Genomic DNA, 56,887 nt, shown 5'->3' with positions numbered 1-56,887 from the left:
TCGAATCTTGGACAACTTTAATTGCATAACTAAAGTTATTAAGACTACTTTCATCAACTTCATTACTCTCTAACTTTGATATTTGTAGTTCACGATAACTTCTAAAAACCCAGCCAAACCACTCTTCAAATTGCTTATAATTTGATGTTGCTGTTAAGCAGTTTCTATAACCCCAAAACCTTGAGAAAACATCATTATTTAACGTTTCGATTGAAACCTCTGATGTATATCGACCTTGATACCATAAACGTCCCGTCCCAAGATACAACACTATTGGTAATATATGATTATCATTACCTTTATTATTCCTTACATCTTTTTGAATTTTATCACTAAGGCTGATGAGACTCTTCGTCCCTTTATCACTTTGTGCTTTAGTATTTTTTCTAACGGAAACTCTTGCCGTTTTCCATGTGCGCACATTTTTTTCCATGAACCAATAACCAGATGATTCAATTTCTGCTGGAGTCATAGGCTCCATGTTTTCTTTTTCTTTGTTTAGGCGTACATCGTCAATTTGAATCGTTGCTGACTTTCCCCCCTGACTACCGAGATCAAAGCCTTTCACATATGGCCACAATGCAATTCTCACTGAATCAAGCACTGTAGTTTTTCCTGCGCCATTAGCAGCAACTAATACGGTTAGCTTTGAATGGAATGAAACTTCAAGTTCTTCAAAGCACCTAAAATTTGATAATTTCACATTTTCAATAATCATCACTGCCATTCCTCTTATCCAACTTCGAGCTTTTGTAGCTGCCATCAAACAAACTGCCTAATCGCGAAATCTTAGCATGTGGCGTGTTAACAAACATTCCGTATGTGATTAACGATTTGATGTAAATCGACCTCTGTCTTTGTTGTTGAACACAATGAAACCTTAAGAATAAGAAAATCGTATACGATTCTATTCAGGCGAATCCTAGCGTCATAAAAATTAAAATTATTTGATAAAAATCAACATATTAAATAATATATCACCAAATCCTATTACGTGATGTACATCACCTTTTTGACCCGATGGTTAAAAATTGCGCATTGACACTCGTATAATCGTATACGAAATTGCGGTGAAACAGTTTTGCTTGAGATTTCACCATGAAGATTGCATTGAGTTATCCCGGCATGAACGCCAGCGACCGCCCAATGGGCCCTGCGCCGCTCTCCGCCGCCGTGCTGCACGAACCGATGTTGTTTATTTCCGGCCAAGTGGCGATTGATCCCTACAGCGGCGAGATTATTGGCAACGACATCGCCAGCCAGACGCGTCAGGTGCTGAAAAACGTCGGCGATCTGCTGAGCGAAGCGCAAATGACCTTCGACAACGTGGTTCGCGTCACCATTTATCTCACCGATCTCAGCACCTTCAGCGCGATGAACGCCGCTTACAGTGAATTCTTCCAGTTCCCTTTCCCGGCGCGCGCCACCGTGGGCATTCAACTCAACCATCCTGACCTGCTGGTCGAGATGGAAGTGACGGCGATGCGCTGATGCATATTCATATCGAGAACGACGCCAGCGCGCCGCGCGCACTCCATCTCTCTGCTGAGCAGCTGCAACTGCAGCTTGACGCGTATACGCCGTTGCGCGGCCACTTTACGCTGAGCGAAAACAGCGATGCGGCGCAGACCGGCGACTTCCTCGCCCGCTGCGACATTCTGTGGAGCGGCCGCAAGCTGGCGCTCGATCAGTTCAGCACGCCGCGTCTGGGCTGGGTGCAGGTGATGTCCGCTGGCGTTGAGCAGTGGCTGGCGCACTGGCCGCAAGGCGTGACGCTCACCAATGCTTCTGGCGTGCACGGCGATAAAGGGGCCGAGTTTATTTTGATGGCGGCGCTGATGTTCAACTTCGGCATTCCCGGTTTTCTGCAGGATCAGGCGCAGCGTGTCTGGCGTCCAACCTTTGGCGGCTGCGCACGCGGCAAAACCGTGCTGCTGCTGGGCGTTGGAGGCATTGGCGCCGCAGCGGCAAAACTGCTGACGGCACAAGGCTATCGCGTGATTGGCGTGACGCGCAGCGGCCAGTGTGATGCCAACGTGGCGCGCTGCATCCGCATTGACGCGCTCGACGATGTGCTGCCGCAGGTGGATGTGGTGGTGTCGACGCTGCCGCTGACGCCACAAACCCACAACCTGTTCGATCGCCGCCGCCTCGATCTGCTGCCCGTACGCGCGGGCATCGTGATTGTTGGCCGCGCCGATGTGTTTGATTACAGCGCGATGCGCGAAAAACTCAACGCAGGCGAACTGGCAGGCGCAGTGCTGGATGTCTATCCGCAAGAGCCGTTACCGGCAGACGATCCGCTGTGGCACACGCCCGGCGTGGTAATGACGCCGCACTGCAGCCTCGACGATCACAGCGCCTACCTCGCCGGATGCCTTGAGGTGTTTATCGATAACCTGGCGCGTTTCCGCCACGGGCAACCGCTGCGTAATCAGGTTGATCCGGCTCGCGGTTATTAACCTCCGAAATTTCCGTAGGGTCGCCATTCATGGCGACCATCTAAAAAAAGCACCAAAGACGTTCATAAATCACAAGGTCATCGCTTTCTCATTCACCAGCATCAGGGGAACCTTATTATGAAATTTGCACGCACTGCTTTGTTAATCTCTGGTCTCAGCGGCAGCTTACTGGCGGGCCTCTCCAGCGCCCACGCAGCCAGCACCGATCCCATCACGCCTACCGCCAGCGACTTCGCGGCGATGGCGCAGTGCAAAACACTGCAAACCAAATATCCGTCGCTGAAAGGCAAAGATCTGGTGGTTGGCCTTGGCGGCTACACCAAAGGCTTTGAAGCGCCATCGGAAAAAGATCCCAGCATCATTGAAGGTCTCGATCCTTCCCTGTTCGAGCGCATCAGCAGCTGCCTCGGCGCGAAACACAGCTACCAAAGCGGCTCATTCAACGTGCTGCTCACCTCGATCTCCAGCGGACGCGCCGATATCGGCCCGATGCTGTACGTCACCGAAGAACGCATGAAACAGATCGCCTTTGTCGCCTCGATGCAGGTGCAAGACGGTTCGGTGCTGGCGCAAGGCAACCCGAAGAAAATCAACAGTGTTGATGATCTGTGCGGCAAAACCGTCGCCGCCGCCGCGGGTTCCTACGAAGCCAACAAACTGGTGCCGGAGCAAAGCGCCAAATGCAGCGCCGCCGGTAAGCCAGAAGTGAGCATGCTGATGGTGCAGAACACCGACAACAGCATTCAGGCGGTAAAAAGCGGTCGCGCGGACGTTTACCTGACCGAAGCCGGTTCAGCCATTGCCATCGCCAAAGCGGATAAATCGCTGCAAAGCGGCTTCACCGTGGATCTGCCGATCATGGTTGGCTTCCCGATCGCCAAAGACAACGCCACGCTGCGCGCGGCGGTGCTGGACGCGATGAAGGTGATTCAGGAGAGCGGCGCGCAGAAAAAACTGCTGGATTACTGGGGCCAGGGCAGCGCTGCCGAACGTCCGGTGGTTGCGCGTGGTTAAAGCATAAACTCAGCCGCCTCGGTGACTAAACCGAGGCGTTGAGGAGGATAACGCCTTGGATGATTTTCTTAAGTACCTGACTTTCCCCTACTTGTGGGAAGGCGCTGTTATCGCCGTGCAGCTGTTGGTTGGCGCGCTGGCGGGCGGCATTCTGATTGGTTTTTTCCTGGCGTTAGCCAGCAGCTCAAAGCACTGGTTTATTCGCGTGCCGGTGAAAATCTACATCTATACGCTACGCGGCACGCCGGTGCTGCTGCAGCTGATTCTGCTGTACAACGTGCTGCCGGAATTTGGCCTGCGATTGAGTCCGTTCACCAGCGCCCTTGTCGCCCTGATGATCAATGAAACCGCCTTCTGCGCCGAAATCATTCGCGGCGGCATTATGGCGACCGATCGCGACCAAAGCATGGCAGCGCAGGCGTTCGGTTACTCGCGCAGCAAAGAGATGATTCACGTGGTGATTCCGCAGGCGCTGCGCGCCATTCTGCCGACCATGGGCAATGAAACCGTTGGATTGCTGAAATCCACCTCGCTGGCTTCGGTGGTGGGCGTCAATGAGTTAACGATGCGCGGCCAGGCGATCGTGTCGCAAAACTTCCTGTTTATTCCGGTGCTGGTCGCCTCGGGCGGCATCTACCTGATTCTTTCCACGCTGCTGGCGGGCGGTCAGTGGTGGCTGGAGAAGTTTTACAACCTTGATGAACGTGCACGTCGGGCACGCGCGCGCCTGGCGAAACTGCCGCCGGAAGCGGAAGTGATGCCGATGCAGCTACCGAAACGGCGCTGGGATACGCAAACTGCCGCGCCGGTACTGGAAGTGGATCAGCTGTGCGTTGAATACGCTGGTAAAGCGGTGCTGAAATCGCTGTCGTTAACCGTACGTCGCGGCGAAGTGGTGGTGTTGCTCGGTCGCTCCGGTTCGGGCAAAAGTACGCTGCTGAAATCGATTCTGGCGCTGACGCCGCGCAGCAGCGGCACCATTCAAACCGAAGGCCACTTTATGGGCAGCGACGAAAACGGTCGCGCACTGGCGCAGCGTCATCTGCCGCTGAACCGCGCCAAATCAGGCATTGGCATCGTGTTCCAGCACTTCGCGCTGTTTGATCACCTCACCGCGCTGGAAAACGTAATGAGTATTCTGCTGCGCGTGCAGGGCGCACAGCCGGAAATCGCGCGCGGCAAAGCGATGCGCGCGTTGAAAATGGTAGGACTCGGAGATTTCGCCGCCTCGCTGCCGCATGAACTTTCTGGCGGACAGAAGCAGCGCGTCGGCATTGCGCGCGCGCTGGCGGCAGAACCGCAAATCCTGCTGTTTGATGAGCCGACTTCCGCGCTCGATCCCGAACTGGTGCGCGAAGTGAACCAAACCATGCGCAGCCTGGCGCAAACCGGCATAACCATGATCATCAGCACCCACGACATCGCATTTGCGGCGGGCGTTGCCGATCGCGTGGTGTTCCTGCAGAACGGCGCGCTGATTGAAGAAGGCCCGCCGACGATTCTGCAAAATCCGCAAACGCCAGCCTTCGCCACCTTCCTTGAACATGAAAATGCTGCGGAGGCGCAACATGCCAATGCGCTTTGAACTCACTGCACGCGAACGCCTCGGCGATGCGTTGTTCCGCTATATGCAGGGCCAACCGGCCGATGCGCTAGATAACGAACCCGATGCCAATCAGCAGGCGCTGCGCCGCTTTCGTCTGCTGCCGCGCGTGCTGCAGGGCAATGAAAGCATCGACACGCAGATTTCTCTGCACCAGCAAAACTGGTCCGCGCCGATTGGCGTCGGCGCATTTGCCGGTGACCGTATTTTCCATGAAGAAGGTGTGTTGCCGATTGCGCGCGCCTGCAAACGTCTGCAGCTGCCGCTGGTGATCTCCGAAGAGACCGTCACGCCGCTAGAGCAGATTGGTGCGGAGTACGATCGCTGCTGGCTGCAACTGCGTGCGGCGGGCGATGTCGGCCGCATTAAAGGGTTAATCGATCAGGCTGCGCAGGCCGGATTTAAAAATATCGTGCTAACGGTGCTGGCACCGGTGCATCCGGTGGCCGGATTACAGCCCGGCGGCTTCTCGATTGGTGATGCGTTGAAACAGCGCGGCTGGCACACCATCGGCGGCACGCAGCCCGGCGTTGCGGCGTTGCCCGCTTTTCCAGTGTGGCGCTGGCAGGAAATTGACGAGGTAGCGGCGCACTGCGCTAATCATCACATCCCGCTGTGGCTAAAAGGCGTTCTGCATCATGACGATGCCGCGCAGGCCGCGCAGCACGGCGTCAGCGGATTGATCGCCTCGAATATTGGCCTGCGCCAGAGCGCGCGCTGGGCCACGCCAGTCGATCAGCTGCCTGATTTGCAGGCGGTAACGCGTCTGCCGCTGCTGCTGGATGGCGGCGTGCGCTGCGGCAGCGATGCAGTGGTGGCGCGCTGTCTTGGCGCGTCGCTGTCGCTCAGCGTGCGACCGATCATCAGTGCGTTAGTCGCCGGTGGCGAAAGCGCGGTGTTCGATCTGCTTTCCGGCTGGATCAATGAAATCACAGCGATCAGCCATTGGTGCGGCGTCAGCGATATGGCGAGCCTTAACGGCAGTTTCATCACCGTAATGCCGCAGTAGTTGATTCGTAGGGTCGCCATTCATGGCGACCGAATAATGCATTAAAACTCTATTTAAAGAGGTACGTGGCAATGCAGACATTGATTTTCAATCAAGGCGATGCCAGCGAATCACGCATCTATTACTGCGCGCACTATCTGGCGCAAAGCCTTGGCCTGTTTGCCGCGCAGCAGCTGCAGGTGATCTTCACCACCAGCGAATCGGGCGGACACACGGTGCAAGGCGGGCAAGTGCCGGCGGTATTACGCCGCGACGCCGATCTCACGCTGGGCGGCCCGATGGTGGTGATGAAGCATTTTCAGCAGCATGGCGCGGAGCTGCAGTGTTTCTGCGCCTCGGTGGCGGCCAATCCGTGGTTTCTTGCGGCGGCACAGGCGCAGCCGGATTTTCAGCTCAGCGATTTGCGCGGTAAACGCGTGCTGGATGTCGGCAATGTCGGTACCGCGACGCTGACGTTCCGCTGGCTGCTGGCGCGTCACGGTTTGCAGAATGATGTCGAGCTGATCGCCGGTAGCGGCGACCAGGCGCATGATTTCACCGCCGTCGCCCATGGCGCAGCCGATTATGCGCTGCACGCCATGCATATGCTGGCACCCGCCATCGCCGCCGGACAACTCCACAGCATCAGCAGCCTCGCCAGTTTATGCGGTCACGTACCCTGGAGCGCCTACATCGCCCGCGCCGATGTGCTGCAGGAGAAAGCCGCTGCCTTCGCCGCCTTCTCCCACGCCATTGCGCAGGCGCTGGCGTGGATGGCGAGCCATGACGCCACTGAGTTAGCGCAGCAGGTGCAGGCTTTTTACCCCGATTATCCGCGCGATGCGCTGGTGCGCGGCCTCGCCGCCTACCAACAGGCCGGCGTGTTTGCGCCAGATTGCGTGATTTCGCGCACTGAGTTTGCGCATTTCAGCCAGCTGTTAACTGCTATCGGCTGGCTCGACTCTTCACAGCCGGTGCCGTATGCGGCGCTGGTGACGCAGGCAGGAGCAGAGTGATGAAACGGCTGATTATTAATGGTTTGGTGGTGACAGAAACCCGCGCTGAACTGGCCGATCTGCTGATCGAAAACGGCAAGATCAGCGGCGTATTATCGCCTGGCGCCATCACGCACGGCGTTGATGAAGTGATTGATGCGCAAGGCTTGATCATCGTGCCTGGCGCGATTGATGTGCATACCCATTTCACCGGCTCGCACGATTTCCCCGAGCAGGAACTGCGCGAAGGCACGCGCGGCGCGGCGGCGCACGGCGTCACCACCATCGTCGAGATGCCACATTCGCTGCCACCGGCGACATCGCTGGCTAACTTCAGCGCTAAGAAAAGCTGGCTGGCAGACAACTGCTCAGTGGATTACGCCATGTGGGCTGGATTAGACGGGTGCAACGTACATGAACTGGCGGCGCTGGATCAGGCCGGTGCGCTGGCCTTCAAAGCCTTCCTGTGCAGCGGTGCACCCAACGGTGAAGCCACCGACGAGAAAGGTTTGCCGCGTCTCGACGATGACGGCCTGCTGCGCGCCATGCGCGAGCTGGCCACTTTCGACGGGCTGATTGGTGTACACGCCGAAAACCACGAGATTTTAATCGGAGCTGGCAGCGAACAGCGCCGTGCCGGACGCAAAGATGCACGCGCGCACGCGCTGGCGGGCCCGGAAATCGCCGAGATCGAAGCGGTGGGACGCGTGTTAGCGATTGCCGAAGAGACCGGCGCGCGCTGCCATATCGTGCACGTCAGCTCTGCGCGCGCGGCGGAAACCATCGTCGCCGCCAAAACCCGCGTACGTGCCAGCTTCGAAACCTGTCCGCACTATTTACTGCTCGACGAAGACGATCTGGTGCGTATCGGGCCCAATGCGCGCTGTGGCCCGCCAATCCGCCCACGTCCAGTAGTGGATGCGCTGTGGCAGGTGCTGCTGCGCGGCGATATCGACATGATCGCCTCCGACCATTGTCCGTACACGCCCGCACAAAAGCAGGCGGGTGAAGCCAGCATCTGGGATGCAGGCATGGGATTAACCGGTGTGGAAACCCTCAGCCCGATGTTCTTCAGTGCGGCCCACATAGAACGTGGCGTGGCGCTCAGCGAGTTTGCGCGCATGACCGCCAGCGGCCCGGCCAAAGCCTTCCAGCTGTGGGGCAAAAAAGGGGCGATTGCGCCTGGCTTCGACGCCGATTTGGTGTTCTATGACGCCAGCCAGAGCTGGACAGTGAGCGGCGCGAATTTTCAGGGACTCGGCAAGTGGAGCGCATTTGAAGGGATGCGCTGTCAGGGTAAAGTGGTGCGCACATTGATTCGTGGTGTCACCGTATTCCAGGATGACCAGATGCAGGTTGAACCCGGCTTCGGTCAGTTCGTGACCCGACAGGTTTAAACAGGACAAATAACATGGCAGGAAAATCCTCTACCGCTAATCGTAGAAACAGCGCCCCGCTGGCGCAGGACGCGGCCACCGATAACAGCTGGAATACCGCGCGTCCGCGCACGCTGGTCGATCACGCCGTGGATGCCATTCTCAGCGCCGCCTCCCGCGGCCTGATCCTGCCCGGCGACCGCATCGCGGAACCGGAGTTGGTGGCCAAGCTCGGCATGAGCCGCGTACCGATTCGTGAGGCGCTGCGCATTCTGGAGAGCCAGGGCATCGTCACCAGCGAACCGTATAAAGGCATTCGCCTGATGGAGATTTCGCATCAGCGGCTGGAGCAGATTATCGATGTGCGCATCCCGCTGGAGACGCTGGCCTGTCGCCGCGCGATTGAGGCCGGACGCAACAGCGCCGAGCAGCTTAATCAGCTGTATCAAGGCGTGGCGCAGATGCAGGCGATGATGCAAAACGATGACGTTTACGGTTTTGCCTCCGCCGATACCGATTTTCACCGCACGCTGTGCAGCTTCGCGCACAACCCGGTGCTGAGTAATTTGTGGGAGTCGATTGCCCGTCAGCTGACGGTGATTTTCGGCCTCTCCACTATGGGCAAATCGATGAGCGACATCATCGAGGAGCACCAACGGCTGATTAATGTCTTTGCCGATGGCGACATCGCCAAAATGACCGACGAGGTTGAGAATCACATCCGCATTCAGGCGCTGGACGTGGATTACGAAACCCTGATTACCCAACGCCGCCAGCACCGTTCCGCTCTCGGCTAATTTCGCATTGCCTTTACACCAGGGAAAACACCATGAAAATCATTAACGTTGAGGCGTTTTACCTGCGCCTGCCAGTGATTGAGCAGCGCACCGACAGCTCTCAGGATGCGCTGCTGATCAAAATTACCACCGATGCCGGCATCACCGGCTGGGGCGAAGTGGATGGCAGCCCGTATGTTACCAAAGCCATCATCGAAGCGCCCTATTCGCATACCATGGTCACCGGCCTGAAATCGCTGTTGATCGGCGAAAACCCGCTGGAAACCGGCCGTTTATGGAAGAAGATGCACAAAGCCACCATCTACTACGGTCGCAGCGGCGCGGTTTTGCAGGCGATGGCCGGCATCGATATCGCGTTATGGGATATCAAAGGCAAAGCGCTCGGCAAGCCGATTGTTGAACTGCTGGGCGGCGCGATGCGCGACAAGATGCGCGTTTACTCCTCCAACATGTTCCAGTTCAGCGTCGAAGAGACGGTCGCGCGCGCGCAACATGCGATTGATACCGGCCATAGCGGTGTGAAGTTTGGCTGGGAACCGTTTGGCAACGACGAAGCGCTGGATCTGCGCTATCTCGAAGCACTGCGTAAAGCGATGGGGGATAACGTAGATCTGATGCTGGATGTCGGCCACGTGTGGGATGCCAAAACCACCATCCGCCGCAGCCAGCGCTATGAACATCTCAATCTGTTCTGGATTGAAGAGCCGCTGCATCCGGATAACTACGCCGGTTACGGCCAGGTTTCCGCCGCGTGCCAGCAGCATATCGCTGCCGGTGAGCAAGAGTGCTCCGTAACGGGTTTCCAGCGCCTGATTGATGAAGGCGGCATCGACATCGTGCAGATCGACCTGACGCGCACCGGCTTCACCCAGGCAATGGAGATCGCCAGCTACGCGCACAGCCGCGGACGCAAAGTGTGCAACCACAACTTCACCACCGACATTAATACCGCTGCTTCGCTGCATTTCCTCTGCGCGATTGAGAATGCGCTGGTGATGGAGTATTGCGTCGAGCCGGGCGAGATCAGCCGCTCGCTGGCGAAGAATCCGGTGCGCATCGCCGACGGTTACGCGTGGCTGCCAGGCGAGCCGGGCCTCGGAGTTGAGCCCGACGAAGCGGTGATTGAGAAGTTTTTGGTGCGCGGTTAGCAAGGTCGCCATAAATGGCGACCCTACGACGAATCGGAATTATTTTTGTAGGGTCGTCATTTATGGCGACCTGGTAACAGAGTGATCTGAATTACAGCGCAAAAGGTTGTTGCCGCGCGGCTCACTGGCTACCCTTCTTCGCAGCTAATGCAAGAGGACGCCATGCAGCAAAAAATTTACTGGATCGACAACTTACGTGCGGTCGCCTGCCTGATGGTGATCGTCATTCACACCACAACCTGGTACATCACCGGACCGATGGCGGTGACAGGCATGAGCTGGGATGTGGCAAACCTGCTCAACTCGGCGTCACGCGTCTGTGTGCCGCTGTTCTTTATGATCTCAGGCTATCTGTTTTTCGGCGAACGCAGCGCGCAAGGGCGGCATCTGCTGCGCATCGTGCTGTGCCTGATGTTCTACAGCGCTGTAGCTCTGGTCTATATCACCTGGCTAACGCCGATCAATGAAGGGCGATCGCTGCTCAAGCTGCTGCAAAAACCGGTGTTCTATCACCTGTGGTTCTTCTTCGCCATTATCGGCATCTATCTGTTATCCCCGCTGATTCAGGTGAAAAGCGTGGCACCGCGCTATGTCGCCATGCTGGTGATCGTGCTGGCGGTGCTGGCGAATCCGAATACCGTGAGCCAATCGCTGGGGCCGTTCCACTGGCTGCCGGTGAATCTGTATGTCAGCGGCGACAGCATCTATTACCTGCTGTATGCGCTGCTCGGACGCGCGATTGGCTGCATGGAGACCGACAAGCGCAGCATCAGCTGGCTGGCGGGATTGGGCTTTGTTGCCTGCGTGATTGGCATTGCGCTCGGCACCAAACAGATGCTGAAAATCAACGGCGCGTTCAACGATACCTGGTATCTCTACTGCGGGCCGCTGGTGTTTATTGCCGCTATCAGCTTGTTGATTCTGTTCAAAAATACGCTGAATCAGCGCGCGCTGCCGGGACTTGCCACCATCTCGCGCTATTCACTGCCGATCTACGGCTTTCACGCGCTGTTTATCCACTTTCTGCGCACCAATCACTACGACGATATGTCGCGTCCGTGGCTCGATTTGCCGTGGGTGATGGGCGTGACGCTGATCGGCAGCCTGCTGCTGGCGATGGGCTTACAGCGCGTGGATAAGCGTCATCTGGTGAGCTGATCGTCCCAGCGCTGGTGCGCGCGGCGCAGCTGGCGGGCCGAGGAGAATCCGGCGGCCAGCGCCGCTTTCTCCGCCGCTTCGCCCTGCTGCTGACGTTGCCGCGCAATCACTAAGCGCAGCTGTTCGTGGTACTCGCGCACGCTGATGCCAAGATGCTGGCGAAACAGGCGCGTAAGATGACGTTCGCTGACGTGCGCCCGCTCGGCCAATGCGGTAAGCGACCAATCGTGTTCGGGATGGGCAATCATCACATCCTGCGCGCGATGAATCGCCGGATGCATATGATTGCGATAGCGCAGCCACGGCGACAGCTGCGGATCGTCGCCAGAACGGCGGAACCACACCACCATTTCGCGCGCCACTTTCAGTGCCTGCGGCGCACCGCATAATCTATTGATTAAGTGCAGCGCCAGATCGATACCCGCAGTAATTCCCGCGCTGGTCCAGATGCCACCATCTTCGACGAAAACCCGGTTATCTTTCACTAACGCCGCCGGTGCTGCCGCCTTCAGGCGCGGCAACACATCGTGATGCGTGGTGCACTGAATGCCATCCAGCAATCCCGCCTGCGCCGAGAGCAATGCGCCGGAACAGATGCAAACCAGCGTGATGCGCTGATCGGTAATCGCCGCTTGCTGCTGACGTAGCCAGTCACGCGCTATGGCTGCCGGTTCGGTATCGAAACAGACGCGCGAATTGTATACGCCAGGCACCACCAGCAGACTGTTTTCCGGTAGTTGCGCGGGCAACGGCGCGATGTCTGCGATGGTCATGCCGGTGGAGCACAGCACGCTCGGCTGCGGGCCGATGTAATGCAACGTAAAGTGGCCGTCGGCCAGCTGCAGGGTTTCAGCAGGGCCAGTGAGATCCAGCGCCATCACGCCGGGAAGCACGAGGAAGAAGACGGATTGCGGCATGGTGGGCTCCATCAGTTGGGTGCGGTATTCGGCCAGGTCGGCATAAATGCCAACCCTACATGTAGGGTCGCCATTCATGGCGACCAAATCAAGCCACTCGATTCAACAGAATCACCCAATAATACCTGATAAAAACCCCAACACCCTGCCAAATCCAGCCATCACTCTCCCACATCAAGACATCAACGGCTGCAGCTGCTGATACAAGCGCGCAAACACTTCGCGCTGCGGCTGATACGCCTGATGGCGCGCCGCATCCGGCTGATGCCGCTGCGCCAGTTCAAGCGACGGCCATTCGCTCGCCGGATCAATCGCCAGCTGCGCCAGTCGCGCTGCACCCAGCGCCGGACCTACTTCGCCGCCATGACAATAATCCAGCGTTTGCCCGCTGATATCCGCCAGCATCTGACGCCAGTACGCACTGCGCGCGCCGCCGCCAATCAGCATCACGGTTTTCGGCTGCACGCCGCACTCATGCACCGCATCCATGCCTTCGGCCAGCGCGAAGCCCACGCCTTCCAGCACCGCGCGCGCCAGTTCTGGTCGGCCATGCTGATGCGTTAAACCAAAGAACGCGCCCTGCGCCTGCGGATTGTTATGCGGCGTGCGTTCACCAGAGAGATAAGGCAGGAACCACACTGGCGGCACATCGCTGCGCGCTTTTTCCGCCTCACTCAGCAGTTGCGGCACATCCTCACAACCGGTCAGCGCCGCCGCCCAATCAAGACAGGAAGCCGCGCTCAAAATCACCGACATCAAATGCCAGCGCTGCGGTAGTGCGTGGCAGAAGCTGTGCACCGCGCGCTGTGGATTACTGAGATAACCGTCGCTTACCAGGAAATAGACGCCCGACGTGCCGAGCGACAGCATGCCTTGTCCCGGCTCGACCATGCCAACACCCACCGCGCCCGCCGCGTTATCGCCGCCGCCCGCCACCAGCGGCACTTTTTGCATGCCCCAGCGCGCGGCGACATCTGGCAATAAAGTGCCGGTGATCTGATTACCTTCAAACAGTTGCGGCATCTGGCTGCGCTGCAACTCGCAGGCGCTAAGCATCTCATCGCTCCAGTCGCGCTGCGCCACATCCAGCCACATCGTTCCCGCTGCGTCCGACATATCGCTGGCGAAGTCACCGCTCATGCGGAAGCGCAGATAATCTTTTGGTAGCAGCACTTTAGCTACCTGAGCAAACACCTGCGCCTCATGCTGTTTCACCCACAGCAGCTTTGGTGCGGTGAAGCCGGGCATCATCAGATTGCCGGTGATGCGGCGCGAATCCAGCACGCGCTTTTCCAGTTCCTGACACTGCTCGCCACTGCGCCCGTCATTCCATAAAATCGCCGGACGCAGCACCCGATTCTCGCTATCCAGCAAGGTGGCACCGTGCATCTGCCCGCTCAGGCCAATCGCCTTCACGCCGCTGAGATCGTGCTGCTGCGCCAGCGCCTGCATGGCACAATCCGTCGCCTGCCACCAGCTTTCGGCATCTTGCTCGCTCCATAACGGCTGCGGCCGCGACACCTCCAGCGGCGCACTCTCCACTGCAATCACTTTGCCGTGCGCATCCAGCAACGCCACTTTCACGCCGGAGGTGCCTAAATCGATGCCGATAACCATGCTGCGCTCCTGAAAAGTTAAAAATCAAACAAGTAGTGATTCACCAGATTCTCCAGCTGTTCCTGGCGTCCACTACGATGCTGTGGATTGAATTGCTGTTGCTGCGCCTGTTCCGCCAGTGCGGCGAGGGAAAATTCACCCTTCAGAATCTGCTGTCCGAACTCACCGTTCCAGCCGCTGTAGCGTTGTGCCACACGCTTATCCAGCTCGCCGTCCGCCACCATGCGGGCCGCGACTTTTAACGCCAGCGCCATGGTATCCATTGCGCCGATATGGCCGTAGAACAGGTCATATTTGTCGGTGCTCTGGCGGCGGACTTTGGCATCAAAGTTTAAGCCGCCGGTGGTGAATCCGCCCGCTTTGATAATTTCGTACAGCACCAGCGCATTCTCTTCCACGCTGACCGGGAACTGGTCGGTATCCCAGCCACACTGCATGTCGCCACGGTTAGCATCCACCGAGCCAAAAATGCCCAGCGCGATAGCCGTTGCGATCTCATGATGGAATGAGTGGCCCGCCAGCGTTGCGTGGTTAGCCTCCACATTCACTTTGATCTCTTTCTCTAGCCCGAACTGCTTCAGGAAGCCATAAACCGTCGCCACATCATAGTCATACTGATGTTTTGTCGGCTCCTGCGGCTTGGGTTCAATCAGCAACATGCCATGGAAGCCGATCTTGTGTTTGTGCTCCACCACCATCTGCATAAACCGGCCAATCTGCTCGCGCTCCTGGCGCAGGTCGGTGTTGAGTAAGGTTTCATACCCTTCGCGCCCGCCCCACAGCACATAGTTCTCACCGCCCAGAGTTTGCGTGGCCTGCATGGCGCTGCACACCTGGCTGGCGGCCCAGGCAAAAATTTCCGGATCTGGATTGGTTGCCGCACCCGCACCGTAACGCGGATGGGTAAAGCAGTTGGCGGTTCCCCACAGCAGTTTCACGCCGGTTTCCTGCTGTTTTTCCAGCAACTTATCCGTCATCACGGCAAAGTTTTCGCGATAGCTTTTCAGCGAATCGCCTTCCGGCGAGACATCCACATCGTGGAAGCAGTAATAAGGCACATTCAGTTTATGGAAGAACTCAAAGGCAACATCGGCCTTTTGTTTCGCCAGCTCCAGCGCATCTCCCGGCTTCTGCCACGGACGATCAAACGCCCCAACGCCAAACATATCCGCGCCGTTCCAGCAGAAGGTATGCCAGTAACAGGCCGCAAAGCGCAGATGCTCCGCCATGGTTTTACCGAGAATCACCTCGTCCGGGTTGTAATGACGAAACGCCAGAGGATTGCGGGTATTACTCCCTTCATAACGAACGCGATCAAGCTGGTCGAAATAGGCGTGCATAGTTAGCTCCTTAGCATGAAGACCCGAATGGTCAGCTTTGAGCCGTTATTGTGATGATGTAATTTACTGCTGCTCAATTACGATATTTAACACTCAACGTAAGATAATTATTATTTGTGCGCCAGCTCGCAAAATAATGTCGTTATTTTCATTCAGGTTCGCCAACTTCGTTTTTTCTGAAAGCGTTGAAATATCGATCACGCTCATAAAATCGCAAATAAACCAAAAAACGTAATAGCCGGATAAAAATCAGTAATTGATGTCATCTGAAACTCAGGGCAACAATTCATCGGCCTGGTTATAAGCCTTACAACGACAACAGCCTCAACCTACAGGATTAATACCATGAACATGAAACAATCACTGTTGGCCGCCTGCGCGGCTCTGGCCCTGTTTAGTCATGCGGGTAGCGCTAAAGAAGTCAAAATCGGTATGGCTATTGATGATTTACGTCTGGAACGCTGGCAAAAAGATCGCGATATCTTTGTTAAACAAGCCGAATCGCTAGGTGCCAAAGTGTTTGTGCAATCGGCCAACGGCAACGAAGAAACGCAGATGTCGCAAATTGAAAATATGATCAATCGCGGCGTCGATGTATTGGTCATCATTCCTTATAACGGCCAGGTTTTAAGTAACGTTGTGGCGGAAGCGAAACGTGAAGGCATTAAAGTGCTGGCGTATGACCGCATGATAAATAACGCCGATATTGATTTTTATATCTCATTCGATAATGAAAAAGTGGGCGAATTACAGGCCGAAAGTATTGTAAAGCAAGTGCCTAAAGGTAATTACTTCCTGATGGGCGGCTCGCCGGTGGATAATAACGCGCGCCTGTTCCGTGCCGGCCAGATGAAAGTGTTAAAACCTTATATTGATAATGGCAGTATTAAAATAGTCGGCGATCAGTGGGTTGATGCCTGGCTGCCGGAAAATGCGCTGAAAATAATGGAAAACGCCTTAACCGCGAACAGCAATCACATTGATGCGGTTGTGGCGTCGAATGATGCCACCGCAGGCGGTGCCATTCAGGCATTAAGCGCGCAGGGACTTTCCGGCAAAGTCGCGATCTCCGGTCAGGATGCCGATCTCGCCGCCATCAAACGCATTATGAACGGCACGCAAACCATGACGGTTTACAAACCCATCACCGAACTGGCGACCGAAGCGGCCAAAATCGCGGTGGAACTCGGTGACGACAAGCAACCCGCCAGCAACAGCAAGCTGAACAACGGCCTGAAAGATGTGCCATCGCGCCTGCTGAATCCTATTCCGGTCAACAAAGACAACATTGAAAGCACGGTAGTCAAAGACGGCTTCCACAAGCAGAGCGAACTCTGAGGCGCGAGCCCGCAAAGGAGATAGGTCGATGTTGCTGGAAATGAACCATATCACCAAACGTTTCGGCGCGGTGAAAGCACTGGATGACGTGAGCCTGCAGCTGGAAGCCGGTGAAGTGATGTCGCTGTGCGGCGAAAACGGCTCGGGAAAATCGACGCTAATGAAGATCCTGTGCGGGCTTTATCCGCACGGTGACTTCGAAGGCACTATCCATTTTGCGGGCGACGAGATTCAGACGCAGACCATTCGCGATACCGAACGCAAAGGGATCGTGATCATCCATCAAGAGCTGGCGCTGGTGCGGCAGCTGACGGTCATGGAGAACATTTTCCTCGGCGCTGAGCTGGGGCGTTTCGGCATGGTGGATGACGAAACCATGACGCTGCGCTGCCAGCAACTACTGGAGCGGGTCAAACTGCATGTCTCGCCGGATACACGCGTCGGAGAGCTGGGATTAGGCCAGCAGCAACTGGTGGAGATTGCGCGCGCCCTGAATAAACAGGTGCGCCTGCTGATCCTCGACGAGCCGACCTCCTCGCTTACCGAACAGGAAACCGAGGTGCTGCTGAGCATCATCAAAAACCTGCGCGAACACGGCATCGCCTGCATCTACATCTCGCACAAACTCAATGAGGTAAAAGCGATTTCGGACACCATCTGCGTGATCCGCGACGGTCAGCATATCGCGACCCGCGCGGCCGCCGGGCTGAGTGAGGATGACATCATCACCATGATGGTCGGGCGCGAGCTGACGGCGCTCTATCCGCATAGCCCACACGAGATTGGCGAAACCCTGTTGCAGGTGGAGAACCTCACAGCATGGCATCCCATCAACCGCCATATTCGCCGGGTGGATAACGTCTCTTTCAGCCTGAAGCGCGGCGAAATTCTTGGCATTGCCGGGCTGGTCGGCGCCGGGCGAACCGAAACCGTGCAGTGTCTGTTTGGCGTTTGGCCGGGACGCTGGCAGGGCGATATTCATATCAACGGTAAGAAAGTCCGTATCAATGACTGCCGCGCCGCCATCGCTCACGGCATCGCGATGGTGCCGGAAGATCGCAAAAAGGATGGCATCGTGCCGCTAATGGGCGTGGGCAAAAACATCACGCTGGCCGCGCTGGACCAATTTAGCCCCCGTCTTTCGCTGCTGGATGAAGCGCAGGAGCAGCAGGCAATTAACCAGGCCATTGCGCGCCTGCGGGTGAAAACCTCGTCGGCAGAACTGCCGATTGGTCGCCTGAGCGGCGGGAATCAACAGAAAGCGATCCTTGCTAAATGCCTGCTGCTCAACCCAAAAATCTTAATTCTTGATGAGCCCACGCGCGGCATTGATGTGGGCGCGCGCCAGGAAATTTATCTGCTGATCAATTCGCTTGTGCAGCAAGGGATTGCCGTGATTGTCATTTCGTCTGAGCTGCCCGAAGTACTGGGCCTGAGCGATCGGGTTTTGGTGATGCATGAAGGCAAAATCAAAGCCGATCTGATTAACGATAACCTGACTCAGGAGCAGGTGATGGAAGCCGCCCTGCGGAGTGAACACTATGTTTAAGACCGAAAGTACGCAACGCGGCCTCACCACACCGGGTAAAGGTGCGCCAGGTAAATTCTCGCTGCCGAATTTGCAGGTGCTGGTGATGCTGGGTGCGATTGTGCTGATCGCCCTGTTCTTCACCTGGACCACCGACGGTGCGTGGCTCAGCGCCCGTAATGTTTCCAACCTGCTGCGCCAGACCGCCATCACCGGCATTCTTGCGGTCGGCATGGTGTTCGTCATTATCTCAGCGGAAATCGATCTCTCAGTCGGTTCGATGATGGGATTGCTTGGCGGTGCCGCGGCCATCTTTGACGTCTGGCTCGGTTGGCCGCTACCGCTCACCATCGTCGTAACTTTAGCGATGGGCCTGCTGCTCGGCACCTGGAACGGCTGGTGGGTGGCCTATCGCAAAGTCCCGTCGTTTATTGTCACGCTGGCGGGGATGCTGGCGTTTCGCGGCATTCTGGTCGGCATCACCGACGGTACAACGGTAGCGCCCACTAGCCCAGCGATGTCGCAGATTGGGCAAAGCTATCTGCCTGGCGGGATCGGTTTTGGTTTCGGCTTTGCTGGCTTGGCGCTGTTTATCCTCTGGCAATGGCGCTTGCGTCTGCGTCGCCAACAGCTTGGTCTGACACAAACCTCCGTCAGCGGTGCGCTGGTGCGACAGGTCATCACCGCTGTTCTGGTGTTAGGCGCGATCTGGCTGCTCAACGACTATCGCGGCGTACCAACGCCGGTGTTACTGCTGGCGCTGCTGCTGCTCGGCGGCATGTTTATGGCGACGCGCACGGCTTTTGGCCGCCGGATCTATGCCATCGGTGGCAACCTGGATGCCGCGCGCCTTTCCGGCATTAATGTGGCCCGCACCAAGCTGGCGGTCTTCGCCATCAATGGCGTGATGGTGGCGATTGCGGGCCTGATTCTCAGCTCACGCCTTGGCGCGGGTTCACCATCGGCAGGCAACATCGCCGAGCTGGATGCCATCGCCGCCTGCGTGATTGGCGGCACCAGCCTGGCGGGCGGCGTTGGTTCGGTAGCAGGCGCGGTGATCGGCGCATTTATCATGGCTTCACTGGATAACGGCATGAGCATGATGGATGTCCCGACTTTCTGGCAGTACATCGTCAAAGGCGCCATCCTGCTGCTGGCGGTGTGGATGGATACCGCGACGCGCCGTCGGGTGTAATCGCGTGGGGGATCACAATGTGGCGCAAATTCTTTCTGCTGTCCGTCGTGCCATGCTATGCAAGGTGCTGTCGATTTAGGAGAGTGCGCCACGATGCATGAGAAACGCTTTCGCATTACGTTGCTGTTCAACGCCAATAAGGTCTATGACCGCCAGGTGGTTGAGGGCGTCGGTGAGTATTTACAGGCATCTCAAACGGATTGGGACATTTTCATTGAAGAGGATTTTCGTTGCCGCATCGACAACATCCGTGAATGGCTGGGCGATGGGGTTATCGCCGATTACGACGATCCTTCGATTGAGAAACTGCTGGCCAACGTGTCGGTGCCGATTGTCGGTGTTGGCGGATCCTACCATCAGCCGCAGGACTATCCGCCCGTGCATTACATCGCCACCGACAACGCCGCGCTGGTCGAGAGCGCCTTTTTACATTTGAAAGAGAAAGGCGTGAACCGCTTTGCTTTCTATGGTTTGCCCGCAGCCAGCGGCAAACGCTGGGCGCAAGAGCGTGAGCATGCGTTTCGCCAGCTGGTGGCACGTGAACGTTATCAAGGCGTGGTCTATCAGGGCATGGAAACGGCACCGGAAAACTGGCAGCACGCCCAAAACCGTCTGGCTGACTGGCTGCAAACGCTGCCGCAGCAAACCGGCATCATCGCCGTCACCGATGCCCGTGCTCGCCATCTGCTGCAGGCCTGCGAATATCTCAAAATTCCGGTGCCAGAAAAGCTCACGGTGATCGGTATCGATAACGAGGAACTGACGCGTTATCTGTCGCGCGTGGCGCTCTCATCCGTGGCGCAGGGTTCGCGCCAGATGGGTTATCAGGCGGCAAAACTGCTGCATCGCCTGCTGGATAATCAGCCTCTGCAACTGCAACGCATTCTGGTGCCACCGGTAAAAGTGATTGCGCGGCGCTCCACCGACTTCCGCTCCTTGCACGATCCGGCGGTGATTCAGGCGATGCACTACATCCGCTTTAACGCCTGCAAAGGCATTAAAGTTGAACAAGTGCTGGATGCCATCGGCATCTCGCGATCGAATCTGGAAAAACGCTTCCGCGATGAAACCGGCGACACCATTCACGCCATGATTCACCGCGAAAAACTGGAGAAAGCGCGCGAGCTGCTGGCGTGTTCTTCTTTGAGCATCAATGAGATATCACAAATGTGTGGCTACCCGTCGCTGCAATATTTCTATTCGGTGTTTAAGAAGAGTTATGCCAATACGCCAAAGGAATATCGGCAGCTTCACGGTGAAAACGTGCTGTGACGCACGGCTAAGATCAAGAATTCCGCCGCGATTGTCGCTATACTCCTGCGGCATCTTCAAAGGAAGATCGTCGTCTCCGGTGAGGCGGCCGGATTTCAAATCCGGTTGGGGCCGCCAGCGGTCCTGGGCAGGTTCGACTCCTGTGATCTTCCGCCACTTATTAGTTCTCTGCAGCTAACTCAACAACCCCGCCCCCACATTCACCGACAATCCCAAAATCGCCAGATTGAATACAAACGAAATCACCGACTGCAACAGAGCGATTTGCCGCATATCCGTGGTGCCCGTTGCCACATCGGCGGTTTGCGAAGCAACCGCAATGGTGAAAGAGAAGTAGAGAAAATCCCAGTATCCTGGCTGCTCGGGCTTCTCAGGGAAGATCATCGGCGTAACGTCTTTGCTGCGACGCAGATAGTGATGATGTGCGTAATGCATGGCAAATGAAGTGGGAAGCAGCGCCCATGAGACCACCAAAGTTGCCGCTGTTAGCAGCAGATGCAGTACGCGCGGCGTTCCTGTCAGACTCTTCAGCGTGGTGAGCTCCATCAGGATCGCCAGAATGCTAACCATGCAGGTGAGCGTCACCATACTCAGTACCAACGTCGCACTTTCATCTTCGATTTTCGCAATATGCGGAATGTCTTTGGCCTCCGTACCTAACATGCGCAGCCACAGAAAAGCGAGATAGAGCCATGCCAGCACGTTCCAGCCAATCAGCAGACGCTGCAACATGCCCAGATGTGCAGGCAGAAAAAAATAGCAGGCCACGCCAGCCACAATCGAAACCAGCAAACGCAGGCGTGCGCGAAGGTAATGCATCAGGGAAAGGCTCATGGTGTCAGAGGCTTAGTGAAGGAAGGTGGATAGGTTAACTGTAGACGGTGTTAGTGAGGTTGTAATTGTGGAGCACCTTAACCATTTATCGGTTCGGCTCCGTTTCAGTTGGTAAAATAATCGCCAATCGACTAATGAGCTTCATTGCGTCTCTCTGGCATACTGTGAACCAGATCCTATTAGAGCGGAGGCGACATGTCAGAAGAGCAATCCACACCATCACCAGCAGGCGAATTTGTCATGTTTGCGAGCGGTGATGGGAAAGTGCGGGTTGAATGTCGCTTCGAAAACGAAACATTGTGGCTTTCTCAGGCAATGATATGTGAGCTATTTGATAAAGCGAAAGCGACCATCAGTGGACATATCAAAAACATCTTCGAAGAGGGTGAACTGCTGGAAAATTCAGTTGTTCGGTTTTACCGAACAACTGCCAGTGATGGAAAAAATTATCAGGTTCAATATTTTAGCCTGCCAATGATCCTCGCCATCGGTTATCGCGTCCGCTCAGCACGCGGTACTCAGTTCCGCCAATGGGCAACGCAAACCCTGCAAGAATATTTGATCAAAGGTTTTGTGATGGACGACGAGCGGCTGAAAAATCCGCCGGTGGGTTCATCCGCTGTACCTGACTATTTCGATGAAATGCTGGAGCGTATTCGCGATATTCGCGCCAGTGAGCGGCGAATGTATTTACGCGTTCGCGAGATTTTTGCCTTAGCGGCTGACTATCAACCTTCCCTCAAAGAGACCACGCAGTTTTTTCAAACTATCCAGAACAAATTACACTTTGCCTGTACCGGTTATACCGCTGCCGAGCTGATTCATTTGCGCGCTGACGCCAGCCAACCTCATATGGGGTTGACGAGTTTTAAAGGTGAAGAGGTACGCAGAAGCGATGTCACCGTGGCTAAAAATTATCTGGTTCAGGACGAAGTGAGCGAGCTCAATCGCGTGGTAACGATGTGGCTGGATTTTGCCGAAGACCAGGCGCGCCGTCGCCAGCAGGTTTTTCTTCGCGATTGGCAGAGCAAACTCGATCAATTTCTGCAATTTAACGATCGCGATGTGCTGCAAGGCGCGGGTTCAATCAGTAAGAAAATGGCCGATGAAAAAGCACAGGCTGAATACGGTGAATTCGCCGAGCAACAGCGTCGTCTGAAAGAGTCAGAAGGTGAAAAGAACATTGCCGGTTTGCTGCAGTGGCAACCAAGCCCTAATAAATCGAAATGATCGCCGCTGAGCCGCATCCCGCCCTTTTGCGCCTCAACTTATACGCGCCTGCGCTTTACTTCCCCACCAATCTCCGCCACTTTGCTCATTCATCGCATTGTGGAGCCTGGCATGTTAATCCATCCAACCGATACTCTGACTTTCTCGGGCAATCCGCGCCAGGCTGAGCTGCGTCAGCGCCTGCTGGAGCCGGATGCGCCGAAAGTGATTGCCGCTGCGTTAGCGAAACAGCTGGACCGTGAAACCTTCACCCATCGCCATGCCGCCGGGCAGCTCTTCTGTTTGAAACAGGGATTGATGACGGTGAAAACGCCGTCCGGTATTTTCGCCAATCCGCCGCGACTGGTGGGCTGGATTCCGCCCTACTTTGAACATGCGATCATTGGGCCGGGCCCGGTGCTTGGCTGGACGGTATTGGTTGACGACGCGCTGGCAGCGCCGTTGCCAGATCATCCGGTCCTGCTTTCCTGCCCCTCGGTGCTGGAGCCGCTGGCGGAAAGGCTGGCAACCTTGTCGCCCGATCACTGGGGCAGCGCGCGCTACAATCGCCTGAGCGAGGTGTTTCTTGATGAATTGTATGAATCGACTGAACATCCGCTGACGTTACCGTTGCCGACGGAACCGCGCTTGCTGCAGATTGCACGCCTGTTGATGGACGATCCCTCCGATACGCGCACCGGGCCAGAACTGGCGCGCTGGGCCGGACTCAGCCCGCGCAGTTTAAGCCGCCATTGGGCCAGTGCAGTCGGCATGAGTTTAACGCGCTATCGCCAGGTTTCACGTTTACTTAAATCACTGGAAGGTTTGGCGGCGGGCAAAAGTGTGCAGCAAGTAGCGTGGCAGGTCGGATTCGATAGCGTTAGCAGCTATATCAGCGCTTTTCGCAGCGCATTTGGTTCAACGCCAGGCAAATACTTTACGCCGCCAGCCGACTCTGCGGATGCAAAAATAGCAAGCTAGCAGGTCCATCAATCTCCGGCAAACTGTGCTGATATTTACGCCGGAACGCGCCGGGCGGCAAATCGAACATGCGGCGGAAGGTGCGGCAATAAGTTTGCTGCGAGTCGAAGCCATATTTAATGGCGATATCCATCAGCGGCGTATTGCTGTTCAACAGCGCGATCACCGAAGCCGTTAACTTGCGCTCGCGAATATAGGTACCGAGCGCCACGCCGGTGTAACTGCGAAACAGGCGCTGCAGATGCCACTGCGAATACCCAGCGCGTCGCGCCACGGTTTCCAGAATGAGTTTCTGCTCAATATTGTCCTCAATCCAGAGCATCAGTTGCTGCATGAAGGCGGCGTGCATATCCATTTTTCCTCCTGATGTCGAAATGAAAACCGGACGGATATCCGGCAAGTGGCAAGCATTATAGAAAGCCGCTCGCTGGCTATGTGATGGTCAAAAGCCAATAAATAACGATAACTCGCCAATTTATGGCTGCGCCACATCCAGTTCGATGGTTGTCAAAACGAGAGGGATTTGTCATCACGGGACGCTCGCCACTAGATGGGCAGGGAAATCCTTTTCCGCTGCTTCATCTGCGCTATGCGCAGTGAATTAAATAGTCGCACCCATTGAGAGGCGATAATGCAGGTCGACCTGCTCGATGGTGGGCTGCTGGTTGATCTTTTTCAGGATGATCTCCGTCGCCACTTTTCCCATCTCAAAACGCGGCGTGATGACGCTGGCTAAGCGTGGCGTGGTTGCCTGGCCGATCTCCAGTCCGTGAAAACCGGCAATCGCCATCGCTTGCGGCACGGCAATGCGCGCCGCCTGACACTCCTGCAGTACGCCGACCGCCAGATCATCATTGGTGCAGAGAATCGCATCCATCTCCGGATAAAGCTGGCGCGCCAGCGTCATCATGCCGGTGCCAATCGATACCGATGAAACCTTGTTTGGCACAATCCGCCCTGCGGGCAAACCGGCCGCTTCAACCGCATCGCGATAACCGGCGTAACGTTGCTCATCACGACGATCGGACATCGAACCAAAATAGATAACACGCTGTTTGCCGCTGGCCAGCAGCATCGCCGTCATATCGTAGCCGGCGCGATAGTTGTCGAAGCCAACATTGATGCGCCCGCGTGCTTCGGTCAATCCCATCACTTCTGCCACCGGAATGTTGGCAGCGTTAAGGTATTTTTCCGCGCGCACGGTGTGCACTGATTCGGTCAGGATCAGCCCTTTGATGTTAAAGGCTAAAACCGTGGCGATCTGCTCCTCTTCACGCTGGGCGTTGTAGTCGTAATTGACCACCAGCGTTTGATAACCCTGCGCGCTGGTCACCGATTCAATCCCCGCCAGCAGATCGGCAAAGATTTGATTATTAAAGGAAGGAATTAACACGCCGATGCGCGGTGGGTTCTGTTTGGTCGCCGCGACATTATCGGTATCCGCGACGTAGCCAATTTCGGCAATCACGCTGGCGATCTTCTCCGCCGTTTCCGTTTTGACCTTTTCCGGCGTGCGCAGATAGCGACTTACCGTCATTTTGGTGACGCCCGCCAGGGTAGCAATATCGTCCAGAGTGATGCGCTGCGTTTTCATTACGGCGTCCGCAAAGAGGGGCTGAGAATCAACGTATTATGCCCGTTGCCTGTTAAAAAATGAAACGCGCCCGTGCACTCAGTCGGGTGAAATAAAATCGGCAAATCAGCTCGCATAACAGAATGAAAATTCCAATAAAAAGCAAACTTTGCAATGTCCATACAAAGTGAATTGATGAAAAACCTATCATTTCATTAGGCTATAAATATGCCCCTGACGACTTATTCGGCAATTTTCGCAACCCTCTTCACACTTTTCGGAAAAAATGATCCAAAAACCATCATTTAGAACATATATTCCAATGCGAAGACCTCGCGTGAATAAAAGTTGAACATCTAAACCTACACCACCCTCTTTCTGAACAAGCAACGTTCAGGCCGTAGAGACAAGGGGCTATAACAATGGATACCAGGCAAAAACGCTACAACATGAAGTATGTCATTCTCTGCTGTACTGTCGCGGCATTCGGCGGTCTGCTAATGGGATATGACTCTTCGATTATCTCCGGTGCAATCGAACCCTTAAGTGAATATTTCCAGTTATCGCCCGCTGAAACCGGCTGGGCCGTTTCCAATATCCTGCTCGGCAGTTTGATCGGCTGCTTTATGGCACCGCGCCTCAGCGACAAACTGGGACGCAAAAAATCCCTCGCCATCACCGCCCTGCTGTTTACCGTTTCGGTGATCGGGACCGCGCTGGCGCATAACTTCACCGTGTTCGTCATCTTCCGCATGATTGGTGGATTGGCAATTGGTCTGGCGTCGGTGATTTCGCCTATCTATCTGGCCGAGCTGTCGCCTTCTAAGTTTCGTGGCCGTACCACCGCGCTGTATGCGGTGTGCTGCGTCGGCGGACAATCGGTGGTGTTGCTGACCAACTACTTCATCACCAAATCCACCTTGCCTGACGTGATGATCAATATGGGCTGGCGCTACATCCTCGCCACGGCGCTGGTACCGTGCGCGCTGTTTATCCTGTTCATCGCCTTTATCCCGGAATCGCCGCGCTGGAACGTGCTGAAAGGTAAGTACGATGAAGCGCTGGATACGCTGACCAAAATCTCAAACCGCGAGCATGCCGAGAGCGTGTTCAACGAAATCAAACATTCGTTTTCTGATAAAACCGCGCAGCAACACAAATCGCGTCTGCGTCTGGATAAAACCACCATTCCACTGTTGATCGTCGGTATCGGTTTGGCGGTGGGTAACCAGATCAGCGGCATCAACGTGATTCAGTACTTTGGGCCAACCTTGCTGAAAAATGTCGCGGGCAGCACGGACTCAGCGCTGCTGCAAACCTTCTGGCTGTCGATTTGTCAGTTCATTGGCGTGCTGGCGGGGATGATGCTGATCGATAAAGTCGGTCGTCGTAAGCTGCTGCTGCTGGGTGCCATCACTTCCTGCGTGTGCCTGACCTACTCGTTCATCGCCTTCTATTACCACTTGCCGGGCATGCTGGCGGTGATTGGCCTGTTCGCATACATGATTTTCTTCGGTATGACGTGGGGCCAGATCGTCTGGACAGTGCTGGGCGAAGTGTTCCCAACCGAGATTCGTTCGATTTGCGTGGGGATTTCTATCTGCGCGATGTCGATGGCCAACTTTGTTATCAGCAGCACCTTCCCGATCATGAACAGCAGCCCGATGCTGCTGGATATGTTCCACGGTGGCTTCCCGCTGTTGCTGTTCGCGATTTTCTCGCTGGGGATGTACTTCTTTACCTTCCGCTATCTGCCAGAAACTGCCGGCGTGTCGCTTGAGAAGATTCATGCATTGGTGCTGCGTAAATTTAACGTCGAAGCAGAGTTGCCGGAGACGACGTCCAGCGCGAAAGCGAGCGAGTCGTTTGATATTCCGAGGCATTAATCGATGAGGGTGCGCATTTATGCGCACCTGGTCGCCATGAATGGCGACCCTACGAGATCATTGATGGCGCCCTATTGGCTGGGGCGTTCGTACTGCTCAATCACCGCCAACGCTAAGCCGTTGGCCGGATCGATTCGCATCGGCAGGAAATGCAGCGCGGTGTGGGCGAAGGTAAAGGCCAGCGTACCGGCCTGCGCCGCCTGTTGCACCGCCTGCACAAATGCCGGCTGCGCATTCCAAGGCCCATCAATAATGATGCTGGCCGGATTCACCAGCTGCATCACCTGACTCAATGCATTACCCAAATGGGTGCCCGCCTGCGTCATCACCTCTTTCAGGATTTCCGGCTCGCTATCGCCATTCTGCCAACGCAAGCCCGGTTTGCGTTTTGCCAGCTGCTGCTGAATGGCCGGTTTGCTCACCAGCGTTTCCAGACAACCTAAGCGTCCGCAGCTACAACGTTCGCCGTTGGGTTGCACCGTAAGATGGCCGATCTCACCCGCCGTCCAGCTGCTGCCGGTAAACACTTCGCCCTGTTCCACCAGCGCGCCGCCCAAGCCTTCTGAGATGCGCAGATAGAAATGGCTTTGCGACTTATTCAGTTCGAGTTGCTGCACCGAAAGCAGCGCGGCGGCTTTGACGTTATTCATGATGCGCAGCGGCAACGGCATCTCGTGGCTGAGAATGGTCATTACATCCACATTCTGCCAGCCAAGATGGGCGGAAAAATGCACCCAGCCACGATGAGGATCGATGATGCCAGGGAAGCCAATCGCTACGCCGAGCAGTTCAGGATGCGCCGCGTGCAAGGTCTGGCACACTTCCACCAGCTCATGCAGCAACTGCTCGGGATCGCTGGTTTCCGTACGCCAGGTTTGCTCGGCAATCACCTGCGAGTAGTAGTCGCACACGCGCCAGTGAATCGCCTGGCGCTCCACCATGATGCCGGCGCTTTTCAGCTTTTCCGCACGCAGTGAGATTTCGATTTTAGGACGGCCGGCTGAAGCGACGCTAACCGGGCCGAGCTCATTGATCAGCCCGGCTTCCAGCAAATCATCGACAATCAGTGAAACGGTGTTTTTGCTCAGCTCGAGCGCTAATGCCAGATCCTGGCGGGAGGTGATGCGGGTGGTGCGCAGTTGCGTCATCACCCGCTTCAGGTTGTTCAAGCGAAGTAGTGCTGGACCTTTACCGGCTGCTTTCATAGCACTCCTCAATACTCATCACCGCGCACACGGCTGCGATAACTTTCCCAGTCAAAGCGCACCCACAAGCTGTTGCCGAGGCGCATACGATCCATCACGCGTTCACCCAGCAGTGAATTCATGCCCGCCGGATCGAGGTTGGATAACATGCCGGTTGGGCGTTTCGACGATGAGCGGCGATCGACAATCTGATTGATGATCACTTTTTCATAGCGCGATTCGCTCTGCATGCCGATCTCATCGATCACCAGCAGATCCACATGGCTGAGATCGTGCAGCAGGCGCTCTTCAGTTAAATCGCTGCCGCCGCTGAAAGTGCCCTTCATGCTCGACATCAAATCGGCCACGGTGACAATCAGCACGCTTTTACCGCGAATAATCAGATCGTTACCAATCGCCGCCGCAAGGTGGTTTTTACCGGTGCCGGGACGACCGGAGAAAACAAAGCTGGAGATGCTATTTTCAAATCCGGCGGCGTATTCGCGCGCCATGGCCAGCGCTTTACGCTGCCCATCATTTTCCACGCGATAGTTGTCGAACGAGCAGTTCATGTGCAGCTCGCGGATGCCCGAGCGCCCCATGATGCGCTGCATTTTCATCGCGCGGTTTTCCCGTACAATCGCTTCCGAGCGCAAACGGCCCTGCTCCTGATTCCAGGCCAGCAGCTCCGCGCCGTTTTTGAATTTCGGCTGCACTTCGGACGGCATCATCTTTTTCAGGCGGCTAAAAAGATCGTTCGGCGTTTTCATTACTCACCTCGGAATCCATCGGGAATATCGTAATCAGTATTGCTGATTTGCGTGAGATCGCGCTTTGGCTGCCCGCCATTGGCGGCGCGATTCATCTGCACGCTGCGCGCTAACTTTTGCTGCCACTGCACATGATGGAACAAACGGCCTTCTGCCTGCCAGTACGCCACAAACGTGGCCAGCTCGGCGGCAGTAACGGCTTCACTCAACGCCACGCCCCAGATGGCAGCCTGACGCTGAAAATCGCTGTCCGGTTGCCAGCCTTCATACATCGCGAACTTGCCAACCGGCGTAGCAATCGGCGCGCTTTCGGTCTGAAACAGACTCTCATCCAGCGTGACATCATTGGGCTGCTGCGCGGCGGCTTCCAGCGCCAGCAGCTGCGCCAGACGCTGCGGCGTAAGCGCATAAAACGCCGGCGTATTGTTATGCAGCACCGCCAGCGTGCCGTTATCGGCCTGCTGCAGCACGGCGAGCGGGTCATGGCAGAAGCCATCCAGCCCCACCAACGTTGAAGATAAGATTTTGACTGACATGAAGAAACCTGACGTTAACCAGCATGGTGCGCCGGGCGGTAAATTCAGCCCGACGTAATACGCTCAGTGTAACTGTTTTAGCGCGGCGGATCGCGCGCGATTTAGAAGCTGGCGCTGACGCCAAGACTGTAGATGAACTGCTCGCCGCTGCTCACCGCACCGGTTTGCGCGAAGGAAGCAAAGGCGGCCATATTTTGCCCCAACGGCATATTGGCACCGACGCTGACATCCACCCAATTGTTTTCCCGGCCATTGATGTCATCAGCGTGTTCACGGGTGGGTGAAGGCAGCTCTTCATTCACCAGATGGCTGTAGCTCACCTGCGCCCACGGCGATATCCAGCCAAAGCTGGAATCCACGCGCCAGCCAAGCGAGGCAATGTGTTCAGCATTATTGCTATCCACGCGTTCGCACTTCGGGCAGCTCAAAGTCGAATCATCCACTGCAAACTGCGCAACGGGGCCGGTACTCACCGCTTCACTCATCGGCATCGACCAACCGGCCGAATAGCGATTCACAAAGGGCGCGGCACCGACGCTGGCGGTTTCACTGTGCATCACCATCGCGTAGTCGTTCGGTGAATTGAGCGCGGCGTCAAACAGGTTGGCATCGGGATTTTCTGTCAACATCAGATGATTACTGGAAATTTTTTCAGCAAGTATTGCGTTGTAATCGGGCGCGCTATTCTGGCTCGACTGATCAAAGGCATAGGCATTCCCGGCCAGAAAAAATAGCCACCAACCGCTAAAAGCCAGCGCAATTTTGTGCTGGCCTGTCCGCTGACTTTTCTGCAACATGAAGGACTCCTGACGAGCCGGGAAGAGATAGGCGTTTAAGTTTTATAAGATCTATATCGGCGCCCGTTGTATAACTATTAATCGAATTTGCCATACGTCAAGGGAACTATCGCTATTTCATATGCTAAGGGAGTGATGCAATGCAACGTTGTGGCTGGGTAACTGAGGATCCACTGTATCTGGCGTACCACGATAAAGAGTGGGGCGTGCCGCAAACCGATAAGCGAGTCTTATTTGAAATGGTCTGTCTGGAAGGCCAACAGGCGGGGCTTTCATGGATTACCGTGCTAAAAAAACGCGAAAATTACCGCCGTGCCTTCCATGAATTTGATCCCGATGCCGTGGCGTTGATGGATGAAAGCGACATGGAACGCCTGATGCAAAATGCGGGGCTGATTCGCCATCGCGGTAAGCTTGAGGCGATCATCAACAATGCACGCGCTTTGCTGGCGCTGGAAGCCACCGGAGAGGACTTTTCGCGCTTTATCTGGTCTTTTGTCGACCATACGCCGATTTTGCACCGTTATGAGAATTACAAAGACGCGCCAACCACTTCCGAGCCCGCCATTGCGCTGTCGAAAGCACTTAAGAAACGTGGTTTTAAATTCGTCGGCCCGACAACCTGCCACTCATTTCTACAGGCCTGCGGCTTAATTAACGACCATCAAACCAGCTGTTTCTGCCATCCTGATAATCTTTAAAGCAAAAGTTTACAAATTAAGACTGACCCTCACGCATTTCCCCATAATTGAACGGCATAATAGTGCCGTTTTGGGACTTTTCCCCGTTTAAATCTGTGAGGGATTTTTCATGAATAAGCGTATTTTGGCGCTGACCTTGTTATTGAGCGGCAGCCTCGCGCTGTCGGGTTGTACCACCAATCCGTATACCGGCGAATCGCAGGCTGGCAAATCGGGCATCGGTGCCGGCTTAGGCGCGGTGCTGGGCGCGGGCGTGGGCGTGCTGTCGTCGTCGAAGAAAGATCGCGGTAAAGGCGCGCTGATTGGCGCGGCATCCGGCGCTGCACTGGGCGGCGGCGCGGGTTATTACATGGATGTGCAGGAAGCGAAACTGCGCGACAAAATGCGTGGCACCGGCGTCAGCGTGACGCGTCAGGGCGACAACATCGTGCTCAACATGCCAAATAACGTCACCTTTGATTCTAACAGCAGCAACCTGAAACCGGCGGGAGCCAACACCCTGACCGGCGTCGCGATGGTGCTGAAAGAGTATCCAAAAACCGCCGTGAATGTGGTGGGCTACACTGACAGTACCGGCACGCGCGCGCTGAATATGCGTCTGTCACAGCAGCGTGCTGACAGCGTCGCCAGCGGTCTGATTCTGCAGGGCGTGGCGCAAAACCGCCTGCGCACGCAGGGTTTAGGCCCGGATAATCCGGTCGCCAGCAACAGCACCGAAGACGGTAAAGCACAGAACCGTCGCGTTGAGATCACCCTCAGCCCGCTGAGCTAAAAGTAGAGCCGACTGCGTGAGCAGGTCGGCTTTTATCACTCTTTTTCGCCACTTTTGACGCCATCTTTGTCAGAAAAAGCTAAAAAATTCGTAACTGATAGAGCCGCCTTTTCCTTTATGCTAGCGTGATCAAAAATTGATCAATGGGACGCTATCATGTCATTGAAAGCCATCGCCGCTACCCTTGGCCTCTCTGTTACTACCGTGAGCCGGGCGCTAAATGGCTATGACGATGTAGCGGCCGTCACGCGCAAACGCATTGAAGATGAAGCGCAAGCGCGCGGTTATCGCCCCAACGATGCGGCCCGCCGCCTGAAAACCGGACGCGCCAATGCGGTTGGTCTGCTCTTTCCCATTAGCCACGCCTCGCTCAATGACAGCTATTACAGCCAAATGCTGCTGACGCTCGATCAACGTCTCGCGCAGCACGATATTGATCTGCTGTTGCTACCCGATAAACCGCAAGAGCTACAACGAAAGCTGATTCGCATGCTGCGCAGCGGCGCCATCGATGCCCTGATTTTAACCCACACCATGCCGCAGGATGCGCGACTGCAACGCTTACAGCAGAAAGGTTTCCGCTTCCTGACGCTGGGTCGCAGCGAGCTGCCACAGCCGTACGCGTGGATAGATTACGATAATCACGCCGGTACTTTTCTCGCGGCAGAAAACTGCCTGCAACAAGGATGGCCGCGTCTGGCTTATCTCGGCAGTGACGAATCGGCGACGTACATCCTCGATCGCCGCCAGGGATTTATTGATGCGTTGATTCAGCATCAGGCGCCGGTCGATCAATCCCTGATGGCCGCGTTGCCCGCTACGCGCCGATCTGGCTATCAACAAACCAATGCCTGGCTGGCGCAAGGCGATGCGCCGCAGGCGATCATTACCGATTGCAGCACGCTGGGTGAAGGTGCCGCGATTGCGCTGCAGCAAGCCGCCCGCCTGAAGGGGGCGCAGGCGATTCCGCTGTATGTGTATGATGGATTGCCGCCCGATTCGATTGTCGATCAGCCGGTAAACGCCATTCTGCAATCATCCCAGCAGCACATTGGCGAGCGCATCGCCGAAATGGTGCTGCAACTGCTTGATGATGCACCACTGAACGAGCTGCAAACGCTCTGGCAACCGGTGCTGCGACTCACTTCTGACGCGCAATGATTGCGCCTGGCCCGAGCTGTGTTAGTCTTCGCCTGTTTCTTTTCAGCAGGTGTAAGCAATGAAAACCAGGCCGCCACGAGCCACAATCAGTGACGTTGCCCGTACGGCAAAAACCGGTAAAACCAGCGTTTCCCGCTATCTGAATGGCGAAGTGAATCTGCTCTCGCCCGATCTCAAAGCCCGTATCGAACAGGCCATCGCCGAGCTCAACTATCGTCCCAGCCAGATGGCGCGTGGACTGAAACGCGGCCGTACGCGGTTGATCGGCCTGATCATTGCCGACATTACCAATCCTTACTCGGTAGACGTGCTGAGCGGCATTGAAGCGGCGTGTCGTGCGCAGGGCTTTACCCTGCTGATGTGTAACACCAACAACGAAGTCGATCTCGAACAGCATTACCTGCAACTGCTGAGCAGCTACCAGGTGGAAGGCATTGTGGTGAATGCCGTGGGCATGCATGAAGAAGTGCTCAATCGGCTGCAACAGTCGATGCTGCCGATGGTGTTGATCGACCGAAAAATCCCCGATTTCGCCTGCGATATGGTGGGGCTCAACAACGTTGAAGCTTCCACTGTTGCGACCCAACATTTGCTGGATAACGGCTATCAAGCCCTGCTCTTCCTCAGCGAGCCGCTCGGCAGCGTCAACACGCGCCGCGAACGTCTGCGCGCCTTCTACGACACGGTGAACAGCGCGCCACAGATTGCGGCAGAGAATGCCGAAGTGGCGCTGCATCAGCCCGACGCGCTGGAAAAACAGCTGCACGAGTTCCATCAACGCCATGCAGATAAACGCTGTGCGGTGATTGCCGCCAATGGCGCGCTGACCTTGCAAGTGGCGCGCGCGCTGCAGCGTCTTGAGCTGCGCTGGGGCGAAGCGATTGGCCTGCTGGGCTTTGATGAGCTGGAATGGGCGGCGCTGGCGGGCGTCGGCATCACCACGTTAAAACAGCCCACCTGGCAGATTGGCTACGCCGCGCTGGAACAAGTCATTGCACGCATCGAAGGCAGCGAGCAATCGATCAGCGAACAGCTTTTCTCCGGCGAGCTGATCGTGCGCGGCTCCAGCCAGCCGCTGCGCTAACCTCCCCTTTTATGGCTCACTTCGTGAGCATGATCATAATTTCACGGTCTGCCCCTTCTCTTTGGAACCGGTTCCATTTAGGTTTTTTATAACGAATGGGATGTGGTCATGCCCGGAGAAACGTGATGAAACCAGAAATTATTGTTGTAACTGCCGCATACGGCGCGCAGAAAGTAGCGGAATTGGGTGGCCAGGCCGCGCTGTTGCCGCTGATCAAACAGGCGGGCGCGGATGGCGTCGAAATCCGTCGCGAGCTGTTCAACGAAAATGAACTCTGCCTGCTGCACGCACTCGGCAATGCGATTTCCCAGCATCAGCTGAGCGCCAGCTATTCCGTGCCCGAAGCGTTGTGGCTGGATGATGGCGCACTGAATCCGCGTCTGGCGCAGTTCCTTCAGGAAGCTGAACAAATCGGCGCTAAGCGCCTGAAAGTGGCGCTCGGTCATTTTGTGGAACTCGATGCCAGCACGCTGCGCGATGTGTTGAAAGCATCAACGGTGACGCTGGTGGTTGAGAACGATCAAACCCCGGACAGCAAGCTGGCGCCGATGCTGCGCTTCTTCCATCAGGCCTGCGATGCCGCATTGCCGCTGGATATGACCTTCGATATGGGCAACTGGCAGTGGACCGGCGAAGACGGTTTGCAGGCCGCCGCGCAACTCAGCCGCTACGTTAGCTATATTCACGTTAAAACGGCGGTGCCGCACGGCGCTACCTTCCGCGCTATCGCGCTGGATCAGGCCGATGATAGCTGGCGCTCGCTGCTTAACGCGCTGCCAACCGACGCACCGCGCGGCATCGAATTCCCGCTGGAAGGCGCGGATTTGCTGGCGGTCACGCGCCATTACGTTGATCTGCTGCGTGCAGCGTAAGGAGCCGATGATGACGCAAAAAACGCTGGATGTGGTGACGATTGGCGAAGCGATGGCGATGTTTATCGCCCAGCAAACTGGCGATCTCGCCGCAGCTGAAGGCTTCATCAAACGCATTGCCGGTGCCGAACTCAACGTGGCGATTGGCCTGGCGCGTCTCGGTTTGAACGTAGGCTGGGTGAGCCGCGTCGGCAATGACAGCTTTGGTCGCTTCACGCTGCAACAGCTGGAAAAAGAGGGCGTCGATCACCGCTGCGTCACCACCGACGCACGCTATCGCACCGGCTTCCAGCTCAAATCCCGCGTCGATGACGGCTCCGATCCCGAAGTGGAGTATTTCCGCAAAGGCTCAGCCGCCAGCCATCTGTCGCCCGACGATTTCAACGATGACTACTTTGGCAGCGCGCGCCATCTGCATTTAAGCGGCGTGGCGGCGGCAATCTCCGACAGCTCTCTTGCCCTGGCGCAACACGCGGCCAAAGAGATGCGCGCGCGCGGCAAAACCATCTCCTTCGATCCCAATCTGCGTCCGGTGTTATGGCGCAGCGAAGAGGAGATGCGTAAACAGCTCAATCATTTAGCGGAATACGCCGATTGGGTGCTGCCGGGCGAAAAAGAGGGTTTGATTCTTACCGGTTATCGCCAGCCGGAAGCCATCGCCGATTTTTACCTCGATAAAGGGGTGAAAGCGGTGGTGATCAAAACCGGTGGCGACGGCGCCTGGTACAAAACCGCCGACGGCCAGCAAGGCCAGGTCGCACCGATTCGCGTCGAGAACGTGGTCGATACCGTGGGTGCCGGCGACGGCTTTGCTGTTGGGCTGATCAGCGCGTTGCTGGAAGGAAAATCCCTGCCGCAGGCGATTCTGCGTGGTAATAAAATCGGTTCGCTGGCGATTCAGGTTGCTGGCGACAGCGAAGGCCTGCCGACGCGTGCGGCGTTGGGCGATTATTAAATATTTACGATAGTCGATGCGTTTTGTAGGGTCGCCATTTATGGCGACCGCCAAACAAAGATTTAAAAAATATCTGTACCTACTACAACTATATTGCGAGGCGCATCCACTGAATGCGTCCACCTCAACCAGAGGAGTCACCCATGAAATCGCAGACAATCGCGCCAAAACGCTGGTGGTTTATCATGCCCATCGTGTTTATCACCTACAGTCTGGCGTATCTGGACCGGGCGAACTTCAGCTTCGCCTCTGCCGCAGGGATAAATGACGATCTCGGCATCACCAAAGGCATGTCATCGCTACTGGGCGCCCTGTTCTTCCTTGGCTACTTCTTCTTCCAGATCCCCGGCGCGCTGTATGCCGAACGTCGCAGCGTTAAGAAGCTGATTTTCTGGTGCCTGATTTTATGGGGCGGTTGCGCCTCGCTGACCGGCGTGGTGAGCAACATTCCGATGCTGGCGGCGATCCGCTTTGTGCTCGGCGTGGTGGAAGCGGCGGTGATGCCGGCGATGCTGATCTATATCAGCAACTGGTTTACCAAATCCGAGCGTTCGCGCGCCAATACCTTCCTGATCCTCGGTAATCCGGTAACAGTGCTGTGGATGTCGGTGGTCTCCGGCTATCTGATTGAATCCTTTGGCTGGCGCGAGATGTTTATCTTCGAAGGCATCCCGGCAGTGATCTGGGCGGTTGCCTGGTGGTTCCTGGTGCAGGACAAACCGGCCCAGGCCAAATGGATGAGTGAAAGCGAGAAAGCCGCGCTGCAGGCGCAACTGCAAAAAGAGCAGGAAGGCATTAAAGCGGTACGTAACTACGGTGAAGCGTTTCGTAATCGCAACGTGATCCTGCTGTGCCTGCAATATTTTGCCTGGAGCATCGGCGTGTACGGTTTCGTGCTGTGGCTGCCGTCTATTCTGCGTAACGGTTCGCAGATGGGCATGGTGGAAGCCGGTTGGCTGTCAGCGGTGCCGTATCTGGTGGCGACCATTGCGATGATCGTGGTGTCGTGGGCGTCCGATAAAACTCAGAACCGTAAACTGTTTGTCTGGCCGCTGCTGCTGATTGGCGCGCTGGCGTTCCTTGGTTCCTATCTGGTCGGTTCCAGCAACTTCTGGCTGTCGTATACGCTGCTGGTGATTGCCGGTGGTGCGATGTATGCGCCGTACGGTCCGTTCTTCGCCATCATTCCTGAGATGTTGCCGCGCAACGTCGCCGGTGGTGCGATGGCACTGATCAACAGCATGGGCGCACTCGGTTCCTTCGTCGGATCGTGGATTGTAGGCTATCTTAATGGCGCGACCGGTTCGCCTGCCGCCTCCTACATTTTCATGGGTGCTGCGCTGTTGGCCTCGGTCTGGCTGACGTTGATCGTCAAACCGGCGCAGAATAAAACATCGCCGCCGATGCATGGCGCAAAGCACGCGTAATCAATTCGGGAGGCCTCAAGGCCTCCTCACCATTTTATAGGGAGCAAAAGATGAAACCTGCTGTGATTCTTTATAAGAGCCTGCCAGATGACCTGCGCACCAAGCTGGATGCCCATTTCACCGTTACTGAAGTGCACGATATTTCCCCGGAAACCATCCAGAAACACGCGGCGCAGTTCGAACAGGCGCAAGGTTTGCTCGGCTCTGGCGGCAAAGTGGATGGCGAGCTGCTGGCAAAAATGCCCGCGCTACGCGCCTGCTCCACCGTGTCGGTGGGTTACGATAACTTCAACGTCGACGCGTTGAATCAACGCAAGGTGTTGCTGATGCATACGCCAACCGTGCTGACCGAAACCGTCGCCGACACCATGATGGCGCTGGTGCTAAGCACCGCACGTCGCGTGACCGAGCTGGATAAGTGGGTGAAAGCCGGCGAGTGGAAAAAAAGCATTGGCCCGGATCATTTCGGCATCGATGTGCACCACAAAACCCTCGGCATCCTCGGCATGGGCCGCATCGGCCTGGCGCTGGCGCAGCGTGCGCACTTTGGCTTTGGCATGAACATTCTTTATAACGCGCGCCGTCAGCATGAAGAGGCGGAAACCCGCTTTGGTGCGCGTGCCTGCGATCTGGAAACTTTGCTGAAAGAGAGTGATTTTGTCTGCATCAGCCTGCCGCTGACCGAACAGACGCACCATATGATTGGCGCGGCGCAGCTCAAGTTGATGAAGCCAAGCGCAATTCTGATCAACGTAGGTCGCGGTCCGGTGGTGGATGAGCAGGCGCTGACTGCGGCGCTGAAAGACGGCACCATCCACGCCGCCGGTCTGGATGTGTTCGAAGTTGAGCCGGTGCCTGCCGATGCCGAGATTTTGACGCTGCCGAACGTGGTAGCGCTGCCGCACATCGGTTCTGCCACGCATGAAACCCGTTACGGCATGGCGCGCGACGCGGTAGATAACCTGATCGCCGCCCTGAGCGGAAAAGTCGAGAAAAACTGCGTTAACCCGCAGATCCAAGGCTAAGCTTGCTGCATTACCCATTGCGCCTGCCAGCGGCGGGCGCTATGGTGGTTCCCCATTCGATTTCACAACGTTTTAACTTCCTATGTCCTTTTCTCAGTTCGGCGACAAATTTACTCAACACTCCGGCATCTCACGTCTGATGGAAGACATGGGTGAAGGCCTGCGCACGCCCGGCACCATCATGCTTGGCGGTGGTAATCCGGCGCAGATCCCGGCGATGAATGACTATTTCAACCAGTTGCTGATGCAGATGCATCAGGACGGCAAGCTGAGCGAAGCGCTGTGCAACTACGATGGTCCGCGCGGCAAAGCGCTGCTGCTGGATGCGCTGGCGAAGATGCTGCGTGAAGAACTTGGCTGGCCATTAACCGCGCAAAACATCGCGCTGACCAACGGCAGTCAGAGCGCATTCTTCTATCTCTTCAATCTGTTCGCCGGACGTCGCGCCGACGGCAGCAAAAAGCGCGTACTGTTCCCGCTGGCACCGGAATACCTCGGCTACGCCGATGCCGGTCTGGAAGAGGATCTGTTTGTCTCCGCCAAGCCCAACATTGAGCTGCTGCCGGAAGGCCAGTTCAAATATCACGTCGATTTCGATCATCTGCCGCTGAATGATGATGTCGGCCTGATTTGCGTATCGCGCCCGACCAACCCAACCGGAAACGTGATCACCGATGACGAACTGCTGCAGCTGGATGCGCTGGCGCAGCAGCACGGCGTACCGCTGCTGATTGATAACGCCTACGGCGTGCCGTTCCCCGGCATCATCTTTAGCGAAGCGCGTCCGCTGTGGAATCCCAATACCATTCTATGTATGAGCCTGTCGAAACTCGGCCTGCCGGGCGCACGTTGCGGCATTATCGTCGCCGATGAGAGCACAATCGCCGCGATTGGCAATATGAATGGGATTATCAGCCTGGCGCCGGGCAGCATCGGTCCTGCTATTGCCAATGAGATGATTGTGCGCGGGGATTTGCTGCGCCTGTCGGAAGAGGTGATTAAGCCGTTCTATCAGGCCAAAGTGAGCGAGACGATTGCGATTCTGCGCCGCTATCTGCCGGAAGATCGCTGCCTGATTCATAAACCCGAAGGCGCGATTTTCCTCTGGCTGTGGTTCCGCGATCTGCCGATCAGCACTGAAACGCTGTATCAGCGCCTGAAAGCACGCGGCGTGCTGATGGTGCCCGGCCACTTCTTCTTCCCCGGACTGGAACATGAATGGCCGCACACCCATCAATGCATGCGTATGAATTATGTGCCGGATGCGGAGAAGATTGAGCGCGCGGTGCAGATATTGGCGGAAGAGCTGGAAGCCGCATTTAGCGATTAATCGGCCAGGTCGCCGATAATCGTGCGGTTTTCGGCCAGGTCGCCATAAATGGCGACCCTACAATTCCGCCGGCAACGACAACTGGCACCACTGCGCCAGCTGCTGAATCGCCTGCTCCACTTCGGCATTCCAGCCAAACCCGGCATTGAGTCGAAAACAGTGATCGTAGCGGTGATCGGTGGCGAAAATGTGGCCCGGCGCGATACCAATGCCCGCATTGCGCGCCTTGAGAAACAGCGCGCGCACATTCAGCGCGCCGATCGGCATTTCCACCCACAACACATAGCCGCCTTCAGGATCAGAAACCCGCGTGCCCACCGGGAAGTAGCGCAGCACCGCCTGACGCATATGCTGGATTTGATTCTTCAGCTCACGCCGTAGCTTACGCAGATGCGCATCGTAGCCGCCGCTGCGCAGCAGTTCGGCAATCGCCGCCTGCGACAATACCGACGTGCCCATGCTGGTGGTGTATTTCAGCGAGGCGATTTTGCGCATGTAGTTGCTGCTGTGCACCCAGCCAATACGAATGCCGGGCGCGACGGTTTTCGAGAAGCCGCTGCACAAAATAGCGTTCGGGCTGAAGGCGCGCATCGGGAACGGGCGGCGCTCGCCGAATGCGGTATCGCCGAAGATATCATCCTCAATGATCACCACATCGTTCTCGTCGGCCTGACGCGCAATATAGGCTTTCTGCTCGTTGGGAATGCTTTTGCCCAGCGGATTATTGATGTTGTTGATGGTGAGATAAGCCTGCACCGCTTTGCGCTGAAACAGCACGGTGAGTTTCTCCACATTAACGTAGCCTTCCGGCCCGGCTTCTACCTCAATCACCCGCAGATTGAGGTTATGCAGCATCTGCAGCAGCACGAAATAGCAGGGCGATTCCACCGCCACGATATCGCCAGGCCGCGTGGTGGCGCGCAGCGCCAGCGAAATCGCTTCAATGCAACCGTTGGTGATCAGGATGTCATCAGCGTTGATATTGCAGCCATAATCCACTGCACGGCGCGCAATTTCATTTTTCAGCGGCGCATAGCCGGTGCCTTTCACGGTGTTGCCCAGCAGCGCCGGTTTGCTGTATCCCATCTGGCGCATCAGCAAACCAATCTTCTTCACCGGATAGAGTGAGATGTCGCCGTTGGCCAGATCCAGCCGTACGCGGCAGTCTGAACCGAGCATCGCCAGATGCAGCTCGGTTTGCTCGTCGAGCGGTGCCACTTCGCGCGCTTGCTCGTTGATGACCGCGGGAAACGTTTTATTAGCAGGCCGCGGGGCGACAAAAAAACCGGACTTGGGACGCGCCACCGCGTAGTGCTCATCCTCAAGGGTACGTAATGTTTTCAGCGCGGTGGTCATGCTGACGCTGTACTGCGTCGCCAGCGTGCGCACCGACGGTAAACGGCTGTCGGGCGGCAGCGAGCCGCTGTGAATGGCTTGTTTTATCTGCTCTGCGATTTGACGGTAACGACTGCCCTGTTCCGTTTCACCCGCCATCTGTTCCACCCTATTTCGTCCGGATCTGTGCGTTTTCACCAGATTACATTCAAAGTACTTTAGGCTGCATTAGTTAATTGATAACCATACGCATTAGTTGCAGTGCCGCTTCCGACTAAAAAATTCATTCCGTAGCACCTTCGTGGCCCATTTCCCGTCTGTTGCCGCCAGCACGGCAGCAGCGACTTTATTAGCCAAAGGATGAAGTGAAAATGAATAATCTGTCCACCATGATGCGAGAGATTAGTGGATATCTCACCCCGACGATTATCGATTCTGCGCAACACTGTTCACGCCGTTTATTGGCCGCACTTCCCGACGCCGCGCACCCGGAAAATAACCGCGTGCTGCTGGCCTACGGCGGCGGCAAAGACAGCAGCTATATGGTGGCGTACGTGCGCTACATTCAGGGGCTGATCTGGCAGCAGCACGGCAGCACCTTTCAGCTGCGCATCAGCACCAACCGTCATGCGGCGATGAACGACAGCGTGATGGAGAATATCGATCGCGTATACCGCGCGCTGCACATCCTCGATGATGACTTTACCGAATGTCTGGTCACCGACGGCCTGCAAATCCGTCACTTCGATCGCCATTTACCGATGCCCGATAGCGTGCGCCAGCAAAATCGCAACGATGTGCTGATGAATGGCCACCGCTTCCGCGCCGATGCGCGCTCTACCTTTTGTAACGCCTGCAATCTCAGCATGGTGAACTCGTTTGGCCTGGCAGCGCATTACGACGGTGGCGTTGATGTGATCATCACCGGCGATTCGCCGCAGGAACAAACCGCTTATCTGGCGTGGGCGCGCCATCTTTCGCGGCTGTTTGATGCGCCGGTGGCGGATAAATCGCGCGGCTTTAGCGGCTTCCTGCAGACGCTGGATGGCGTGGCCGAGCGCTATTTCGCCGATATCTACGGTGCCGATCAGGTGACGCCCGCGCACCGCATTACCTGGCAGCTGGAACGCGATCCGCTGTTCTTCAACATCTATCAAGACACCGCGTATGAAGCCGGTGCGCACTGGGCGCTGCTGACCGAATTTATGCATTTCCGCTTTGATGAACTGATGTTCAGCTTCTCCGAATCGGACTGCGGTAATCCGACGTTAATGGCACATATTCGCGGTCTGCGAGCGGAGACGCTGTTGCAGCGCAGCTACGCCGAAGGCATTCGCGAATATGTGCGCTTTGCGCTCGGGCTGATGGTGAAAAAGGATTTCCCGCCGCAGCTGATCGATGAGATGGCGGCACGCTATCAGGACGATGAGGCGATTAAGCGCGCCCGCCAGCGCGCCGCGCAGTTCGCCGAACAAGCATTTGGCCTCAATGAAACCCAACTGGTTTGCATGATCTATTCGCCGTTTATCGCCGAAGGCCATCAGCTGAAAAGCTGGTTGCAGCAGTTGGTCGATGCGCCGGACGAAGCGGCGGTGCGCGCCCTGCTGTGCGGCGAAAGCGACGATCTGTTGCTGGCGCAGCAGCTGGAGCAACTTTCTGGTTTGACCGTGGCGCAGATGCGTCACTGCTGGCGCAGCGCGCAGGTGAGTTCACTGCTGGACGATCAGCGCGGCGATGCGCTTTCGCGCGTGCTGCGTTTTGACCCGCACAAAGCAGTGATTCAGGTGAATAACGGTGTCATGCAAGACGTCGTCACTGAAGTGATCTCCGGGCGTTAACCCGGTAAGGCAACGCGATGAGAAAGATTTTCCTGCAGATTGGCGCCACCCGCGACGGACAAAATCCTTACTGCGCGGTGGCCAAACGCGAGGGCTACTTTACCGTGCTGGCGGAGATGGGCGATTTCGTCGATTACCAATCGCTGAGCATTCCGTTGCCGTTCGATCTGATTGTGCGGCTCGATCGCCCGGAAAATCCGTGGGATGTGCTGCAAGCCTGTTTGCACGCCGGGTTGATGGAACATCCTCACGTGGTGCTGGCGGGCTTTGAAGCCTACAACGCCAGCGCCGGCCGCGTGCGCGAACTGCTGGCTGGGCCCGACGCCGGTGTGAGCTTTATTCCGCCGGATAAGTACGCGCAGCGCATGGCGTTACGTAAAGCCTGGCAGCGCTTTCCGCAACCGGAGTTTCGCTTTTTTGCCTCGCCGCTCAGCATCCGCGATGCACGTGAAGCGCTGCTCTATCCCTGCGTGATCAAGCCGGTTGATGGCGGCGGCGGCCTTGGCATCTGGTTGGTGAAAGAGGCCAGCCAGCTTGATGCGGTGATTGGCAAGCTGGTCGATACCATGAATTACGGCGGACGCGGCTTCAGTGGATTTATCGTTGAGAGCTGGCTGGCGGGCGACGAGTATTCGCTGCAAGGCGTGGTGGCGAACGGCCACGCCGTGGCGCTGACCTGCTGCCAAAAGGTGATCGAACACCATAGCGATGCCGATGGCTGCGTCAGTTTTTACGAATCCGGTCATGTGGCGGTCGCGGCGCAACAGTTGCCCGCCAGCTTTACCAGCCTGATGAGCTTCTGCTGCGAAACCTTCGGCTATCGTCAGGGCGCGTTTCATATCGACTTTATTTTGGTCAACGGCGAACCGCACTTCCTCGAAATGGGCTTCCGCCTTTCCGGCATGGGCGTGGTGAATTTGGTGCAGGAAGTTACCGGCATCAACTGGGCAGAAGTGGCGTTTCACATCGAAGCCGGTCACGGCATGCCGCCGCTGCATTTCCCGCCGCAGCCGCAGGCGGTGGGCCGCGTGCGTTTGCGTCAGCGCCTGCAGTATGACGCGGCTGAACGCTGGATCGAACAGCATCAACGCGGTCAGCTGTTGCCACCGCTCAATCTGCCCGCGCTGGCGGTTTCGCCGCGCTCTTCGCTGTATGCCGATTTAACCCGCCACGCCGGCATTCTCGCCACCTTCCGCCTCGCAGCCACCAGCCGCGACGAGATTCTGGCGGTGTTCCATCAGATTCTTGAGGTCTCATCGCTCACCACACGGAGAGATTTACTATGTGCAGAATGATTGTGGCGCACGGCCAATTTGATGCCGCTGCGGTGCTGGACGCCGCGCGTGCCATGAGCTGCGGTGAAACCGCCACGCACGAAGGTCCGATTAAACAGCATCCCAACGGTTGGGGCTGTTTATGGCTGGAACAAGGGCACATTCGCACGCTGCACGGCACCGGCACTTTCGCCGATGCGCTGCCGACCATTGATGTTGATCGCCTGCGCGGCCGCTTTCTGGCGGTGCATGTACGCCACGCCACGCTGAGCAAAAATCACGGTATCGAATTTTCCCATCCGCTGTGGCGCACCAGCGGCGCAACGCAGTGGTACATGATGCATAACGGTTTTTTGCCCACCGTCTATCAGCAATTGGGCATGGCGGAGTCGCGTTTTGATTCCGCTGAGTATCTGGAATATGTAGTGGATCGCGCCACGCCCGCCGATTTCACCCGCGATTATCTGCACGACAAGATGGCGCAGGTCGCGCCGGGCGGCAGTTCGGCCAACGCCATTTTTGTCACGCGCGATAAAGCCTGGGCGTGGCAATGGCATCCCGACGATACGCCCTATCCCAACTATTTCACGCTGCACCGCTTACAGAACAACAACACCACTTTCATCTCTTCTGAACCTATTTCAGCACTGGGCACGGCGTCTGAATGGCGTCGTATGAGTAACCATGAACTTCATGAATTTCCTATTGGGGAGTGATCAACATGGCGATTTTCAATCAGATCCGCGTTATTCATCCGAACATGTTTGTGGAAAGCACCTGGCTGGATGACATCGTCACAGCGCGCGTGCCGTTGCTGGTGTTACGTAACTTCCTCACGCCGGACGTGCGCGCAGCGGTGGTAGATGATTTGCAGCAGTGTCGCGAACAGGTGCGGGTGTCGCACTACCCGAACGGCGCGCTGACCACGCTTGGCCCTTATCTGGCGAAGCACACCGCAGCGCCGGAAAACTACTTCACCGAACTGCGCGATATCCAGCCCGCGCTGCCGCCGTCGCTGCACTGCCTGCGCGATCAGATCTACAACTGGGTTAAGCACGCGCTGCGCCTGGAAAGCCTGCAAACCGCTAACGAACCTGAACTGGGCGATTACGCCGGTTCGATTGTGCGCTTCCACGCTAACGGCGTCGCCAATCCCCTGCATAACGACAACATCGTGCGCGATGCCGCTGGCAGCGGATTGGCGGTGACCCACATCCTGCATCAACTCAGCTGCGTGGTCTGTTTGCAGGAGTGCAACGCCGGCGGCGAGCTGCGCATCTTCAATAAGAAGTGGCAGCCGGTGGATGAGTACTACAAAACGCCGGGCGAGCTTGGTTATCAAACCGGCGTTATTGAGCACAGCGAGGTGTGCGAGTTCTCACCGCGCAGTGGCGATATCTATCTGTTTAACCCTGCGTTTTATCACGAAATTGATCGCGTGGAAGGCGACACGCGCATCACCATGGGCTTCTTCTTTGGCCTGACCGACAAAAAAATGAAACACGCCATCGCCTGGAGTTAACGCCAGGTTTTCGACGAGGAGACGAGCATGAATACCTATGAAAAAGTAGCGGCCCTGCTGGATCAGCATCAGGCGCGTTATCGCGTGGTGGAGCATGAAGCCATCGGCCAGACCGACCTGATTAGCGAGATTCGCGGTAACGATCTCAATCAGGCGGCCAAAGCGATGGTGCTGGAAGTGACGATGCCGGATGGCGCGGATGCGCGCTATCTGCTGGCGATTGTGCCGGGCGACTGCAAGATCAACTTCAAAAGCGCCGCACGCGCCATTGGCGGCAAGAAGTCGAGTTTTGCTGCGCCAGAGAAAGCGCAGGAGTTAACTCAGTGCGTGATGGGCGCGGTGCCGCCGTTTAGTTTTGATGACCGGCTGGCGCTGCGCGTCGATGCGCGCCTGCGCGACGTCGGCACGCTGTGGTTCAACGCCGGCGCACTGGATCGCTCCATTGCTTTACAGGTGGATGATTTCTTTAAGATTGTCGGTGAAGAATGTTGTGCCGAGATCGCGACACCGGTAACGGCAACTGCCTGATTACGGCAGGAAGGAATGAGTATGTCAGTTAAAGATATGTTGTTGGCCCTGCTGGTTGTGGTGGCGTGGGGCGTGAATTTTGTGGTGATTAAGCTGGGCCTGCAGGACATGCCGCCCTTCTTGCTGGCGGGATTGCGTTTTAGCCTGGTGGCGTTTCCGGCGATCTTGTTTGTGAAGCGTCCGGCGATTCCGCTGCGCTGGCTGATCGTTTATGGCGTGACCATCAGCTTTGGCCAGTTCGCCTTTCTGTTCCTTGCCATCAAACTGGGCATGCCGGCAGGATTGGCGTCGCTGGTGTTACAGGCGCAGGCCTTTTTCACCTTGCTGTTGGGCGCGCTGTTCCTGGCGGAGAAGCTGCGCTGGAATCACATCGCCGGCATTTTAGTGGCGACGCTCGGCATGTTTATGCTGGCGACCGCAGGCATGGAAGGCCAAACCACCGCGGGCATTACGCTCACTACCATGATGCTGACGCTGGCTGCGGCGCTGTCGTGGGGGCTCGGCAATATCACCAACAAAATCATTTTGCGTAACCGCAAAGTGCCGGTGATGTCGCTGGTGGTGTGGAGTGCGCTGGTGCCGATAGTGCCGTTTTTTGCCTGCTCGTGGCTGTTCGATGGCGAAGCGGCGATTGTGACCAGCCTGCTGCACATCTCGCTGCAAACGGTGTTGGCGCTGATCTATCTCGCCTTTATCGCCACCATTGTCGGCTATGCGATTTGGGGTAACTTGCTGAGTCGCTATGAAACCTGGCGCGTGGCTCCGTTGTCGCTGTTGGTGCCGGTGGTGGGCATTCTCAGCGCGGCGCTGATTCTCGGTGAAACCTTGTCGATTCAACAGATGATTGGGGTTTCAGTGATCATCCTCGGCCTGCTGGTGAATGTGTTTGGCGGCATGGTCAGTCAGCGATTATTGGTGCGCACCTAAACAAAAACGCCGCTTTTCAGCGGCGTTTTTTTTCAACTCACATCCTGATTACAGGATTTCGATACGACGCGGTTTCGCCTCTTCCGGGACGATGCGTACTAAATCGATGCTCAGCAGACCATTTTCCAGACGCGCATCGCGCACGGTGATGTGATCGGCCAGCTGGAATTTGCGCTCGAAGTTGCGCTCGGCGATGCCCTGATACAGGTACTTACGCTCCGGCTGCTCTTCAGGATGCGCACCGCGCACCACCAGCACGTTGTCATGCGAGGTGATATCTAACTCGCTCTGGGCAAAGCCCGCCACGGCAATGGTGATACGGTAAAAATTCTCATCCACCAGCTCAACGTTATACGGAGGATAGCCACCATTGGCCTGGTTTTGGTTGGACTCAAGCAGGTTAAACAGGCGATCAAAACCAATGGCAGAACGATAAAGTGGAGAGAGATCAAAATTACGCATAATAAGACTCCTGATATTCAGCAAGTTTAGGCAACCTTCCACCATGGACAGGTTGGGCAGTCCGTTGTTGTCCCTTCCGGCAACAGCAACAAGACCGTTCCTTAAAAGTGGGTGCAGCCTGGTCGCTTTCAAGGGCTGATGCGTATTTTTTTACAGCAATTCTGACGATATGACATACACTCAGGGGACGATTCGCCTGAGAATCAAGACGCGGCCATAGAGCTTTGCTTAACGTCAGGTGACACACTCCAGCCAGGGCCATGCCATGACTGAAGGGATGATGATGATGAATATGATGAAACGCTTTCCGCTCACAGCTGTGCTGGTTTGCAGTACCTTCGTTACTTCGGGCTGCTCCAGCGTTATGTCTCACACCGGCGCCAGTCAGGGCTACTATCCCGGCACGCGCGCCAGTGCAGAGATGATCACTGACGACAACACCAGCTGGGCGATCAAGCCGCTGGCGCTGATCGATCTCCCGTTCTCAGCGGTAATGGATACCGTGTTGCTGCCGTGGGATTACTTCCGTTCTGACGACGATAAAAGTAAGGATTCCATCCACGAGCGCGTGATGCAGAGCGAAAAAATGGCTGGCACGCAATCCAGCCTGGCGACCGCGGCTGCTATGCCCGCGCAGCCGCACTAACGTAAAACAGCTGCCGCCAGCCGTCTACTTCCCGCATATAAGCGATCTTTTCTCCATCCGGCGACCAAACCACCGCATCACCGGATGGCGCCTGATCGCTACGTGGCGTCAAGCGCGTACATTTCCCCGTCGCCATCTCACAGCGCATCACACTGTTATCACAGATAAAGCTTATCGCGCCGCCTTGTGGATGCCAGCTAAACGCCGACTGAATGCTGCTCGCTAACTGCGTCACCTGACGCGGCTGACCGCCATTGGGTGAAACCGTCCACAGCTGAATCACGCCCTGATCGTCCGCCAGCAAAAAGGCGATGGCGCTGCCATCCGCTGAGGCGCGCAGCCAGTGACGCGGCTGCAGTGCCAGGCCGTTGGTGTGCGTGATGCGGCGCTGCTGCACGCCAGCTGGCGGCGCAGGCAATTTATCCGCCGTGCCCTGCAAGGGCGATGCGCCAGCTTTGGCGTAATCGGCTAATGCGGCGGGTAGATCCACCACGAACACTTCCGGCACTTTGTCGCCGTTCACGGCGCGCGTATCGCCGATAAAGGCGATGGCCCAGCGCTGCCAACTGCCATCCGCTTTCTGATAGCCTTGATTCCCGATCCAGCACTCTTCATAGGCGCGATCGATCTGGTCGCTGCCCGGCTGTGGATCGCGCTGCGTCTGGCTGACCAACACGCAATAATGGCTGCCCTCATATTCACGCGGATGCTGTTTGGGCGGACACACCGGATGAAGCGGCACGGCCACGCCGACGTTGCGCAGGTCATCGCCGGCATCTTTTTCATGCATCACATGATCGTTGTAGGTAAAACTCAGGCGCGAACCGTCCGGGCTGAAGACGTGGACATGCGAGCCACCGCGCAGCGCGCCGGGCGTGTAAGGCGCGGTGATGTCACAGGCGTCGAGGTTCTCGGCGATGCCTTGCTGCACGATCACGCCACGTCGGTGATGAAAATCGTAGCGCCAGTGCGCATCCGGATGTTCCGGGCCATGAATACAGACGTAACGCGATGGCAGATCCGGACTGACGGTGACCACGCCAACGTGCGCGCCATCGCGTGCCTGATACAGCACCTCAACGGCGACGCTTGCCACGTTGACGCGCTCGATGGTCAGGCTGGTAAAAGAGGCGCCGGAAGGTCGCACATCAAATGCCAGCCACTGGCTGTCGCCGGTCCAGACGTTGATGTTGGTGAGTTGATGATGACGCGCGGCAAAGGTGATTTGTTGTTCTGACATTAGGCAACCTTCCATCTAACAGTTGCCGGATAAATTACGTGATTTGGCGGGGCGATGCGAATAAACCGGGTTGCGGTTACAGTGCGGTTATTGGCAAGGTCGCCATGAATGGCGACCCTACGGGGTGTATTAACCTACGCGTTTTACATCACCGACTAACAGGATATAAGACAGTGCACCGATCAGCGCCACCGCCGAGATATACACTAGCGCTGGTGCAAAGCCGTAATCCTGCGCCAGATAGCCCACCACCAGCGGCACGGTGATGCCGCCCAGGCCGCCAACAAAGTTGAACATGCCGCCGGTCAAACCAATCAGACGCACCGGTGCCAGCGAAGAGACCAGCGACCAGGTGATTGAGGCGAAACCGTTGCCGAAGAAAGCGATCGCCATCAGCGTCATAATCCAGATTGGATCATTGGTGTAGTTCGCGCCCATGATGCAGGTGGAAATCAGCAGGCCGCAGATGATTGGCGTTTTGCGCGCAAAACCGAGCGAACGACCGCTGCGCACCAGACGATCGGCGACGATGCCCGACAGAATCACGCCAACGAATGCCGCGAGGAATGGCACGGTGGTCATGAAGCCAGCGGTAAGTGCCGCGATATGTTTTTCCTGCGTCAGATAGTTCGGGAACCAGGTCAGGAAGAACCACAGCGTGGATGTCACGGCGAACTGACCAAGATAGACGCCGCACAGCTTGCGGTGGAACACCAGTTTCCAGTCGGCGGCGGTGAGTTTGGTGCGGGTTTTCTTTTCGCTCGGCGCATCGCCATCCACCATCGCGCCGCCTTCACGGATGTATTCCAGCTCGGCTTTATTAATGCCTTTGCTCTGGCTCGGCGCCTGATAGAACTTGATCCAGATAAACGACCAGATGATGCCGATGCCGCCGGTAATAATGAACACCCAATGCCAGCTCAGCAGTTCCTGAATCCAGATCAGCAGTGGCGTGAGGAACGCCAGGCCGACAAACTGACCGGACGTGTAGAAGCCGACGGCGGAAGCGCGCTCCTGCTCGGGGAACCAGCTGGTTACCAGGCGATTATTGGTAGGGAAAGCCGGCGCTTCAAATATGCCGGTAATCGCACGCAGACCAATTAACGATAATAATCCGCTGGCGAAACCCTGTAATAAGGTCGCAACCGACCAGCCAAAGATGGCAATAAAATAGGTTAAGCGTGAACCCACGCGATCGAGGAACCAGCCGCCGGGAATCTGGCACAGCGTATATAACCAGGCAAAGGCTGAGAATACATAACCCATTTGCGCTTTGGTAATACCGAACTCTTCCTGAATATGCGCGGACGCGACGGCTAAATTAGCGCGATCGACATAACAAATGACCACCGTAATAAATATCATCAGCAGCGTGATATAACGACGGCGCGTCGGTTTGGCCTGAACAGCAGAGAGATCCATGGTGTTTCTCCGTAATCGTTTTTGCCGTTTAGGCGCGACAGAGCACGCCCCGGCAAATGTAGGGTAGCGATATCAAAGGTAAAACCGCATTAGCGGTAAATAAGCTGTGCCGGGAAACAGGCTGAGCGAAACCCTATGCCCTATTTCACCGGCATATAATTATCGAGATTTAATAAAATTTAATACGTATTAATTACCACTCGGCGACAGAACCATCCGGGAATCTCCATAAGGGATTACGCCAGTCAGGGGCATTTTTACTGCGTTCGATCACTAACTCTTCATTAATTTCCACGCCGAGGCCCGGTTTATTTAATGGATAGAAATGACCGTCATCCATTTTAAAATCGTCTTTATTGATCACGTAATCGAGCAATTCAGCGCCCTGATTATAGTGAATCCCCATGCTCTGTTCCTGGAACACCGCATTGCGTGAGACGAAGTCAACGTGCAGGCACGCGGCCAGCGCGATTGGGCCCAGCGGACAGTGTGGAGCCAGCGCCACATCGTAAGATTCGGCCATCGCAGCAATTTTGTAGCACTCGGTGATGCCGCCCGCGTGTGACAGATCCGGTTGCAGAATCGCCAATCCACCCGCTTCCAGCACGCGTTTGAACTCGAAGCGCGAGAACATGCGTTCGCCAGCGGCGATGGGAATGTGAGTTTGCGCTGCCAGACGCGGATAATATTCCGCCTGCTCCGCCAGCACTGGCTCTTCAATAAACAGCGGGCGATAGGGTTCCAGCTCTTTGATCAGTACTTTTGCCATTGGCGCGCTAACGCGGCCGTGGAAATCGAGGCCAAACTCAATCTCTTTGCCAAAGGCTTCACGGATCTGCGCCACGGTATTCACCGCGTCATCGACTTTGCGCGCGTTATCGATAATGCCCATCTCTTCGCAGCCGTTGAGTTTGAAGGTATCAAAACCGATGGTGCGCAGTTTCTTGATGCCATCAATCACATCGGCCGGACGATCGCCGCCTACCCAGCTGTAGGCTTTGATGCTGTCGCGTACTAAACCGCCAAGCAGTTGATATACCGGCACGCCGAGCGCTTTGCCTTTGATATCCCACAATGCCTGATCGATACCGGCGATGGCGCTCATCAGAATCGGACCGCCGCGATAGAAGCCGCCGCGATACATCACCTGCCATAAATCGTTGATGCGCGCCGGATCCTGACCAATCAGGTATTCCGACAGCTCATGTACCGCCGCTTCCACGCTGCGCGCGCGGCCTTCAATCACCGGTTCGCCCCAGCCGACAATGCCTTCGTCAGTTTCAATTTTCAGGAACATCCAGCGCGGCGGCAGGCGATAAGTGGTCAGTTTGGTAATTTTCATCGTACAGCGTCCTTATATGCAGCAATAAATGCGCGAGCCTGTTCCACAGTGCGTGACAGCGGTTGGCCGGCGCGATAGAGATCGCTGCCCAGGCCCGCGCCGATGCAGCCTGCGGCCATAAATTCATGCAGGTTTTCCGGCGTCACGCCGCCCACGGCAAACACCGGCACTTCCGGCGGCAGCACCGCTTTCAGCGCTTTGATGTAGCCCGGACCAAAAGCTGACGACGGGAAAATTTTCAGCGCCTGCGCACCTGCCTGTAAGGCGGTGAACGCTTCGGTCGCGGTGGCGCAACCGGCGGCGACGATCATCCCTTTGGCGACCGCCTGACGGATTACCGCAACATCGGTGTTTGGCGTGACGACTAATTTGCTGTTCAGCGTTGCCAGCTCATCGACCTGCGCCGGATTCAGCACCGTACCCGCGCCAATCAGCGCTTTATCGCCGAAGGTCTTCACCATCGCGCCGATGCTTTTCGCCCACTCCGGCGAGTTAAGTGGGATTTCAATCGCATCGAAACCCGCTTCAATCAGTGCGCCAACGTGCGCTTCGGCTTCATCCGGCGTGATGCCGCGCAAAATGGCGATCAGCGGGACTTTAGTTTGCCAGGACATTCGCAATACTCCTTATTCCGTGCTGGAAAGCACGATCGCCTTCCAGCGTGACTGAATCCATGCCGATAAACTGCAGCGCCTGCTGATAACGTTGCGCCAGCGCGCTACCGGCAATAATGGTGATCGGTCGGCTTGTGGCGTTGGCCTGTTGCGTCATCAGCGCCACTTCGTGACCAATCAGCAAGCCTGAAAGAAAGTCACTGATATGGCGGCGATCGCGTGCGCCGAGCACGTGAGAAGCGCGGACTTCAAACAGGCGCGAGAGAATCGAAGCATCGTTGCTGCCGACTTGCACGCCTTCGCGAAAAGCTGCCGCGTTCTCTTGCTGCTCGGGTAAACCCGCGCCAATCAGCGACTGTTTCAGCAGCAGATGATGCAGTTCACCGGTCATCACGGTGCGGAAATCCAGCACGCGATCCTGTTCCATCTTCACCCATTTGGCGTGCGTGCCTGGCATCACGTAGAGCGGCGCAGGTTGCAGTTCTAACGCGCCGAGCAGCTGCGTCTCTTCACCGCGCATAACGTTGCAGTTGTCAGCACGTTCGACACTCAATCCCGGCACGATCCACGCTTTATCCTCAACGCGCGTCAGGCGGCTAGCGATTTCGCCCAGCGCCACCGGACAGGAGAGATACGGCACCGACAGCCAGCCGGCATTGCTGCCCACCATGCCCGCCATCACCACCGGCACGTCGTTGACTGGCCAACCGGCAGTGATGCTGGCAAACACTTCCGCTGGCGTACGGTCGCCCAGGCGCGTGACGCCGGCTTCCGAACGACGCTCATCGATGCAAACGTCGTCCTGATAATGCCAGGCGCGCAGGTTGGTTGAGCCCCAATCAATCGCAATATAGCGGGTCACATAATCTCCTTGAGTCGCGCCGTGGAGCTGGCAATCATCGCTTTCGCCGCCTGCTCAGCAGCATCGCCATCCTGATGACGAATGGCATCGAACAGCGCTTTGTGTTCGGCGAGCGTGCGCGGCATGTTGCCTTCGTCCGCCATGTAGGTTTGCGCGAACACCGCTTTTTGCAGCTGGCTGATCGCCACGTTGAGCTGCTGCAGCACCGGATTGTGTACCGAATTCAGCACCGCTTCGTGATAGCGGATATCCGCTTCATTGAAGGCATCACGATTGAGGTGGTTAGCAACCATGTCGTTGTATGCCAGTTCAATCGCAGCCAGATCGCTTGAGGTGGCGCGTTCGGCTGACCAGCGCGCAATCTGCGGCTCGACCAGCACACGTACTTCGTTCATGGCGGCAATCAGACGCGGGTCCTGATCGTGCGCCAGCGCCCACTGCAATACGTCGCTATCGAGATAGTTCCAGTGATTGCGCGGCGTGACGAACGCGCCGCGATAGCGCTTCATCTCCATCAAACGTTTCGCCATCAGCGAGCGAAATACTTCGCGGATGATGTTGCGCGAGGTGCCGAAGCGCTCACACAGCTCAGCTTCGGCGGGTAACGCCGCGCCCGGTACAAATTTGCCGGCCACAATTTCTTCACCCAGCGTCAGGATGATGCGCTCTGTTTTGCTTAATTGTTCTTGTGTCATGATGTTCCATTCAATGAAAGGCAGTTACGCATCAGATTACTGCTTTCGCGTAGCGAAGCCTAACCGCCGCCCTGACCTGCGCCGCCGATTGTAGTACCATTAAGTTAAGCTGTACTACAATCTGGATCACAAAATAGACAATGCATGTGCGATGATGTAATAAGGTCGCCATGAATGGCGACCCTACAGTGGCTTGGTGAAGTTTGTAGGGTCGCCATTTATGGCGACCAAAAAACAGCGTGAGGAGAATAAGAAGGGTTTACAGCACCAGCTCTTCAATGGCGTGCGCTACGCCGTCTTCCATATTGGTTTTGGTAATGAACTGCGCGATTTTCTTCACCGAATCAATGGCATTGCCCATTGCTACGCCGGTTCCGGCATACTCAATCATTGCCAGATCATTTTCCTGATCGCCAATTGCCATCACTTCTTCGCGCGCCAGGCCGAGCTTCTCCGCCAGCATTTTCACGCCTTGACCTTTATTCACGCGGGAATCGAGGATTTCGAGGTAGTAAGGCGCGCTTTTGAGAATGGTGTAGTTGTCGCGTGCCTGCTGCGGCAAGCGCTGAATGGCAGAATCCAGCAGATCGGGCTTATCGATCATCATCAGCTTAGGGAAACGCGTGGCGCGATCCATCTCTTCCACGGAACGATAGCGCACTGGAATACCGGTCAGGCTCGCTTCGTGGATGGTGAATTCGCTGATGTCTTTGTTCGGCGTATAGAGGAAGGATTTGTCGAAGGCCTGGAAGTGGACGCCAAGGTCGCGCGCCAGCTGTTCGATATATAAATAGTCATCAAAACCCAGCGTGATTTCCGCGACGCACTCGCCATCATTAGCGCGATGCACCAGCGCACCGTTGTAGCTGATGCAGTATTGGCCTTCATCAACCAGATTCAGCTCCATTAAATAGCGCTGAATGCCGACGAAAGGACGGCCGGTAGTGAGCACCACCATCACACCTTTTTTATGTGCGCGCTCAATGGCCGATTTAACTGCAGGCGTGATCTCGTGCTGCGGATTGAGCAGCGTGCCGTCCATATCGATTGCAACCAGTTTTATAGCCATAACGTCCTCGTTGAGTCAGGGTTTTGATCAATGCTAGCGCGATTCAGCTCACATTGACCAGTTTCGCACCCGACTTCAGATTTTTTCCCCGTAAAGAAAAAGGCCATCACGAAAGTGATGGCCCGACATACATGGAGTAAGAGGATGATCTTAGCGGCTCATGGCGTCTTTTTTCATGCCCATTTCATCTTTCTTCATGGCATCTTTTTTCATGCCCATTTCGTCTTTCTTCATGGCATCTTTCTTCATGCCCATTTCGTCTTTCTTCATGGCATCTTTCTTCATGCCCATTTCGTCTTTCTTCATGGCATCTTTTTTCATGCCCATCGCGTCTTTGTGCATGGCATCTTTCTTCATGCCCATTTCGTCTTTTTTCATGGCGTCTTTGCCCATGGTATCAGCAGCGTAAGCCACAGACATGGTCATCATTGAAGCGATAAAGGTTGCTACGATTACGTTTTTCATCGGGTGTTTCCTTACATTTCTAGGGTTTATAAAAGGTGTTGGCGCAATATGGCACCGAGTTAAGGGATCAGCTTCCGCCGAACCAGTTGTAGCCCTCGTCTTCCCAGTAACCACCGGTATAACGATTGGTTATTTCTATCACCTGAATATGCTTCGGATTTTTGTATCCCAGTTTGGTGGGAATACGGATCTTCATCGGATAACCATATTCAGGCGGTAGAATTCGTCCATCCCAGCTCAATGCCATGATGGTTTGCGGATGCAGCGCCGATGCCATATCGATGCTGGTGTAATAATCATCCGCACACTTGAAGCTGACGTATTTGGCTGTGGTGTCGGCACCAATCAGCTTCAGGAAATCAGCAAAACGCACGCCGCCCCAGCGACCAATCTCACTCCAACCTTCAACGCAGATATGGCGCGTTATCTGATCAACCTGCTGCATGTTGTAGAGCTCAGGCAGCGACCAGCTACGCTTATCATTCACCAGCCCGGCAATCTCCAGGCGCCACTGGTCGCCATTGATCTGCGGGATATCTTCCTCACCGTAAAACGCGTTAAACGGAAAAGATTGCGAGATACGATCGGCGCTGTATTCCGGTGACAGATTGGCCGGATTAAACAGCCAGCTCTGCACACGATCGTTGAAGCGGGAAAATTTATTCAGCACGCTATCAACGTCCGGTTTATCAGTGAGATCGCAGCCGGTTAACATCACTACGCCGCCGAGCGTTAAGCCCTGACGTAAAAAGCGTCGACGTGAGGATGAATCCAGTTTGCGTGCCAGTAACTGCTGCGCCT

55 protein-coding genes and 1 tRNA gene (2 of these 56 only partly in view) are annotated in these 56,887 nt (G+C 56.2%); 34 read left to right on the top strand and 22 right to left on the bottom strand.

Annotation, left to right across the window (positions count from 1 at the left end):
* On the bottom strand, positions 1–718 hold the 5' portion of the coding sequence (locus FHW71_RS20190) for an AAA family ATPase (protein ID WP_179452922.1). Its footprint begins 668 nt before the window's first position; only the first 718 of its 1,386 coding nucleotides appear in the window; the start codon lies at positions 716–718; its stop codon lies off the left edge, out of view.
* 380 nt (positions 719–1,098) lie between these two features.
* Between FHW71_RS20190 and FHW71_RS20185 the strand changes: the two genes are divergently transcribed.
* The 10 genes from FHW71_RS20185 to FHW71_RS20140 all read left to right on the top strand — a co-directional run bounded on the left by FHW71_RS20185 (position 1,099) and on the right by FHW71_RS20140 (position 11,541).
* On the top strand, positions 1,099–1,491 hold the full coding sequence (locus FHW71_RS20185; protein WP_179452878.1) for a RidA family protein: 393 nt from the start codon (positions 1,099–1,101) through the stop codon (positions 1,489–1,491).
* The gene (locus FHW71_RS20180; RefSeq protein WP_179452879.1) at positions 1,491–2,462 is read left to right on the top strand and encodes a D-2-hydroxyacid dehydrogenase; all 972 of its coding nucleotides are present in this window, start codon (positions 1,491–1,493) and stop codon (positions 2,460–2,462) included. The genes FHW71_RS20185 and FHW71_RS20180 overlap by 1 nt, the downstream gene beginning before the upstream one ends.
* A 117-nt stretch (positions 2,463–2,579) precedes the next feature.
* Positions 2,580–3,476: a transporter substrate-binding domain-containing protein gene (locus FHW71_RS20175; protein WP_179452880.1), complete on the top strand. Its 897-nt coding sequence runs from the start codon at positions 2,580–2,582 to the stop codon at positions 3,474–3,476.
* Between the two features lie 55 nt (positions 3,477–3,531).
* Positions 3,532–5,061, top strand: coding sequence for an amino acid ABC transporter permease/ATP-binding protein (locus FHW71_RS20170; protein WP_179452881.1), 1,530 nt, complete (start codon positions 3,532–3,534; stop codon positions 5,059–5,061).
* Complete coding sequence (locus FHW71_RS20165) at positions 5,045–6,088, top strand: alpha-hydroxy acid oxidase (protein ID WP_179452882.1); 1,044 nt, start codon at positions 5,045–5,047, stop codon at positions 6,086–6,088. Before FHW71_RS20170 ends, FHW71_RS20165 begins: the two co-directional genes overlap by 17 nt.
* Positions 6,089–6,159: 71 nt before the next feature.
* Positions 6,160–7,083, top strand: coding sequence for an ABC transporter substrate-binding protein (locus tag FHW71_RS20160; protein WP_179452883.1), 924 nt, complete (start codon positions 6,160–6,162; stop codon positions 7,081–7,083).
* Positions 7,083–8,459: an amidohydrolase family protein gene (locus tag FHW71_RS20155; protein WP_179452884.1), complete on the top strand. Its 1,377-nt coding sequence runs from the start codon at positions 7,083–7,085 to the stop codon at positions 8,457–8,459. The genes FHW71_RS20160 and FHW71_RS20155 overlap by 1 nt, the downstream gene beginning before the upstream one ends.
* A gap of 14 nt (positions 8,460–8,473) precedes the next feature.
* Positions 8,474–9,235 carry a GntR family transcriptional regulator gene (locus FHW71_RS20150; protein WP_179452885.1) on the top strand — a complete coding sequence of 254 codons (762 nt, stop codon included), beginning with the start codon at positions 8,474–8,476 and terminating at the stop codon, positions 9,233–9,235.
* 32 nt (positions 9,236–9,267) lie between these two features.
* On the top strand, positions 9,268–10,383 hold the full coding sequence (locus FHW71_RS20145) for a mandelate racemase/muconate lactonizing enzyme family protein (protein ID WP_154194638.1): 1,116 nt from the start codon (positions 9,268–9,270) through the stop codon (positions 10,381–10,383).
* Between the two features lie 162 nt (positions 10,384–10,545).
* Positions 10,546–11,541 (top strand): acyltransferase, encoded by a 996-nt coding sequence (locus tag FHW71_RS20140; protein ID WP_179452886.1) that lies wholly within the window; start codon positions 10,546–10,548, stop codon positions 11,539–11,541.
* Here the strand turns inward: FHW71_RS20140 and FHW71_RS20135 are convergent.
* The 3 genes from FHW71_RS20135 to xylA all read right to left on the bottom strand — a co-directional run bounded on the left by FHW71_RS20135 (position 11,526) and on the right by xylA (position 15,415).
* On the bottom strand, positions 11,526–12,458 hold the full coding sequence (locus FHW71_RS20135) for a helix-turn-helix domain-containing protein (RefSeq protein ID WP_154156925.1): 933 nt from the start codon (positions 12,456–12,458) through the stop codon (positions 11,526–11,528). The two genes, FHW71_RS20140 and FHW71_RS20135, sit on opposite strands and share 16 nt — an antisense overlap.
* Before the next feature lie 174 nt (positions 12,459–12,632).
* On the bottom strand, positions 12,633–14,075 hold the full coding sequence (gene xylB / locus FHW71_RS20130) for a xylulokinase (RefSeq protein WP_179452887.1): 1,443 nt from the start codon (positions 14,073–14,075) through the stop codon (positions 12,633–12,635).
* Between the two features lie 17 nt (positions 14,076–14,092).
* On the bottom strand, positions 14,093–15,415 hold the full coding sequence (xylA, locus tag FHW71_RS20125) for a xylose isomerase (protein ID WP_061719300.1): 1,323 nt from the start codon (positions 15,413–15,415) through the stop codon (positions 14,093–14,095).
* A gap of 345 nt (positions 15,416–15,760) precedes the next feature.
* On the opposite strand from xylA, the gene xylF reads away from it, so the two are divergent.
* The 5 genes from xylF (at position 15,761) to FHW71_RS20100 (ending at position 20,904) form a co-directional block, all read left to right on the top strand.
* A complete protein-coding gene (gene xylF, locus FHW71_RS20120; RefSeq protein ID WP_179452888.1) occupies positions 15,761–16,753 on the top strand; it encodes a D-xylose ABC transporter substrate-binding protein in 993 nt (330 codons plus the stop codon).
* A gap of 28 nt (positions 16,754–16,781) precedes the next feature.
* On the top strand, positions 16,782–18,302 hold the full coding sequence (locus FHW71_RS20115) for a xylose ABC transporter ATP-binding protein (RefSeq protein WP_179452889.1): 1,521 nt from the start codon (positions 16,782–16,784) through the stop codon (positions 18,300–18,302).
* The gene (gene xylH, locus FHW71_RS20110; RefSeq protein WP_179452890.1) at positions 18,295–19,476 is read left to right on the top strand and encodes a xylose ABC transporter permease XylH; all 1,182 of its coding nucleotides are present in this window, start codon (positions 18,295–18,297) and stop codon (positions 19,474–19,476) included. The genes FHW71_RS20115 and xylH overlap by 8 nt, the downstream gene beginning before the upstream one ends.
* Before the next feature lie 93 nt (positions 19,477–19,569).
* Complete coding sequence (gene xylR / locus FHW71_RS20105; protein ID WP_061719296.1) at positions 19,570–20,748, top strand: D-xylose utilization transcriptional activator XylR; 1,179 nt, start codon at positions 19,570–19,572, stop codon at positions 20,746–20,748.
* Positions 20,749–20,809: 61 nt separating this feature from the next.
* Positions 20,810–20,904, top strand: a tRNA-Sec gene (locus FHW71_RS20100).
* A gap of 18 nt (positions 20,905–20,922) precedes the next feature.
* On the opposite strand, the gene FHW71_RS20095 is transcribed toward FHW71_RS20100, so the two are convergent.
* Positions 20,923–21,582: a DUF1345 domain-containing protein gene (locus FHW71_RS20095; protein ID WP_061720041.1), complete on the bottom strand. Its 660-nt coding sequence runs from the start codon at positions 21,580–21,582 to the stop codon at positions 20,923–20,925.
* 195 nt (positions 21,583–21,777) lie between these two features.
* On the opposite strand from FHW71_RS20095, the gene rhuM reads away from it, so the two are divergent.
* A complete protein-coding gene (gene rhuM, locus FHW71_RS20090; RefSeq protein WP_179452891.1) occupies positions 21,778–22,812 on the top strand; it encodes a RhuM family protein in 1,035 nt (344 codons plus the stop codon).
* A gap of 111 nt (positions 22,813–22,923) precedes the next feature.
* On the top strand, positions 22,924–23,772 hold the full coding sequence (locus tag FHW71_RS20085; protein ID WP_179452892.1) for an AraC family transcriptional regulator: 849 nt from the start codon (positions 22,924–22,926) through the stop codon (positions 23,770–23,772).
* Here the strand turns inward: FHW71_RS20085 and FHW71_RS20080 are convergent.
* Both FHW71_RS20080 and FHW71_RS20075 read right to left on the bottom strand, forming a co-directional pair.
* Positions 23,729–24,127, bottom strand: coding sequence for a helix-turn-helix domain-containing protein (locus FHW71_RS20080; protein ID WP_179452893.1), 399 nt, complete (start codon positions 24,125–24,127; stop codon positions 23,729–23,731). The two genes, FHW71_RS20085 and FHW71_RS20080, sit on opposite strands and share 44 nt — an antisense overlap.
* 246 nt (positions 24,128–24,373) lie before the next feature.
* Entirely contained in the window at positions 24,374–25,366 is a 993-nt protein-coding gene (locus FHW71_RS20075; RefSeq protein WP_008105264.1) for a LacI family DNA-binding transcriptional regulator, read from the bottom strand.
* Positions 25,367–25,767: 401 nt separating this feature from the next.
* Here FHW71_RS20075 and FHW71_RS20070 point away from each other — a divergent pair, with 401 nt between their 5' ends.
* Positions 25,768–27,231, top strand: coding sequence for a sugar porter family MFS transporter (locus FHW71_RS20070; protein WP_061720019.1), 1,464 nt, complete (start codon positions 25,768–25,770; stop codon positions 27,229–27,231).
* A 71-nt stretch (positions 27,232–27,302) separates the two neighbouring features.
* Here the strand turns inward: FHW71_RS20070 and FHW71_RS20065 are convergent, their stop codons facing one another.
* The 4 genes from FHW71_RS20065 to FHW71_RS20050 all read right to left on the bottom strand — a co-directional run bounded on the left by FHW71_RS20065 (position 27,303) and on the right by FHW71_RS20050 (position 30,518).
* Entirely contained in the window at positions 27,303–28,436 is a 1,134-nt protein-coding gene (locus FHW71_RS20065; RefSeq protein WP_179452894.1) for an ROK family protein, read from the bottom strand.
* A gap of 8 nt (positions 28,437–28,444) precedes the next feature.
* Positions 28,445–29,185, bottom strand: a complete 741-nt coding sequence (gene dnaC / locus FHW71_RS20060; protein ID WP_007893471.1) for a DNA replication protein DnaC — start codon at positions 29,183–29,185, stop codon at positions 28,445–28,447.
* Positions 29,185–29,721: a primosomal protein DnaT gene (gene dnaT / locus FHW71_RS20055; RefSeq protein WP_179452895.1), complete on the bottom strand. Its 537-nt coding sequence runs from the start codon at positions 29,719–29,721 to the stop codon at positions 29,185–29,187. Before dnaT ends, dnaC begins: the two co-directional genes overlap by 1 nt.
* 101 nt (positions 29,722–29,822) lie before the next feature.
* Positions 29,823–30,518 (bottom strand): autotransporter, encoded by a 696-nt coding sequence (locus FHW71_RS20050; RefSeq protein ID WP_179452896.1) that lies wholly within the window; start codon positions 30,516–30,518, stop codon positions 29,823–29,825.
* 140 nt (positions 30,519–30,658) lie between these two features.
* On the opposite strand from FHW71_RS20050, the gene FHW71_RS20045 reads away from it, so the two are divergent.
* From FHW71_RS20045 to FHW71_RS20005, 9 genes are all read left to right on the top strand, one after another.
* Positions 30,659–31,219 (top strand): DNA-3-methyladenine glycosylase I, encoded by a 561-nt coding sequence (locus FHW71_RS20045; RefSeq protein ID WP_179452897.1) that lies wholly within the window; start codon positions 30,659–30,661, stop codon positions 31,217–31,219.
* A gap of 109 nt (positions 31,220–31,328) precedes the next feature.
* Positions 31,329–31,991 (top strand): OmpA family lipoprotein, encoded by a 663-nt coding sequence (locus FHW71_RS20040; protein WP_008105270.1) that lies wholly within the window; start codon positions 31,329–31,331, stop codon positions 31,989–31,991.
* A 156-nt stretch (positions 31,992–32,147) separates the two neighbouring features.
* Positions 32,148–33,152, top strand: a complete 1,005-nt coding sequence (locus FHW71_RS20035) for a LacI family DNA-binding transcriptional regulator (RefSeq protein ID WP_179452898.1) — start codon at positions 32,148–32,150, stop codon at positions 33,150–33,152.
* A gap of 58 nt (positions 33,153–33,210) precedes the next feature.
* Positions 33,211–34,236, top strand: coding sequence for a LacI family DNA-binding transcriptional regulator (locus tag FHW71_RS20030; RefSeq protein ID WP_179452899.1), 1,026 nt, complete (start codon positions 33,211–33,213; stop codon positions 34,234–34,236).
* 125 nt (positions 34,237–34,361) lie between these two features.
* Positions 34,362–35,108 (top strand): sugar phosphate isomerase/epimerase, encoded by a 747-nt coding sequence (locus FHW71_RS20025; protein ID WP_179452900.1) that lies wholly within the window; start codon positions 34,362–34,364, stop codon positions 35,106–35,108.
* Positions 35,109–35,118: 10 nt separating this feature from the next.
* Entirely contained in the window at positions 35,119–36,063 is a 945-nt protein-coding gene (locus FHW71_RS20020; protein ID WP_179452901.1) for a sugar kinase, read from the top strand.
* Between the two features lie 143 nt (positions 36,064–36,206).
* The gene (locus tag FHW71_RS20015) at positions 36,207–37,490 is read left to right on the top strand and encodes an MFS transporter (protein ID WP_008105275.1); all 1,284 of its coding nucleotides are present in this window, start codon (positions 36,207–36,209) and stop codon (positions 37,488–37,490) included.
* 50 nt (positions 37,491–37,540) lie between these two features.
* Positions 37,541–38,515 carry a glyoxylate/hydroxypyruvate reductase GhrB gene (gene ghrB / locus FHW71_RS20010; protein ID WP_179452902.1) on the top strand — a complete coding sequence of 325 codons (975 nt, stop codon included), beginning with the start codon at positions 37,541–37,543 and terminating at the stop codon, positions 38,513–38,515.
* 82 nt (positions 38,516–38,597) lie between these two features.
* Positions 38,598–39,845 carry a valine--pyruvate transaminase gene (locus FHW71_RS20005; protein ID WP_008105277.1) on the top strand — a complete coding sequence of 416 codons (1,248 nt, stop codon included), beginning with the start codon at positions 38,598–38,600 and terminating at the stop codon, positions 39,843–39,845.
* Positions 39,846–39,902: 57 nt separating this feature from the next.
* Here the strand turns inward: FHW71_RS20005 and FHW71_RS20000 are convergent, their stop codons facing one another.
* Entirely contained in the window at positions 39,903–41,339 is a 1,437-nt protein-coding gene (locus FHW71_RS20000; protein WP_179452903.1) for a PLP-dependent aminotransferase family protein, read from the bottom strand.
* Positions 41,340–41,551: 212 nt separating this feature from the next.
* Between FHW71_RS20000 and FHW71_RS19995 the strand changes: the two genes are divergently transcribed.
* From FHW71_RS19995 to FHW71_RS19970, 6 genes are read left to right on the top strand one after another with little or no spacing between them, the layout of a single operon-like run.
* Positions 41,552–43,018, top strand: a complete 1,467-nt coding sequence (locus FHW71_RS19995) for a hypothetical protein (protein WP_179452904.1) — start codon at positions 41,552–41,554, stop codon at positions 43,016–43,018.
* 17 nt (positions 43,019–43,035) lie between these two features.
* Positions 43,036–44,313: an ATP-grasp domain-containing protein gene (locus tag FHW71_RS19990; protein ID WP_179452905.1), complete on the top strand. Its 1,278-nt coding sequence runs from the start codon at positions 43,036–43,038 to the stop codon at positions 44,311–44,313.
* Complete coding sequence (locus tag FHW71_RS19985) at positions 44,301–45,008, top strand: class II glutamine amidotransferase (RefSeq protein WP_179452906.1); 708 nt, start codon at positions 44,301–44,303, stop codon at positions 45,006–45,008. Before FHW71_RS19990 ends, FHW71_RS19985 begins: the two co-directional genes overlap by 13 nt.
* Before the next feature lie 5 nt (positions 45,009–45,013).
* Positions 45,014–45,814 (top strand): 2OG-Fe(II) oxygenase, encoded by an 801-nt coding sequence (locus tag FHW71_RS19980; RefSeq protein WP_154156943.1) that lies wholly within the window; start codon positions 45,014–45,016, stop codon positions 45,812–45,814.
* 27 nt (positions 45,815–45,841) lie between these two features.
* Positions 45,842–46,342: a YbaK/EbsC family protein gene (locus FHW71_RS19975; RefSeq protein ID WP_179452907.1), complete on the top strand. Its 501-nt coding sequence runs from the start codon at positions 45,842–45,844 to the stop codon at positions 46,340–46,342.
* 21 nt (positions 46,343–46,363) lie between these two features.
* Positions 46,364–47,269: an EamA family transporter gene (locus tag FHW71_RS19970; protein WP_179452908.1), complete on the top strand. Its 906-nt coding sequence runs from the start codon at positions 46,364–46,366 to the stop codon at positions 47,267–47,269.
* A 48-nt stretch (positions 47,270–47,317) separates the two neighbouring features.
* Here FHW71_RS19970 and ibpA read toward each other — a convergent pair whose 3' ends face one another.
* A complete protein-coding gene (ibpA, locus tag FHW71_RS19965) occupies positions 47,318–47,731 on the bottom strand; it encodes a small heat shock chaperone IbpA (protein WP_008105285.1) in 414 nt (137 codons plus the stop codon).
* A 286-nt stretch (positions 47,732–48,017) separates the two neighbouring features.
* Here ibpA and FHW71_RS19960 point away from each other — a divergent pair, with 286 nt between their 5' ends.
* Positions 48,018–48,377 carry a YceK/YidQ family lipoprotein gene (locus FHW71_RS19960; protein WP_061720068.1) on the top strand — a complete coding sequence of 120 codons (360 nt, stop codon included), beginning with the start codon at positions 48,018–48,020 and terminating at the stop codon, positions 48,375–48,377.
* Here the strand turns inward: FHW71_RS19960 and FHW71_RS19955 are convergent.
* The 9 genes from FHW71_RS19955 to FHW71_RS19915 form a co-directional block, all read right to left on the bottom strand.
* The gene (locus tag FHW71_RS19955; RefSeq protein WP_179452909.1) at positions 48,355–49,617 is read right to left on the bottom strand and encodes a DUF3748 domain-containing protein; all 1,263 of its coding nucleotides are present in this window, start codon (positions 49,615–49,617) and stop codon (positions 48,355–48,357) included. The genes FHW71_RS19960 and FHW71_RS19955 overlap by 23 nt on opposite strands.
* A gap of 129 nt (positions 49,618–49,746) precedes the next feature.
* Positions 49,747–51,039 carry an MFS transporter gene (locus FHW71_RS19950; RefSeq protein ID WP_154156947.1) on the bottom strand — a complete coding sequence of 431 codons (1,293 nt, stop codon included), beginning with the start codon at positions 51,037–51,039 and terminating at the stop codon, positions 49,747–49,749.
* A 193-nt stretch (positions 51,040–51,232) separates the two neighbouring features.
* Positions 51,233–52,381: a galactonate dehydratase gene (gene dgoD / locus FHW71_RS19945; RefSeq protein ID WP_007893527.1), complete on the bottom strand. Its 1,149-nt coding sequence runs from the start codon at positions 52,379–52,381 to the stop codon at positions 51,233–51,235.
* A complete protein-coding gene (locus tag FHW71_RS19940) occupies positions 52,378–52,995 on the bottom strand; it encodes a 2-dehydro-3-deoxy-6-phosphogalactonate aldolase (protein WP_008105289.1) in 618 nt (205 codons plus the stop codon). Before FHW71_RS19940 ends, dgoD begins: the two co-directional genes overlap by 4 nt.
* Positions 52,979–53,857, bottom strand: a complete 879-nt coding sequence (locus FHW71_RS19935; protein WP_179452910.1) for a 2-dehydro-3-deoxygalactonokinase — start codon at positions 53,855–53,857, stop codon at positions 52,979–52,981. Before FHW71_RS19935 ends, FHW71_RS19940 begins: the two co-directional genes overlap by 17 nt.
* Positions 53,854–54,552, bottom strand: coding sequence for a FadR/GntR family transcriptional regulator (locus FHW71_RS19930; RefSeq protein WP_101763893.1), 699 nt, complete (start codon positions 54,550–54,552; stop codon positions 53,854–53,856). Before FHW71_RS19930 ends, FHW71_RS19935 begins: the two co-directional genes overlap by 4 nt.
* 259 nt (positions 54,553–54,811) lie before the next feature.
* Entirely contained in the window at positions 54,812–55,621 is an 810-nt protein-coding gene (gene yidA / locus FHW71_RS19925; RefSeq protein WP_008105292.1) for a sugar-phosphatase, read from the bottom strand.
* A gap of 150 nt (positions 55,622–55,771) precedes the next feature.
* A complete protein-coding gene (locus FHW71_RS19920) occupies positions 55,772–56,086 on the bottom strand; it encodes a hypothetical protein (RefSeq protein ID WP_179452911.1) in 315 nt (104 codons plus the stop codon).
* Between the two features lie 67 nt (positions 56,087–56,153).
* Positions 56,154–56,887 carry the 3' portion of a molybdopterin-dependent oxidoreductase gene (locus FHW71_RS19915; RefSeq protein WP_008105294.1) on the bottom strand. It continues 55 nt past the right edge of the window, so 734 of the gene's 789 nt are visible here — the last part of the coding sequence; the start codon falls outside the window, past its right edge — the gene reads right to left on this strand; it ends in the stop codon at positions 56,154–56,156.

The organism is Enterobacter sp. Sphag1F (genome assembly GCF_014193275.1).
GTDB classification, from domain to species: Bacteria; Pseudomonadota; Gammaproteobacteria; order Enterobacterales; family Enterobacteriaceae; genus Pantoea; species Pantoea symbiotica.
This window is presented reverse-complemented; position numbering and strand designations above follow the sequence as displayed.

Bases quoted from the DNA above. Each gene is read 5' to 3' on its own strand.
- FHW71_RS20185 (WP_179452878.1), top strand. From the start codon at position 1,099: ATGAAGATTGCATTGAGTTATCCCGGCATGAACGCCAGCGACCGCCCA.
- FHW71_RS20180 (WP_179452879.1), top strand. From the start codon at position 1,491: ATGCATATTCATATCGAGAACGACGCCAGCGCGCCGCGCGCACTCCAT.
- FHW71_RS20175 (WP_179452880.1), top strand. From the start codon at position 2,580: ATGAAATTTGCACGCACTGCTTTGTTAATCTCTGGTCTCAGCGGCAGC.
- FHW71_RS20165 (WP_179452882.1), top strand. From the start codon at position 5,045: ATGCCAATGCGCTTTGAACTCACTGCACGCGAACGCCTCGGCGATGCG.
- FHW71_RS20160 (WP_179452883.1), top strand. From the start codon at position 6,160: ATGCAGACATTGATTTTCAATCAAGGCGATGCCAGCGAATCACGCATC.
- FHW71_RS20155 (WP_179452884.1), top strand. From the start codon at position 7,083: ATGAAACGGCTGATTATTAATGGTTTGGTGGTGACAGAAACCCGCGCT.
- FHW71_RS20150 (WP_179452885.1), top strand. From the start codon at position 8,474: ATGGCAGGAAAATCCTCTACCGCTAATCGTAGAAACAGCGCCCCGCTG.
- FHW71_RS20145 (WP_154194638.1), top strand. From the start codon at position 9,268: ATGAAAATCATTAACGTTGAGGCGTTTTACCTGCGCCTGCCAGTGATT.
- FHW71_RS20140 (WP_179452886.1), top strand. From the start codon at position 10,546: ATGCAGCAAAAAATTTACTGGATCGACAACTTACGTGCGGTCGCCTGC.
- FHW71_RS20135 (WP_154156925.1), bottom strand. From the start codon at position 12,458: ATGCCGCAATCCGTCTTCTTCCTCGTGCTTCCCGGCGTGATGGCGCTG.
- xylB (WP_179452887.1), bottom strand. From the start codon at position 14,075: ATGGTTATCGGCATCGATTTAGGCACCTCCGGCGTGAAAGTGGCGTTG.
- xylA (WP_061719300.1), bottom strand. From the start codon at position 15,415: ATGCACGCCTATTTCGACCAGCTTGATCGCGTTCGTTATGAAGGGAGT.
- xylF (WP_179452888.1), top strand. From the start codon at position 15,761: ATGAACATGAAACAATCACTGTTGGCCGCCTGCGCGGCTCTGGCCCTG.
- FHW71_RS20115 (WP_179452889.1), top strand. From the start codon at position 16,782: ATGTTGCTGGAAATGAACCATATCACCAAACGTTTCGGCGCGGTGAAA.
- xylH (WP_179452890.1), top strand. From the start codon at position 18,295: ATGTTTAAGACCGAAAGTACGCAACGCGGCCTCACCACACCGGGTAAA.
- xylR (WP_061719296.1), top strand. From the start codon at position 19,570: ATGCATGAGAAACGCTTTCGCATTACGTTGCTGTTCAACGCCAATAAG.
- FHW71_RS20095 (WP_061720041.1), bottom strand. From the start codon at position 21,582: ATGAGCCTTTCCCTGATGCATTACCTTCGCGCACGCCTGCGTTTGCTG.
- rhuM (WP_179452891.1), top strand. From the start codon at position 21,778: ATGTCAGAAGAGCAATCCACACCATCACCAGCAGGCGAATTTGTCATG.
- FHW71_RS20085 (WP_179452892.1), top strand. From the start codon at position 22,924: ATGTTAATCCATCCAACCGATACTCTGACTTTCTCGGGCAATCCGCGC.
- FHW71_RS20080 (WP_179452893.1), bottom strand. From the start codon at position 24,127: ATGGATATGCACGCCGCCTTCATGCAGCAACTGATGCTCTGGATTGAG.
- FHW71_RS20075 (WP_008105264.1), bottom strand. From the start codon at position 25,366: ATGAAAACGCAGCGCATCACTCTGGACGATATTGCTACCCTGGCGGGC.
- FHW71_RS20070 (WP_061720019.1), top strand. From the start codon at position 25,768: ATGGATACCAGGCAAAAACGCTACAACATGAAGTATGTCATTCTCTGC.
- FHW71_RS20065 (WP_179452894.1), bottom strand. From the start codon at position 28,436: ATGAAAGCAGCCGGTAAAGGTCCAGCACTACTTCGCTTGAACAACCTG.
- dnaC (WP_007893471.1), bottom strand. From the start codon at position 29,185: ATGAAAACGCCGAACGATCTTTTTAGCCGCCTGAAAAAGATGATGCCG.
- dnaT (WP_179452895.1), bottom strand. From the start codon at position 29,721: ATGTCAGTCAAAATCTTATCTTCAACGTTGGTGGGGCTGGATGGCTTC.
- FHW71_RS20050 (WP_179452896.1), bottom strand. From the start codon at position 30,518: ATGTTGCAGAAAAGTCAGCGGACAGGCCAGCACAAAATTGCGCTGGCT.
- FHW71_RS20045 (WP_179452897.1), top strand. From the start codon at position 30,659: ATGCAACGTTGTGGCTGGGTAACTGAGGATCCACTGTATCTGGCGTAC.
- FHW71_RS20040 (WP_008105270.1), top strand. From the start codon at position 31,329: ATGAATAAGCGTATTTTGGCGCTGACCTTGTTATTGAGCGGCAGCCTC.
- FHW71_RS20035 (WP_179452898.1), top strand. From the start codon at position 32,148: ATGTCATTGAAAGCCATCGCCGCTACCCTTGGCCTCTCTGTTACTACC.
- FHW71_RS20030 (WP_179452899.1), top strand. From the start codon at position 33,211: ATGAAAACCAGGCCGCCACGAGCCACAATCAGTGACGTTGCCCGTACG.
- FHW71_RS20025 (WP_179452900.1), top strand. From the start codon at position 34,362: ATGAAACCAGAAATTATTGTTGTAACTGCCGCATACGGCGCGCAGAAA.
- FHW71_RS20020 (WP_179452901.1), top strand. From the start codon at position 35,119: ATGACGCAAAAAACGCTGGATGTGGTGACGATTGGCGAAGCGATGGCG.
- FHW71_RS20015 (WP_008105275.1), top strand. From the start codon at position 36,207: ATGAAATCGCAGACAATCGCGCCAAAACGCTGGTGGTTTATCATGCCC.
- ghrB (WP_179452902.1), top strand. From the start codon at position 37,541: ATGAAACCTGCTGTGATTCTTTATAAGAGCCTGCCAGATGACCTGCGC.
- FHW71_RS20005 (WP_008105277.1), top strand. From the start codon at position 38,598: ATGTCCTTTTCTCAGTTCGGCGACAAATTTACTCAACACTCCGGCATC.
- FHW71_RS20000 (WP_179452903.1), bottom strand. From the start codon at position 41,339: ATGGCGGGTGAAACGGAACAGGGCAGTCGTTACCGTCAAATCGCAGAG.
- FHW71_RS19995 (WP_179452904.1), top strand. From the start codon at position 41,552: ATGAATAATCTGTCCACCATGATGCGAGAGATTAGTGGATATCTCACC.
- FHW71_RS19990 (WP_179452905.1), top strand. From the start codon at position 43,036: ATGAGAAAGATTTTCCTGCAGATTGGCGCCACCCGCGACGGACAAAAT.
- FHW71_RS19985 (WP_179452906.1), top strand. From the start codon at position 44,301: ATGTGCAGAATGATTGTGGCGCACGGCCAATTTGATGCCGCTGCGGTG.
- FHW71_RS19980 (WP_154156943.1), top strand. From the start codon at position 45,014: ATGGCGATTTTCAATCAGATCCGCGTTATTCATCCGAACATGTTTGTG.
- FHW71_RS19975 (WP_179452907.1), top strand. From the start codon at position 45,842: ATGAATACCTATGAAAAAGTAGCGGCCCTGCTGGATCAGCATCAGGCG.
- FHW71_RS19970 (WP_179452908.1), top strand. From the start codon at position 46,364: ATGTCAGTTAAAGATATGTTGTTGGCCCTGCTGGTTGTGGTGGCGTGG.
- ibpA (WP_008105285.1), bottom strand. From the start codon at position 47,731: ATGCGTAATTTTGATCTCTCTCCACTTTATCGTTCTGCCATTGGTTTT.
- FHW71_RS19960 (WP_061720068.1), top strand. From the start codon at position 48,018: ATGAATATGATGAAACGCTTTCCGCTCACAGCTGTGCTGGTTTGCAGT.
- FHW71_RS19955 (WP_179452909.1), bottom strand. From the start codon at position 49,617: ATGTCAGAACAACAAATCACCTTTGCCGCGCGTCATCATCAACTCACC.
- FHW71_RS19950 (WP_154156947.1), bottom strand. From the start codon at position 51,039: ATGGATCTCTCTGCTGTTCAGGCCAAACCGACGCGCCGTCGTTATATC.
- dgoD (WP_007893527.1), bottom strand. From the start codon at position 52,381: ATGAAAATTACCAAACTGACCACTTATCGCCTGCCGCCGCGCTGGATG.
- FHW71_RS19940 (WP_008105289.1), bottom strand. From the start codon at position 52,995: ATGTCCTGGCAAACTAAAGTCCCGCTGATCGCCATTTTGCGCGGCATC.
- FHW71_RS19930 (WP_101763893.1), bottom strand. From the start codon at position 54,552: ATGACACAAGAACAATTAAGCAAAACAGAGCGCATCATCCTGACGCTG.
- yidA (WP_008105292.1), bottom strand. From the start codon at position 55,621: ATGGCTATAAAACTGGTTGCAATCGATATGGACGGCACGCTGCTCAAT.
- FHW71_RS19920 (WP_179452911.1), bottom strand. From the start codon at position 56,086: ATGAAAAACGTAATCGTAGCAACCTTTATCGCTTCAATGATGACCATG.